Raw genomic sequence first — 57,671 nt, forward strand, 5'->3', positions numbered from 1 at the left:
CTATACGGTATCTGAGACAACAACCAGGCTATGGTTGTTGTTGATAATTGAATTGATGATCGCTTGTTGATCGTCGACACCCGAGTTTTCCTGCCCTGTTGTGGGTGGGGTTGTGGGTTGTCGGTGGCGATGGCGGGGAGGGTCCGCCCGGTCCCATTCCGAACCCGGTAGCTAAGCTCCCCAGCGCTGATGGTACTGCACTCGACAGGGTGTGGGAGAGTAAGACACCGCCGACACATTATGTGAGAAGGGTCCCTTCTTTTCCGGTCCACCGGAAAAGAAGGGACCCTTTCTCTGTTTCCGGCTCCGACGCGTCGTCCTGTGACGGGCGGTTCGGGTGTGATGCGGACTACAGTCGAGGCGTGGACCATGCCAAGCTCACGAGCGACCAGCGCACGCTGAAGCCTCGCAGCAGCGAGGTCACCGAAGGAATGGAGCGGGCCGCGGCGCGCGGGATGTTGCGCGCCGTCGGCATGCAGGACGCCGACTTCGCCAAGCCCCAGATCGGGGTGGCGTCCTCCTGGAACGAGATCACCCCGTGCAACCTCTCGCTGCAGCGCCTGGCGCAGGCGGCGAAGGAAGGAGTGCACGAGGCCGGCGGATACCCGATGGAGTTCGGCACGATCTCGGTCTCCGACGGCATCTCGATGGGGCACGTCGGCATGCACTACTCCCTGGTGTCCCGGGAGATCATCGCGGACTCCGTCGAGACCGTGATGGAAGCCGAACGGCTGGACGGTTCAGTGCTGCTCGCGGGCTGCGACAAGAGCCTGCCGGGCATGCTGATGGCGGCGGCGAGGCTGGACCTGGCGTCGGTGTTCGTCTACGCCGGCTCGATCCTGCCGGGCCGCGTCGACGACCGCGAGGTCACCATCATCGACGCCTTCGAGGCGGTGGGGGCGTGCGCGCGTGGCCTCATCACGCGTGCCGAGGTGGATCGCATCGAGCGCGCCATCTGCCCGGGCGAAGGTGCCTGCGGGGGGATGTACACCGCGAACACGATGGCCTGCGTGGCTGAGGCCCTCGGCATGTCCGTGCCCGGGTCGGCCAGCCCGCCGTCGGTGGATCGGCGCCGTGACGGGGGTGCTCGCGAAGCCGGCCGGCTGGCGGTCGGCATGCTGGCCCGGCAGTTGACCGCGCGGCAGATCCTCACGAAGGAGGCGTTCGAGAACGCGATCGCCGTGACGATGGCCTTCGGCGGATCGACCAATGCAGTGCTGCACCTGCTCGCGATCGCCCGGGAGGCCGAGGTCGACCTGCGGCTGGACGACTTCAACCGGATCGGCGACCGCGTGCCGCACCTGGCCGACGTCAAGCCGTTCGGCCGGTACGTGATGCCCGCGGTGGACCGGATCGGCGGCGTGCCGGTGATGATGAAGGCCCTGCTCGATGCCGGCCTGCTGCACGGCGACTGCATGACGGTGACTGGCCGCACCGTTGCGGAGAACCTCGCCGAACTCGACCCGCCGGACGTCGACGGCGCGGTGCTGCACCGGCTTTCGAACCCGATCCACCCCACCGGCGGGCTCACCATCCTGCGCGGATCGCTCGCTCCGGACGGCGCGGTGGTCAAGAGCGCGGGCTTTGACTCGGCGAGCTTCGAGGGCACGGCGCGTGTCTTCGACGGCGAGCAGGGGGCGATGGATGCCGTGGAGGACGGCACGCTGAAGCCCGGGGACGTGGTCATCATCCGCTACGAGGGGCCGCGTGGCGGGCCGGGCATGCGGGAGATGCTCGCCGTGACCGGTGCGATCAAGGGCGCCGGTCTCGGGAAGGACGTGCTGCTGGTGACGGACGGCCGGTTCTCCGGCGGCACCACGGGGTTGTGCATCGGGCACGTGGCGCCGGAGGCGACCGATGGCGGACCGATCGCGCTGGTGCAGGACGGCGATCCGATCCGCCTCGACCTCGCCGACCGGACCCTGGACCTGCTCGTCGGCGACGAAGAGCTCCTGCGCCGTCGGGAGAACTGGTCACCGCCGGCACCTCGGTTCCGCAAGGGCGTGCTCGGCAAGTACGCGAAGCTGGTCGGCTCCGCGGCCGAAGGAGCGGTCTGCGAGTGATCAGGCCTGCAGGCCCTGCTGGGCCTGGGCCTGGAGCTGTTCCGCCATTTCCTTGGTGATCGGAGACGTCGTGCCGCACCAGGTGCAGGTCAGCGCGTACCGGGTGCTGGTCGGGAACAGCGGGATGAAGAACAGCGTGAACTTGGTGACGCCCTTGTTGAGGGTCGTCGCATATGTGCCGCGGCAGCCCGGGCAGACGAGCAGCAGGCTGGCCAGCCGCTGGACGGTGCTCCGGAATCCCCAGATGATCAAGCTTTCCTCCCCGGTGCGGTGTGCGATCGCCAGCTGACGCTAGGGCAGGTGCCGGGCGGGCCGGGGCTCGAACGGGGTGGGTTGCTCCATCGTCGACGAGTGCGAGTGATCACATCCAAACGAACGGCCTGTTCACCCCGCCTAGCGGCGTGAACAGGCCGTTCGCTCTAGGCCGTCGGCGTCAGTCCCACTGGAGGGAGCCGCCGGACTGGTACTCGATCACCCGGGTTTCGAAGAAGTTCTTCTCCTTCTTCAGGTCCATGGCCTCCGACATCCACGGGAAGGGGTTGTCGGCCTCCGGGAACACCGGCTCCAGGCCCAGCTGGGCGCAGCGACGGTTGGTGATGAAGTGCATGTACTGGGCGCAGAGCTCGGCGTTGATGCCGAGCAGGCCGCGCGGCATCGTGTCGCGCCCGTAGGCGATCTCCAGCTCGCAGGCCTCCGCCAGCATCCGCCGGACCTCGGCCTGGAACTCCTCGCTCCACAGGTGCGGGTTCTCCAGCTTGATCTGGTTGATGCAGTCGATGCCGAAGTTCAGGTGGATCGACTCGTCGCGCAGGATGTACTGGTACTGCTCGGCGATGCCGACCATCTTGTTCCGCCGGCCCAGCGCGAGGATCTGCGCGAACCCGGTGTAGAACCACATGCCCTCGAAGATCACGTAGAACGCCACGAGGTCGCGCAGGAACGCCTGGTCGGTCTCGGTGCTGCCGGTGGCGAAGTCGGGGTCTTCCAGGCTGCGGGTGTACTGCAGCGCCCAGGCGTCCTTGTCGGCGATCGACGGGATCTCGCGGTACATGTTGAACAGCTCGCCCTCGTCGAGGCCGAGGCTTTCGCAGATGTACTGGAAGGTGTGGGTGTGCACGGCCTCTTCGAAGGCCTGCCGCAGCAGGTACTGGCGGCACTCGGGGTTGGTGATGTGCCGGTAGACGGCGAGCACGATGTTGTTGGCCACCAGGGATTCCGCGGTGGCGAAGAACCCCAGGTTGCGCTTGAGCAGCAGGCGCTCGTCGGCGCTGAGGCCGTCGGCGGACTTCCACAGCGCGATGTCGGCCTGCATCGAGATCTCGGTGGGCATCCAGTGGTTGTTGCAGCCCGCGAGGTACTTCTCCCACGCCCAGCCGTACTTGAGTGGGAGCAGCTGGTTGACGTCGGCGCGGGCGTTGATCATCGCCTTGTCGCCGACGGCGACGCGCCCGCCGGAGCGGTCGATCTCGCCGAGCCCGGCGACCGACGAGGGGGATTGCAAGGAGGTCATGCTGTGTTGCTCCATGGGAAATCGCGCGGTTCGAGTCCGCGCGTCGAACAGGACTTGACCTGGGCTCCGGCCCCCGGGTCCCGCAATTTCAATGGAAATCGGACCTTCGATTTCCATTGAAATTGCGGCGGGATGCCGGGGTGAGGGTTACTGGCAGGCTTCGCAGTCGGGGTCTTCGACCGAGCAGGCCGCGCCGGCCGTTGCGGTCGGGATCTCCGCGACCGGGACCGCAGTCGGGACCCCAGTAGGGACCGCAGTCGGGGCCGCAGTCGGGACCGCGTTGAGCTTGCCGTCGGTGCCGCGCAGGGTGCTCTTCTCCACGTGGGTCGCGCTGGTGGAGCGCAGGTAGTACGTGGTCTTCAGGCCCTTGTGCCAGGCGAGCCGGTAGAGCTCGTCGAGGGTGCGGCCGCTGGGCCGGCTGACGTAGAGGTTCAGCGACTGCGCCTGGTCGATCCACTTCTGGCGCCGCGCCGCCGCCACCACCAGCCAGCGCGGCTCGATCTCGAACGCGGTGGCGTAGAGCTCCTTGAGCTCCTGCGGGATCCGGTCGATCGGCAGCAGGCTGCCGTCGTGGAACTTCAGGTCCGCGACCATCGCGTCGTCCCACAGCCCCACGCGCTTCAGGTCGGCGACCAGGTGCGGGTTGACCACGGTGAAGTCGCCGGACATGTTCGCCTTGACGTACAGGTTGCGGTAGACCGGCTCGATGGACTGGTTGACGCCGCAGATGTTGGAGATCGTGGCGGTCGGCGCGATGGCCATCACGTTGGAGTTGCGCATGCCATCGCGCACCACCCGCGCCCGCAGCGCCTCCCAGTCCAGTGTGGACGACCGGTCCAGGTCGACGTCCCCGTCGCGGGCCTCGGCGAGCAGTTCGAGCGAGTCGATCGGCAGGATGCCGCGGCTCCACAGCGAACCGTCGAAGGACTCGTAGCGGCCCCGCTCGGCCGCCAGCGCGCTTGACGCGGCGATGGCGTGGTAGCTGATCTGCTCCATGCTGCGGTCGGCGAACTCCACCGCCGCATCCGACGACACCGGGATGCGCTGCACGAACAGCGCGTCCGCGAAGCCCATCAGCCCCAGCCCGACCGGCCGGTGCCGCAGGTTGGACCGGCGTGCCTCAGGGATCGTGTAGAAGTTGATGTCGATGACGTTGTCCAGCATCCGCACGGCGGTGCGGGTGGTGCGCTCCAGCTTCTCGGCGTCGATGCCGTCGGCCGTGACGTGCCGGGCCAGGTTGATCGACCCGAGGTTGCACACCGCCACCTCGTCGGTGCTGGTGTTCAGGGTGATCTCGGTGCACAGGTTCGAAGAGTGCACGACGCCGTTGTGCTGCTGCGGCGAGCGCAGGTTGCACGGGTCCTTGAAGGTGATCCACGGGTGGCCGGTCTCGAAGAGCATGGTCAGCATCCGCCGCCACAGCTCCACCGCCCGGACCCGCTTGAACACCTTGATCTCGCCGCGGTCGGCGGCCTGCTCGTAGGCGCGGTAGCGCTCGGCGAACGCCTTGCCGTAGAGGTCGTGCAGGTCAGCGGTCTCGTCCGGGGAGAACAGCGTCCACTGCTCGTCGGCTTCGACGCGGCGCAGGAACTCGTCGGGCACCCAGTTCGCGGTGTTCATGTCGTGGGTGCGGCGGCGGTCGTCGCCGGTGTTCTTGCGCAGGTCGAGGAACTCCTCGACGTCGATGTGCCAGGTCTCCAGGTACGCGCACACCGCGCCCTTGCGCTTGCCGCCCTGGTTGACCGCCACCGCGGTGTCGTTGGCGATCTTCAGGAACGGCACCACGCCCTGCGACTTCCCGTTGGTGCCGTTGATGTGGGCGCCGATGCCGCGCACCGGCGTCCAGTCGTTGCCCAGCCCGCCGGCGTACTTCGACAGCAGCGCGTTGTTGCTGATCGAGTGGAAGATGCCGGACAGGTCGTCGTCCACAGTGGTCAGGAAGCAGGACGACAGCTGCGGCCGGGTGGTGCCGGCGTTGAACAGCGTCGGCGTCGAGCACATGAAGTCGAACGACGACAGCAGGTGGTAGAACTCGATGGCCCGCGCCTCGCGGTCGTCCTCGCGAAGCGCGAGACCCATCGCGACCCGCATGAAGAAGGCCTGCGGCAGCTCGAACCGGGTGCCGTCGTGGTGCAGGAAGTACCGGTCGTAGAGGGTCTGCAGCCCGAGGAAGCCGAAGGTCAGGTCGCGTTCCGCCACCAGCGCGCCGCCCAGCCGCGCCAGGTCGAAGGCGCCCAGCTCCGGGTCCAGCATCTCCAGCTCGATGCCGCGCCGCACGTAGTCGGCGAAGTACTCCGGGTAGCGGGCGCGCATCTCCTCCTGGTCGGCCTCCTGCGGCTCCCCCAGGTAGCTCAGCGCCTCGCGGCGCATCCGGTCCAGCAGCAGCCGGGCGGTGACCTGCGAGTAGTTCGGTTCGGTCTCGATCAGCGTGCGCGCCGCCATGACCTGGGCGAGCGAGAGCTCGTCGTCGCTGATGCCGGTGTAGCCGGTGCGCCGCACCTCGTCGAGCACGGCTTCGGCGGACACGCCGGACAGCCCGGCGCAGGCTTGGTGGACCACAGTGGACACGCGGGTCCAGTCGTTGAGTGTCGCCGTCACGGGCTCTCTCCCTCGCGAGCTCGGCGGACCACGACGGCGCGCGAGGAGACCCGCGGCGGCAGCCGCTGGTCGTCCGCGCAGACCCGCCCTCGAGGTCCCGGACAGCACGCTTCGCGCGTGCACCGGCGGCAGGTCTTCGGACTCACGGGCGGCCTAGCGGTCGTGGCTTCCCAGGCTGTTCGCCCAGTGCTCTACCCGCTGCCGTTCGGCAGCCGGGTCACGCCTTTCGTTCCCGTTCACCGCTGCGGGGCAGTCCCGGATTCGCACCGGGTTCCCTCTTGCCTCACCGGACGCCTCCGGTGAACCACCAGCGATCGACACACTACATGTTGGGTTCGGGGGCGGCGTGCATGGGCAGATAACGGCGTGGCGTGGTACCGGTCGACAGTCCGGGCGCGGTGGCCGAGACTGGGCGGCCGGGGGCTGGCGAAAGGGGACCCGGTGGACGAGGCGAAGCTTCGGTCGTTGCTCTCGGAGCTGACCGTGGCGGACAAGGCGCGGCTGCTGACCGGAGCCGACTTCTGGACCCTGCACCCGATGCCCCAGATCGGGCTGCGGTCGCTGGTGCTCTCCGACGGCCCGAACGGGGTGCGCGGCACGACCTGGGACGAGCGCGACACCTCGTTGCTGTTCCCGGTGGCGTCCGCGCTGGCGGCGACGTGGGACCGGGCGGCGGCGCGGACCGCGGGGGAGATGTTCGGCGACGAGGCGCGCCGCCGGGGCGTGCACGTGGTGCTGGCGCCGACCGTCAACGTGCACCGAAGTCCTTTCGGCGGAAGGCATTTCGAGAACTTCTCGGAGGATCCGCTGCTGATCGGCGAGATCGGCGCCGAGGTGGTGGCGGGCATCCAGTCGCGCGGGGTGGCCGCGACGCCGAAGCACTTCGTGGCCAACGACAGCGAGACCGAGCGGCTCAGCTACGACGCGATCGTCGACGAGCGGACGCTGCGCGACCTCTACCTCAAGCCGTTCGAGCGGATCATCGCGAAGGCATCGCCGTGGGTGCTGATGGCCGCCTACAACTCGGTGAACGGCAGCACGATGACCGAGAATTCCGCGCTGGTGAACGACATCCTCAAGGGTGAGTGGGCGTGGGACGGCGTGCTCGTGTCGGACTGGTTCGCCACCCGCTCGCTCCAGGCGGCGGCGCTCGGCGGCCTCGACCTGGCGATGCCCGGGCCGAAAAGCCCCTGGAGCGGCGGAAAACTCGCGAAAGCCGTGGAGAAGGGCGGAGTTCCCGAGTCGGTGCTGGACGACAAGGTCCTGCGCGTCCTGCGGCTGGCCGACCGCGTCGGCGCTTTCGAGGACTCCGAGCCTGGCGGTGGCGGTCCGTCGGAGGAGGCCCGGCCGGTCATTCGGCGGCTCGCGGCGCAGGGATTCGTGCTGCTGCGCAACGAGGCCGTGTCGGATGCGCCGCTGCTGCCGATCGACCCGAAGGTCGCCAAGGTCGCGGTGATCGGCGAGAACGCCACCATTCCGGCGGTGCAGGGCGGCGGTTCCTCGCACGTCAGCCCGCCGCACGTGGTGACTCCGCTGGACGGGCTGCGGGCGGCGTTGCCGGACGCGGATGTCGTGTACCAGCGCGGTGTCCGGCACCGGCGGCTGCTGGACGTGATCCCGGGTGCGGAGGTCGCCGATCCGGCGGGAGAGGGCAGCGGCCTGCGCGTCGACTACCTCGGTGCCGACGGCGAGGTGCTCGAAAGCGAATTGCGCGGCACCGAGCGGCTGCTGTGGCTCGGCGGGCTGCCTGCCGGGGCGAAGTCGTTGCGGCTGCGGGGGAATCTCCTGCTCGACGTCGGCGAGCACGTGTTCGGGGTGAACGGCACCGGCGGCTTCCGCGTCGAGCTCGCGGGCCGGGAGGTGCTGGCCGCGGACGTGGTGCGCGCGGACGGGATCGACGATCCGATGGGCGACATGCTGGAGCCGCCCGAGCAGCGGTTCAACGTGGTGATCGTGGAATCGGACCTGGACGACGCCGGTCGGGCCGCGCTCACCGTGGAGTTCACCCCGCAGAGCCTCGATGCGCTGGTGGCGGTCGGAATCGGGCACCGCGCACGGGAATGGGACGACGCCAGCGAACTCGCCGCGGCCCTCGCGGTCGCCAGGGACGCCGATGTCGCGGTGGTGGTGGTCGGCACCAACGACGAGGTCGAGACGGAGGGCCGCGACCGCGACTCGCTGGATCTGCCCGGCGCGCAGAACGAGCTGATCCGCAAGGTCGTGGCGGCGAATCCGAACACCGTCGTGGTGGTCAACGCCGGTTCGCCGGTGCTCATGCCGTGGGCCGCCGACGTGCCCGCGGTGCTGTGGACCTGGTTCGGCAGCCAGGAGTACGGGGACGCGCTGGCCGATGTGCTGCTGGGCGAGGCGGAGCCCGGCGGCCGGTTGCCGACGACGTTCCCCGCCGAGCTCGCCGACGTCCCGGTCCCGCTGCCCGGTGTGCAGCCGGTGGACGGCGAACTGCACTACACCGAGGGGACCGTGGTCGGCTACCGCGCGTACGAAGACCGGGCCGTGACACCGGCGTTCCACTTCGGACACGGGCTCGGGTACACGACCTGGCAATACCTGGACGCCGTCGCCGAAGGCGAAGGCGTGCGGGTCAAGCTGCGCAACACGGGCGACCGAGCGGGACGCGAGGTGGCGCAGGTGTACGCGACGGAGCCGCTGCGGCTGGCGGGGTTCGCCGTCGCCGAGGCCGAGGCGGGAGCCGAGGTGTCGGTGGTGGTGGACGTCGAGCCCGGGGCGGGCGAGCTGCGCGTCGGGCGCAGCGCCGGCGATCTGCGGATCGGCGCAGCGAAGAGCCCGTGAGTCCGGTGGACCCACGGGCTCTTCGGGGGCGTTTCAGAATGCGGCGTCAGCCGCATGCGGTGTGGGACTCAGCTTGCACCGCCGCGGGTTCTCAGACGTCGTCTGGCGAGGACAGCCCCAGCGCCGCGTATTGGTCATACGTAAGTCGGGGATCACGGAGTCCAGACGGCGTCTGAGGTTCCGCTACCTGCACCGCTACGCAAATCCATTCTGAAATCAGCTCTTCTCCGGGTCACTGCTGGGCGAAGGCCTTCTGCAGGTCGTCCAGGACCAGGTTGGCGGCGATCGGGCCGAGGCCGAGGTACCAGGTGTCGTCCTGGACCTCGATGGCCTTGCCGTTCTTCACGGCGTTGAGGGTCGTCCACTGCACCGAGTCGACCACGCCGGTCATCTGCTGCTTGGCGCTTTCGCCGTAGGCGGCGTAGAACAGCTGGTCGCCGTCGGCCTGGGAGATCTGCTCGCGGCTGATCTTGGTGTGGGTCTGCTCGATCTGCTGGTTGTCGGGGCGGCCGAAGCCCGCGTCGGCCAGGATCGTGCCGATGAAGGAGCCCTTGCCGTACAGGCGGATGTCTCCGGGGATGAACCGCAGCATGCTGACCTTGCGGGCGGCCGGGTCGCCGACCTGCTTGCCGATGTCGGCGGCGCGCTGCTGGTAGGCGTCGAGGATCCGCTGCGCCTCGTCCTTCTTGCCCAGCGCTTCGGCGTCGAGCAGGAAGTTTTGCTTCCAGGTCTTGCCGACGGTCTCGGCGAACACGGTCGGCGCGATCCTGCTCAGCGCCTCGTAGTTCTGGTCGTCGCGGACCTTGCTGGAGAGGATCAGGTCCGGCTGGAGCGCGGTGATCTTCTCCAGGTTGGGGGAGCCGATGGTGCCGACGATCTCGATGTCACCGGCCTTCTCGGCGAGGTACGGCTGCAGCGTCTTGTTGGCGTCCGGCAGCACGGTTCCGATCGGCTTGACCCCCAGCGCCAGCACCGCGTCGAGTTCTCCGGTGTCCAGCACGACCACCCGCTTCGGGGTGCCGGTGATCTTGGTCTGGCCCTTGGCGTGAGTGACGATCCGCTCGGTGCCTTGGGGCGCGGGGGACTGCTCGGGGGTCGACGTGCCGCACGCCGCGGCGGTGCCGAGCGCGAGCACGGCGGTGATGACCGCGAGCAGTCGACGAGGACGGAACATGGTGCTCCCTGCCTGTCCGGTTGGCTCCAAAAGTTTGGCAAGCCTAACCTGAACGGAGTAGCGAAACCAGTATTGAGAGCGTTCTCACGAGGAGATCGCCGAGTTGCGATGATCTTGGCGTGGTAGAGGGGCGGATGTGGATTCGTTGATCCCGCGCGAGCGGGCCGAGATCGCCCCGGGCGCGGTGCACGTGCCCGACTGGCTGGACGTCGAGCGGCAGCGCGAACTGGTCGTCGCGTGCCGGGAATGGGCGCGTTCGCCGGCGGGCCTGCGATCGGCGCGGCTGCCCAGCGGCGGCGTGATGTCGGTGCGGACCGTGTGCCTCGGCTGGCACTGGTATCCCTACCGCTACTCGCGAACGGTCGACGACGGCGACGGTTCCCCGGTCACGCCGTTCCCGGACTGGCTCGGCGACCTGGGGCGCAGAGCGCTGGCCGACGCCTACGGCCGCGCCGCCGAGGACTACCGGCCGGACGTGGCGCTGGTCAACTTCTACGACGCCGACGCGCGGATGGGCATGCACCAGGACCGCGACGAGCGGAGCCGGGAACCGGTGGTGTCGCTGAGCCTCGGCGACAGTTGCGTCTTCCGCTTCGGGAACGCGGAGAACCGCAACAAGCCGTGGACGGACGTGGAGCTGTGCTCGGGCGACCTGTTCGTCTTCGGCGGCCCGTCCCGGCTGGCCTACCACGGGGTGCCGAAGACGTTCCCGGGCACGGGACCGGAGATCGGCATGGCGGCGGGCCGCCTGAACATCACCCTCCGAGTGTCCGGAATGGACTGAGGAGGCCCGCGACCCGTGTGCACTTCGTGCGGGTGGGGGCCAGGGGTCAGAGCGTGGTCAGGAACATGTGGGCCATGCCCAACGACAGGACCAGTTCGGTCGCGGCGCCGAACCGGCGGCAGGCCGGAGGGGGCCGCAGCAGATCGGTGCCGGCGAAGCCGGCGCTGAGCAGGCTGTAGATCATCAGCACCCAAGCCACGAGCGGAAACGCGAAGCCGGCGGGAGGGGCGTCGAAGACGCCCGGAACGCCGCCGTGCGAGTGCCCGTGCGAGTGCCCGGAGGGCAACGAGAACGCCTGCGTAGCGGCGGAGTGAGGCCGCGTAGCGGCGAACATGTAAGCCATCGCCAACGAGCCCACGAAGTGGTGCAGGTGGGCGAGAGCGGGACGCCGGCGCAGCGCCAGCAAGCCCAGCCAGGCGGAGCCGGCGACGAACACCGCGGCCCACAAGCCGGCGGGGAGCAGGGGTGGCAACAGCATGGCGCTCATCCCGACGCCCATCAGCGCGCGGGAGAACTCCGAGCTGCGATCGGAGCCGGAACCCCGGCGAAGAGCAAGAACCAACCGAACCAAGCAAGCCAGGGTCACCACGAAGACGAAGAAGCTGATCAAGGACCCGAAGAAGGCCAAGCCGCAGCAACCTCCGATCGGTAGCCAACCCCCAGATCCTTGGCCAAGAACCCCCAACAAAACCAGGTCCGACCGGGTACAACCCCGATCCCCACCGGCAACCACGCCGCAACGACCACCAACCCAGGCCAAGAAGACAAGAAGAGGGACCATCCGGTCCGAAGGCCAGGTCCCCCAGCGCCGGCGAAGCCGAGCAAGGGCCAGCGTGCAAGGAAGGCGACGTCCCCCACCAAGCCGAGAAGGGGAACCACCCAGTCCGAAGGATGCTTTATGGCCCAGGAGCTACCCAGGCCCGGAAGCCTGCAAAGGGCGACCCGAGAACGGAAGCCGAACACCGCACCGTGGGGGGTCTGGGGGGCTCGGCCCCCCAAAGCAATGACGAGATATAGAAAAAAGCGAAACGCCCCGCGTAAGCAGGGCGTTCCGCATATCGAGTGCGCCAACAGGGACTCGAACCCCGAACCCGCTGATTAAGAGTCAGCTGCTCTGCCAGTTGAGCTATTGGCGCTGGCTGCCGGTCAGTTCTGATCCGTTCGGTTCGGTTCCCTTTCGGTTTCCCGTTCCGGCCGGTCTCCCTGGCGACGTGGAAAACATTAGCACGGTCGTGTGGGGGTGCCGAACAGGGGGTCGGTCTTGGGTTCGACGAGGTTGCCGGGGTGGGAACGCAACCTCGGGGTGGGGCGTTGCGTCTCTATGGAGGGCGATCGGTCAGGGGCGATCACCCGGTGTGCATCTTGTGGTCCCTTCACACACTGTCGGGGCATTGCTGCACACTGTTCACAGGCGTAGTGGCGCATCGGATCGGACGGACTGTTGCCCATGAGGGAGTGGCGTAATTCGGTCGGGGTTCCCGTACGGGTTTCACGACTGTTGGCAATGTTGATCTTCGGCTTGGTGGCGTTGCTCGTCGCCGGCTGCAGCGAATCGGGTTCGGGGGCCACTCCGGCGTCCGATGAGGTGCCGCCCGCACCGACACTGGAACTGGCGCCGCAGAACGGCGCCAAGGATATCTCGCCGGCCGGGCCGATCAAGGCGACGGCGGTCAACGGCAAGATCGTCGAGGCGGTGCTGACCAACTCGGAAGGCGCGAAGCTGTCCGGTGCCATCGCGCCGGACGGGGCGAGCTGGACGGCGGGCGAGAAGCTCGGCTACGGCAAGACCTACACGCTGTCCGTGACCGCGCAGGGGGCGAGCGGGCCGGCCATCACCCAGCAATCTACCTTCAGCACGGTCTCGCCGGGCAAGAAGAGCTTCGTGTCGATGAACCCGCTCGACGGGCAGACCGTCGGCGTGGGGCAGCCGCTGGCTTTCTACTTCAGCCAGAACGCCCCGGCACCGGACAAGGCCAAGGCCGAGGACGCGATCAAGATCAGCACCGAGCCGGCCGTGGAGGGCGCTTTCTACTGGTTCAACAGCCGCGAGGTGCACTGGCGGCCGAAGGACTACTGGAAGCCGGGCACCAAGGTGTCGATCGACGTCGACGTGTACGGCAAGGACCTCGGCAACGGGGTCTGGGGCGAGGAGGACCGCAAGGCCACCATCACGATCGGCGATGCGGTCGTCCTGAAGGCCGACGGTGCCTCGCACCAGATGAGCATCGAGAAGAACGGCGAGGTGATCCGGACCATGCCGGTGTCGCTGGGCAAGCCGTCCTTCCCGTCCAACAACGGCGTGCACGTGGTCACGGAGCACCACGCCACCAAGGTGATGGACTCCTCGACCTACGGTCTGCCGATCGAGGCCGGCGGCTACCGCACCGAGGTGAAGTGGGCGGTCCGGATCTCCAACGGCGGCGAGTTCCTGCACGCCGCGCCGTGGTCGGTGGGCGACCAGGGCCGGCGCAACGTCAGCCACGGCTGCATCAACATGAGCATGGAGAACGCCAAGTGGGTCTTCGACCTGCTGAAGAAGGGCGACGTCGTGCAGATCACCAATTCCGGCGGACCGAACCTGCGTTCCTGGGACGGTTTCGGGGACTGGCAGATCCCGTGGGACCAGTGGGTGCAGGGCAACAGGTGAGTTGGGCGTGAGCGGTTGTTCCCGGCAGCACCGGAAACGACCGCTCACCCCGAGCGACCGGGCAATGAAGAAAGGCCCCGTTCCAGCGGAACGGGGCCTTTCTTCATTGGGGTGAGTGACGGGAATCGAACCCGCGACACCTGGGACCACAACCCAGTGCTCTACCGACTGAGCTACACCCACCTCGGCCGCTCGGACCGGCCCTTTCGGACCCTTCCGGAGCAACGCTCACATAGTAGCGTGCGCTGCCACCGGGTTTTCCACCGGCTCCGGTTATCCCGGTGCGCGCTGGTCAGCGGCCGTTCTCCGGGGTATCGCGGGCCTTGCCGGCGCCATCGTCGTTGAGCAGTTCGGCGGCCACCGCCTGTGCCTGTTCGCTGGTCGGCCCCGGCTGCGGGACGAACGCCGTCCGCCGGTAGTAGGCCAGCTCGCGGATGGACTCCCGGATGTCGGCCAGCGCGCGGTGCGCGAGGCCCTTCTCCGGCTGCGCGTAATAGATCCGCGGGTACCAGCGGCGGCACAGCTCCTTGATGGACGACACGTCCACCATCCGGTAGTGCAGGTGGGCGTCCAGCCGCGGCATGTCGCGCGAGATGAAGCCGCGGTCGGTGGCGATCGAGTTGCCGGCCAGCGGCGCGGAACGGTCGACCGGCACGTACTGGCGGATGTACTCCAGCACCCGCTGTTCGGCTTCTTCGAGGGTCACCTCGGAGCGGCGCACCTCTTCGGTGAGCCCGGAGCGGTCGTGCATGTCGCGCACCACGTCGGGCATCCCGGCGAGCGCTTCGTCGTCGGCGTGGATGACGATGTCCACGCCTTCGCCGAGGATGTTGAGGTCGGCATCGGTGACCAGGGCGGCGATCTCGATCAGCGCGTCCTTGCCGAGATCGAGACCGGTCATTTCGCAGTCGATCCACACTAGACGGTCATTCACCCGAGGCAGCCTAACCCGCCACGGGACGTGATCGTGCAGCCGTGCCGGTCATGCCTCCAGGCAGGCGAGCAGCTCGCGCGGCACGACCTTGCCGGTGGCGTTGCGCGGCAGCTCGTCGAGGAACACCACATCGCGGGGCATGGCGAATTTCGACAGCCTGCCGCGAAGCCGGTCGCGCAGCTGCTCGGCGTCCAGGTCGCCGTCGGCGCGGAGCGCCACGAACGCCGCGAGCCGCTGCCCGAACTCGGCGTCGTCGACGCCGATGACGGCGGCCTCGGACACCTCCGGCATCCCGGCGATGGCGTCCTCGGTCTCCTTGGGGTAGACGTTCTCGCCACCGGAGATGATCATGTCGTCTTCGCGGCCGACGACGAACAACCGCCCGGCGGCGTCGATGCGCCCGAGGTCGCCGGTGGACATCAGTCCGTCGCGGATCTCCCGGCTGCTGCCGTTGGTGTAGCCCTCGAAGAGCATGTCGTTGCCCGTGAAGATCCGCCCGGTCGCGCCGCGGCGCACCGGTGTCCCGTCCTCGCCGAGGATGCGCACGATCGTGCCTCGCGGCGGTCGGCCCGCGGTGGCGGGCGCGGCGCGCAGGTCGTGCGGTGTCGCGATGCTCACCCACGACACCTCGGTGGAGCCGTAGAGGTCGTAGAGCACGGGCCCGAAGGCGCGCTGGAACCTGGTGGCCAGGTCGGCGGGCAGCGCCGAACCGCTGCTCGCCACGATGCGCAGCGCGTCGTGGCCGTACTTGGTGCGGATCCGTTCGGGGAGTTCGAGGATGCGCTGCAGCATCACCGGCACCGCGAACATCGACGTGCACTGGTGGCGCTCCACGGCGCTGAGCGCGTGCTCGGGATCGAACTTGCGGTGCAGCACCAGTGTCGCGCCGAGCACCGAGCCGAGCTGGAACGCGGCGATTCCCCAGGTGTGGAACAGCGGCGCGCTGACGAGCACTCGTTCGCCGCTGCGCAGCGGCACCCGGGACAGGATCGACGCCGCGGGGGCCAGCCCCGCCGGATCGGGGCGGCGGGCGCCTTTCGGGGTTCCGGTGGTGCCGGAGGTCAGCACGATCATCCGGGAGTGCCGGCCCGGCCGGGGCAGCTGCTTGGCCGGGGCGGTGGTGATCAGGTGCTCGAGGGTGTCGTGGCGGGTGGTGCCCTCGGTCCACGCCAGCACGGCATCGAGGTCCTCGGGCAGGTTCGGCAGGTGGCTGCGGAACTCGGCGTCCAGGACGAGCAGGCCGACCCGCTGCTCGGCGATCACGTCGACGAGCTGGCGGCTGCTCAGGCCGGTGTTGAGCAGCACCACGTCGACGCCGAGCTTGGCGGCGGCGACGATCGTTTCGACCGGACCGTGGTGGTTGCGGCACAGCACGCCGATCCGGGTGCCGCCGGGGACGCGGTCGCGCAGGCCGTTGGCCAACCGGGTGGTGCGCTGCGAGAGCTCGGCGTAGCTGAGCGCGCCGCGCTCGTCGATCACGGCCGGGCGGTCGGCGTGGCGCACCGAGCCGACGGCGAAGCCCAGCGGCGGCGTGATGCCCCAGCGCCGCCAGGCGAGGACGACCCGCAGCAGCTTGTCCGGCCGGAGCGGGCTGATCACCCCCTGCTTGGCCAGGACGAACGCCGTGTGCAGGCCGGACGTTCCGCGCCCGAGGAGCGCGGCTGATCGTTGCCAGAACGTGCTCACGCAGTCACCTCTCGGTCGCCAGGTTACCGGGAGTAGATAATGCCGTGAGCGGACTGCGTGGGGAAGGCCGAGATCACGAGAGCGGGAGCGGACCGTCGTCCGCCCCGCCCTCGATGGGTGTTCACTCGAGCGTGGCGGCCTGCACGATCGCGTCGCGCAAGGCCGCCCGCAGCCTGCCGACCTCCAGCGGTGACAGCACTGCGGTCTCGCCCGGTGGGGCGATCAGCACGACGTTCTCCTGGTTGATGAACACCGACATGTCCCGACGTCTGCCGGCGACATCGCGGCAGCTCACATGCCACTGCTTGGTGGGCTCCACGATCCCCAGCCTCCCTGTTGCAGTTCGCGCGCTCTGCCTCCAGCGCGCGGTATTGATCGAGGGACGCGGTTGGGTATGAACCGTGACGGCATATGCCAGCATCATTCGCGGGCGTGGCTCAGAACACATCTACATCGGGTGATCTGGAAACTCCGAGTGATCATTCACTCGAGCGGCGGTTCCCGGAAAAGCAGAAGTCCGCAGCTCCGTTCGAAGCTGCGGACGTGAGTCGGTGGGCTGGGGCTCAGACCGGGCGGACCACCAGGCCGTTCGCCTCGGCGGTGAAGGTGACCGCCGCTTCTTCGAAGTCGGCGATCGGCAGCTCGTCCCGGACCAGCCGGTGCGGCGCGTCGAAGGCCTCCACCCGGATCTCGCCGGTGCTCAGCGTGCGCTCCGGGAAGTCCACGCCGCCGACCTTGACCTCCAGCTCGCTGCCCTGCACCGCGATGGTCAACCAACCGCCGGGCACCGTCAGCTGCTCGCCGTCGTAGGTCAGGGTGAGCCGGCTGGCGGCGGGGGCCTCGGAGCGGACGGCGACGTGCGAGATCGCGACGTCGCGGTGGCCCGAGTCGCCGGCCAGGGCGATCACGTCCCGCGTGACCTCCTCGGCCGGGCCGTCGCCCGGCTTCGGCGTGAGCACCGGGGCGCGCAGCTCGGCGGCCACCCGGTAGGGCTGCCACGACCCGGCGCCGATCAGGTTGACCACGGCGGTGACGTCGACGTCGGCCAGCAGCCGGGCGCTGCCCGGAGCCGGCGTCACCTCGACGGCGTCGACGTCGCGCCGGTTCAGCAGCTCGCGCAGCGCCTTCGCGCGCTGCCTGCTGTTGCGGTCGAATCCGCGGGTGATCGCCACCGTCCCCGAGCCGGCGGCCGCCACGGCGGCTTCGGTCAGGTCCGCCAGCGGGGCCCAGATCCGGGCGGGATCCTCCGGCCGGGGTTGCCGGCGGGAACGGGCGAAGCTCGGGGCATCGGTCGTGGTTTCCATCATCAACCACTTTAGTCCGCGATGAAGGGTCCCCTTGCCTACCGGTGGGTGCCTTCACGGTGTGAATTCGATCGCTGTGCCGATTCCGCCCGGGTCGCGTGGGCCGATCGGAGCAGGCGGGCGGCTCGGCGATCGGAGTGGTCCGGCCGCCGAACGGTCTTGTCGCGCGGCGCACCTGGGGCAATGCTGGGGCGATCATCTAGGGGGGGCGGGATGACCGAGGTGCACTTCCCCGAACTCGGGCGCAGGCAGGCCGGTCGCGATCCGGCGCGCGGCGTGCTGGTGTGCTGGCTGGTCGCGGACGGCAGCCGGGTGCGGGTGGGCGACCGGTTGGCGGAGATCAGGGTGGGCGGCGATCGCTGCGGCCGGACGGTCGGCTGGGTTTCCGCGCTGGCCACCGGCACGCTGTGGCACCAGGTGCGGCCCGGCGAGGTCCTCACCGCCGGCGTGGTGGTCGGCCTGATCGACTGAGAGCCGTTCGGGAGGCTGCGGCAGGGCGGCTCTTGCGCTTCGAAGCGGCGAAGCCGCTTAGCACCGCCTCGCGGAACGAGTTCGGAAACAGCAAGGCGGGCGTGGTCGTGGGCCCGGCCCGGTTGTTAGGTTGGTGGCAGTGACGCGGGGTGCCCGGCTGCCGGGCTGAGAACAGACCCGTTGAACCTGACCTAGCTCGTACTAGCGGAGGGACGTCATGGTTCCCAATGTGCTGACCATCGCCGGCACCGACCCCAGCGGCGGAGCAGGCGTGCAGGCCGACCTGAAGACCTTCTCGGCGCACGGCGCCTACGGCATGTCCGTGATCACCGCGCTGGTCGCGCAGACGACCACCGGGGTGTCCGAGGTCCACGAGGTGCCGCCGGAGTTCATCACCGCGCAACTGGTCACGCTGCTCGACGACGTGCGGGTGGACGCGGTCAAGATCGGCATGCTGGCCAACGCCGAGGTGATCCGCGCGGTGGTCGAGGTGCTCGACCGCTACGCGCCGCCGCACGTCGTGCTGGACCCGGTGATGGTCGCCAAGAGCGGGGACCGGCTGCTCGCCTCGGAAGCGGTCGGCGCGCTGCGCGAGGAGCTGCTGCCGCGGGTGGACCTGATCACTCCGAACCTGCCGGAGGCCGCGGACCTGCTGGGCGAGCCGGAGCTCACCGACCCCGCCGACATGCCCGCGCAGGCCGAGCGGCTGGCCGGGCTGGGGGCGAAGCAGGTGCTGCTCAAGGGCGGCCACCTCGACGGCGGGACCAGCGTGGACCTGCTGTACGGCGACGGGATCGCCGAGTTCCTCTCCAGCGAGCGGGTCGCGACCACCAACGACCACGGCACCGGCTGCACGCTGTCGGCCGCGATCGCCGCGCTGCGACCGCAGCGCGGCGACTGGCTCGAAGCGGTGCGCGAGGCCAAGGAGTACCTGACGGAGGCCCTGCGCACCTCCGACCGGCTCGACGTGGGCCACGGCCACGGCCCGGTCCACCACTTCCACCACTGGTGGTGACCCGGCGACCCGTCCTGCCGCAATTTCAATGGAAATCGGACCTTCGATTTCCATTGAAATTGCGTGCGCCGTTCGCCGCGGTGCCGAAACACGATCACGAGAGGTTCTGATGAGCAAGTTGCCCGCTCCGCCCGCCGACGGTTTCTGCGCCAAGGCTTGGGCGCACACCGCCGATCTTCAGCAGGCGATCGTCGAGCACCCGTTCAACGCCGCGCTGACCGACGGCACCCTGGACCGCGCCCGCTTCGCGTTCTACATCGTGCAGGACGCGCGCTACCTGGTCGGTTTCGCGCAGGCGCTGGCCGCCGCCGCGACGAGCGCCGACACCGCCGAGGACGCCGCGTTCCTCGCCGGCGCCTCGCAGGGCGCGCTGGTCGAGGAGCGCCGGTTGCACGCCGGGTACGTCGCCGAGTTCGGCCTGTCCGACGCCGAGATCGCCGGGATCGGCACGTCCCCGTCCTGCCTGGCCTACACCTCGTTCCTGCGCGCGAACGCGCTGACCGAGCCGTATCCGGTGCTGCTGGCGGCGATCCTGCCGTGTTTCTGGGTGTACCAGCACGTCGGCACCACGATCCTGGAGGCCACCGGAGGCGCCGAGGGCCACCCGTACCGGGCGTGGATCCAGACCTACGCCGACGACGAGTTCGCCGCGGCCGTGCTGACCGCCCGCGACCTCACCGACCGGGTCGCCGAGGCTGCGGACGACGAGACCCGGCAGCGGATGCTCGAAGCGTTCACCCGGGCCACCGAGTACGAGTGGCTGTTCTGGAACAGTGCCTGGATCAAGGAGGAATGGCCCACCGCGCGCTTCCTCGGATGAGGAATTCCCGGCTCGTCCGCGCAGCGGCGCAAGTTGTGCGGGCGGGCCGGGCGGCGGCGGGCCGGCGGGCGAAACCCGTTGCGAGGTGGGAATAATCCGCGCCGACTCGATGTGACCGGGCGCACATGTTGCACCGCTAACGTATCGTGCGGTGCAGCGATGCTCTCTGCGAGACGCCCGTCCGGGCGAGGAGCAAAGCGTGGATTCTTCCACCCGTGGACGGAGTTTCGTCGGCCGTGGGCATTTCTCTTCTGATCGTCTTCGCGGGCATGCTGGTGCCCGTGCTGGCGGCTGCGCCGTTCTACATCGCCGACCGCCGTCGGCAGCGCGAAGACGCAGCCGGCGGCGAGGAGTAGATCAGCGCCCGTAGATCGCCTTCGCGAGTTCTTCCTTGGCCTGCTTCAGTTCTCGCAGCACGTCGGTGGCGAATCCGCCGCTGGTCGGCATGGCCGGGACCCGCAGTCCCTCGCTGAGCGTCCAGCCGGAACCGCGGTCGATCAGCGACCGGTGCTTGTTGGTGTAGTAGCCCGAGTTGATCGACACCGCGACCCCGTGCGCCCCGGCCGCCGCGGCCATCAGGTGCAGGTGGAACCGGCTGGACAGCCAGCGCTGCCCGGCCGCCGCGGGCAGCCCGGCGTCCATGATCTCGGCGAACGGGTAGAACCGGGCGCCCGGCAGGTCGTGCTCGACCAGCGCGAAGACCTCGCGGTCCACCCGCGGGATGCCCTCCACGATGCCGACCTGCTCGGGTCGCACGCCCCATTCGCTGAGCGTGTCCAGCAGGAATCCGGCCAGCGCGGGCACCGTCACGTCGAGCAGGTCCGACTGCAGGCACACCATGACCTCGCGCAGGTCGTCGTCCCGGTACAGGCCGGGTTCGACGCCGAAGAACATGTCGTCGCCGGTGTGCGAGGCGGCGCCGGCCAGCGCCACCGACGGCTCGTCGCGCACGTCGACGACGTCGAACTGCGCGGTGAGGTTACGCAGCAGCGGCTCAGCTTCGGGCGCGACCGGCCAGAAGCCCTGACCGGTCATCACGGCCCGGCCGCCGGACCGCCGGGTCGCCGCCACCGCGGCCGCGAGCAGGCCGAGGTGGCGCGGCCAGATGCCGTTGACGAACCCGCCGCCGATGATGTGCACCAGGTCGACCCGGGCGGCCAGTTCGATGCCCGCCACCCAGCGCGGCGCCAGCCCCGGGTTGTCGATCGCGTGCTGCACGAACGACGCGACCTCCCACGGGCCGTCGGACGGGGCTTCCCAGCACAGCCGCCAGAACGTGTCGGTGAACCGGGCCCGCGGGTGCAGGTGGCCGAGCAGCACCTCGCTCGGTCCGGGGTTGGGGCAGTCGACCCAGATTTCGCTGTCCGGGGCGACGCGCGCCAGGTGCTTCAGCCAGGCCGCGGCGATCAGTTCGTCCCCGTAGTTCGGATGTCCGGTGGTGGCGACGAGGTAGATGGTCGGCGGGTTGGTCAACAGTGGGCTCCAGCCTTCGGGTGCCGAGTCCCTTTCGAACGTAGCAACGAGGCGACCCCGAAGGCCGGGGCGAGTGAGATCTCGCACCCGCCGGCAACCGCTGGTACCAATTAGGTTGGGCTAACTTAACTTGGGAGGCGTCTTGACGATTCGATCGCAGGCGAAGGTGGGCACCGACAAGCCGGCCCGCTACGCCAAGCAGTTGTCCTCGCACCTCGGCCGGAAGTGCGAGGTTTCCGAGGAGCCGGAAGGCATCCGCATCACCCTGCCCGCCGATCGCGGTGCGGGCAGCTGCCTGCTGGTGAGCGAGCCGGACGCGCTCGCCCTGCGCGCCGAGGCGGAGAACGCCGAGGTGCTCGACCGGGTGCAGGACGTGATCGTCCGCCACCTCGAGCGGTTCGGTCAGCGCGACGAGCTGAAAGTCGACTGGACGAACGACTGAGCATTAACATTCGCTCGCTACAACCGGCGGCTAGGTCGGTAGCTTCATCTGCTCGACCGCACTCAGCTCAGCCGGCAAGCAAGCGGCGTCAGCCGCTTTCTCCTTCGTCACGTTCGCAGCTTGCACCGCCGCGGGTTCTCAGGCGTCGTCTCGCGAGGACAGCCCCGATGCCGCGTATTGGTCATACATAAGTCGGGGCTCCCACAGTCGAGACGGCGCCTGAGGTTCCGCCACCTGCACCGCTACGCAAAATGACGCAAAACTTCACTATTCCTTGCCGATCTCGTCGCGGAGTCTGGCCAGCCGCTGGCGGGACCGGTTGAACTTGGCCTCGAAGTGCTTCCCGAACAGGTCGGTCGGCAGCTCCGGGATCTCCACCGGCTCCGCCGTGCGCTGCTGCGGCGCGACCGGCACCGGCTGGGGCTCCTCGGACTTCGGCTCGGACTCCGCCGGTGCCGCCTGATCGGTGCTCGGCCGCCGGGCGATGACCGTCGGCGAGGCCGACCTGGCCGGGGCGTCCGGCGTGCGCAGCGCGTGTTTGCCCTTCGGCGCGATCGCCGCTTCGGAGACACCGCTCTCGGCGAGACGCCGGTTCGCCCGTTGCAGCAGCGGCCAGAAGATCAGCGTGGCCAAGGCGAAACCGGTGACGAACATCAGCACGAGCAGGTCCACGAGGTACTCCGATCAGCTCTGCCGGGCGGGTCCGGGGTGCGGGGCGGCGCCGTTGGTGCGCGCCCGCTCGATGGGGATGGTGTAGGTCTGCACGTCCTCGCGCTGTTCCGGCAGTCGGACCGGCTGCTGCTCGACCTGCTCGACCGGCACTTCCTGGGTGATTTGCCTGGTCTCGTCGTCCGCGATGCTCGGCGCCGTGTTCTGGCCGCGCAGATCGGCCGCGGAGTCGTCCAGCAGCCGGCGGGCGTTGTCCATCGAAGCCAGCACCGAGGTGCGCATCTCTTCCAGCCGGAGCTGCTTGGTGCGGATCTCCTCCAGCGCGGCCAGCCGCCGCTGCTCGGTTTCGGCGTCCCACTCGCCGCACCGCCGCCGGGTGTCGGAGATCAGCGTGTCGGCCTCTTCCTGGGCCTCCGACATGGTCCGCTTGTACTCGTTGCGGATGTTCTGCCGCAGCCGGTGCTCCCGGGACCGCAGATCGCTGGCCTTCTGGTCGTGCTCGCGGTGCAGCCGCGCGCGCCTCGATTCGACGTCCGCGACCAGCTCGCTGCACTCGTTGCGCAGCTCGCCCGCGGCCCGCTCGGCTTCGCCGATCAGCTCGCGCGCCTCGGTCTCCGCGGTGCCGCGGATGATCTCGGCCTGCCGCCGCGCCCGATCGCGCAGGGTCTGCACCTCTTCTTCGGCGATCGAGAGCATGTTCTGCACGCGCTGGGAGGCTGCGGGCAGTCCGGTGTCGGAGGATTCGATGCGCTTGAGGCGCTCCTCGGCGGCGTCGAGGCTGCGGCGGGTGTCGTCGCAGAGCTTCCGGAGGTCGGAGTTGAGCTGTGCCGCTTCGTTGCGGTCGATGGTGACCAGTCGCAGCTGGTCCTCCAGCAGTTCCAGGTGCTCGATGACCTGGTGGCGGTTGAAGCCTCGGACCTGGATGTCGAATCCCGGCCGGAGGGGCACGACAGAGTCGGCGTCTTCCATTGATGAACTCCTCTCCGGACGGTGCGGCCGATTCGATAGCTCGGAGAGTAGGGGCGATAGTGGGTGCCCGCCCAGCGGAAAACAACGATCATCACCGGATCAGGTACTGATGATCAGGCGGTCAAAACCCCATCGCACTCTCAGGGATCGTGACGCGGCTTCGTCCACTGTGCTCGTTTCGCACGTTCGGTGACGAGTCCGGGTCGGCCGCGCGCCGGGATGCGTCAGTCGGGTGAGGCGCGGTCACGAGATCGGGTAGTCAGGTTAGGCTTCGCTCACAGAACGGAACGGATTGCTGTGCTTAGGGAGCGTTGCGTGACGACTGGAGTTGACCTTGCCGGACAGCCGCACCAGCGGACCTCGGTGCTGTTGCGGCGGTGGCTGGCCGAGACGCACACCCCGGTCGCCGAGGGACCGCTGCGGTTGACCATCGGATCGCTGCGCCTGCGCACGGACGTCGTCTACGACTCGCCGACCGGCGCGCACGGCTTCGGTCCGATCCACGTGCTGGACGCGACGGGCGGTCCGGTCGAGGTGGCCGAGCCGGCGTTGCTCGCGGCCGCGTGCTCCGCCGACGCGCGAGCCCGGGCGCTGCCCGGCGCGCCGATCAACGTCGCCGGCTCGGGCTCGCTGCTGGACTGGCTGGTGGACGCCTTGCCGCGCCGCGCGGTCGATCCGCTGGCGCTGCCCGAGGACCTGGTCGCGGTGGCCCGCTCGGTCTCCGATGCCGAGGAGGCGCAGCGCTGGTTGTCCTCGCACGTCGAGGGCCGGTTGCTGCCCGCGGTTCGCGGCTGGCAGCCCGACGATGTCACGGGTGCGACCGCGGCGCTGTTGACGCGTGGTGCGCTGGCGGTCATCGGGTTGCTGGGGCGGCGCGGTGTCGTGCACGAGGCGGATCTGCTCGCCGGGCTCGCGGATCGGCTGCGGGGCGTCGCCGAGGCGTATCCGGACGTGGAATGGCTGGTCGAGCACTGGTTGACCAGCCCGACGCTGACCGATCTCGCCGCGCTCAACGGCTCCGGGCTGCGGTATCGCGCGGAGTCGGGGGAGATCCGCGTGCAGGCCGTGCCGTTCGAGGCGCGGAACCCGCTGCGGTCGGACGTCCCGGACGTTCCCGGCGTGCCGATCCCGGAGCTGGGCGCGGGCTGGTCGCTGCGGCCGGTCCGGGTCGACGGCGCGGATGGCGGACCGGACGTTGAGCTGGTGCACCGCTGGATGAACAACGAGCACGTCGCGGTCAACTGGGACCAGGCGTGGCCGGTGGCGCAGTGGCGGGACGAGCTGGCCGGTCAGCTCGCCGGGCAGCATTCGGTGCCGTGCATCGTCGGGCTCGACGGGCGGGATGTCGGATACGTCGAGCTTTACCGGGTGCAGCGCGACAAGCTGGCGCGCTGCTACTCGCACGAGCCGCACGACCTCGGCGTGCACATCGCGATCGGCGAGCCGGACGCGATCGGGCGCGGCGTGGGGTCGGCGCTGCTGCGCGCGGTGGCCGAGGGATTGCTGGCCGCCGACCGGGAATGCCGGCGGGTCGTCGCCGAGCCCAACGTCCACAATGGAGCCTCGGTGGGCGCGTTCGGCAAGGCCGGCTTCGACCGGGCCGCGGAGGTGGGTCTGCCGAACAAGAACTCGGCCCTGATGGTGTTCGCGCGGCCCGCGTCGGGTGAGTAGCCCCACGTCGGTCGATGCGCCTGGCGGCTGTACCGCGAAACGGTTGAGAATTAAGGTAAGCCTTACCTGTTTTGTTGATCGTGGGGAGAGCGATGCCGGGCCGTGCCGACGAGCAACTGCCATTGTCCACCGCGCAGGCGGGGATCTGGTTCGCGCAGCAGCTGGATCGAGCCAACCCGATCTTCAACACCGCCGAGTACGTCGAGGTCCACGGGCCCGTGGACCCGGCCCGGTTCGCGTCGGCGCTGCGCCGGGTGGTCGCCGAGGCGGAGACGCTGCGGCTGCGGGTGGTCGCCTCCGCCGGTGAGCCGCGGCAGGTCATCGACGAGCCCGACGACCCCGAGCTCCCGGTGATCGACTGCTCTACCGCCGCCGATCCCGAGGCGCACGCGCTCGCCTGGATGCGCGCCGACCTGCGGGAGCCCGTCGACCTGACGCGGTCGCGGGCCGATGGCGGCCGGCTGTGGACCGCGGCGCTGCTCAAGCTCGGCGACGAGCGCTGGTGGTGGTACCAGCGGATCCACCACGTGGCCATCGACGGGTACGGCTTCTCCCTGCTGCTCCGGCGGGTCGCCGAGCTGTACGACGAACCGGACGCCGGGCCGTCGCCGTTCGGCCCGCTGAGCTCCCTGCCGGCCGCGGAACTGGACTACCGGGAGTCGCCGAAGTTCGCCGCGGACGCGGAGTTCTGGCGGGAGCAGTTCGCCGACCACCCGGACGTCGTGTCGCTGGCCGGGGATTCGAGCCCTGCCGCGCACTCGTTCCGCCGGCAGACCGGCACCTCCGCGGCGGGGCCCGCGCTGGCGCTCGCCGGGAGCGAGAGCCGCGCGACCGGGACGCACGCGCTCATCGCCGCCTTCGGCGCCTACCTGCACCGGATGACCGGAGCCGCGGACGTGGTGCTCGGGCTGCCGGTGATGGGGCGGCTCGGGTCGGCGGGATTGCTGCGGGTGCCCGGCATGGTCGTCAACGTGCTGCCGCTGCGGCTGCGGATCGCCCCGGACACCACGCGCGCCGAGCTGATCTCGCAGGTCGGCAAGGCCATGCGCGAGGTGCACAAGCACCAGCGCTACCGCGGCGAAGACCTGCGCCGGGACCTCGGGCTGCTGGGCTCGGACCGGCCGCTGTTCGGGCCGCTGATCAACATCAAGTCCTTCGACTACGAGCTGGCCTTCGGCGGCAGCCCGGCGACCGTGCACAACCTCGCGGCCGGACCGGTCGATGACCTGACCGTCGCGGCGTACCCGACCGGCGACGACGAGCTGCGGTTCGAGTTCGACGCCAACCCGGATCGCTACGGTGAGCCGGAGCTCACCGCGCACCGCGAGCGGTTCCTGCGCTTCCTCCAGGCGTTCGCGGACTGCCCCGGCGACACCCCGGTCGGCCGGATCGACCTGCTCTCGCCGCAGGAGCGCGACCGGATCCTCGACGAGTGGAACGCGCCGATCCCGGGCATCCGGGAACAGCCCGCGGCGACCCTGCCGCAGCTGTTCGAGGAGCAGGCGATGCGCACACCGGACGCGGTCGCGGTCACGTTCGGCGAGCAGCGCCTCACCTACGCCGAGCTCGACGCGCAGGCCAACCAGCTCGCGCACCACCTCATCGACCACGGCGTCGGGCCGGAGCAGCTGGTCGCGCTGGCGCTGCCGCGCTCCGCCGAGCTGGTCGTGGCGCTGCTGGCGGTGCTGAAGGCCGGTGCCGCGTACCTGCCGCTGGACCCGGGACACCCCGCCGATCGGATCCGCTACATCGTCGGCGACGCGCAGCCGACCGTGCTGATCAGCGATGCCGACCACGCGGCGCGGCTGCCGGAGGGCACCACCCGCATCCTGCTGGACGACCCGGGCGAGATCGCGGAGATCGCCCGGCATTCGCAGCGCGACCCGAAGTCGGGCGAGCGCGGGCCGCTGACCGCCGAGCACGCCGCCTACGTGATCTACACCTCCGGTTCGACCGGGCGGCCCAAGGGCGTGGCGATCCCGCACCACAACGTGGTCCGGCTCTTCGGCGCCACCGACCCGTGGTTCTCCTTCGGCGCCGACGACGTCTGGACGCTGTTCCACTCCTACGCCTTCGACTTCTCCGTCTGGGAGCTGTGGGGCGCGCTGCTGCACGGCGGCCGGCTCGTGGTGGTCCCGCACGAGGTCAGCCGGTCGCCGCAGGAGTTCCTGCGGCTGCTGGCCCGCGAGCGCGTGACTGTGCTCAACCAGACACCTTCGGCGTTCTACCAGCTCAGCCAGGCCGACCGGGAGAACCCGGGCACCGAGCTGGCGCTGCGGTACGTGATCTTCGGCGGCGAGGCGCTGGAACTGTCCAGGTTGGACGACTGGTACGCCCGGCGGCCGGAATCGCCGAAGCTGATCAACATGTACGGGATCACCGAGACCACCGTGCACGTGTCCTACGTGGAGCTCGACCGCGAGGCGGTGGCCCGCCGCGACGGCAGCCTGATCGGCCGCGGCATCCCGGACCTGCGGGTCTACCTGCTCGACGGGCTGCTGCAGCCGGTGCCGCCGGGCGTGGTCGGGGAGCTGTACGTGGCCGGCGAAGGCCTGGCCCGCGGCTACCTCGGGCGGCGCGGGCTGACCGCGCAGCGGTTCGTCGCGGACCCGCACGGCGCGCCGGGCACCCGCATGTACCGCTCCGGCGACCTGGGCAGGTGGCGGCCGGACGGCGGCATCGAGTTCGTCGGCCGCGCCGACCAGCAGGTCAAGGTGCGCGGGTTCCGCATCGAGCTCGGCGAGATCGAGGCGCAGCTGCTCGCGCACCCGGCGGTGCGGCAGGCCGCCGTCGTGGTGCGCGAGGACCAGCCGGGCGATCAGCGGCTGGTCGGCTACGTGGTCGGCGCGGCCGCGGCGAACGAACTGCGCGGGCACCTGGCGGAGCGGCTGCCGGGCTACATGGTGCCGTCGGCCTTCGTGCCGGTGGACGAGATCCCGTTGACGGCCAACGGGAAGCTGGACGTCCGGGCGTTGCCCGCGCCGGACTTCGGCGGGGATGCCGGTGGCCGGGGACCGCGCGACGCCGTCGAGGAGGCGCTGTGCCGGCTGTTCGCCGAGGTGCTCGGCGTCCGCGGGGTCGGCATCGACGACGGGTTCTTCGAGCTGGGCGGGCATTCCCTGCTGGCCGCGCGGCTGCTGGCGCGGGTGCGCACCGAGCTCGGGGCGGAGCTGACCATCCGCAGCCTCTTCGACCATCCGACCGTCGCGGGCCTCGCCGCGCAGCTCGGAACGGGCGCGCGGCGGCCCGCGCTGCGGCCGGTGCAACGGCCGGAGCGGGTCCCGCTTTCGTTCGCGCAGCAGCGCTTGTGGTTCCTGAACCGGCTGGAAGGCAGCAGCGCCACCTACAACATGCCGCTGGTGCTGAAGATGTCCGGCGAACTGGACGTCGCGGCGCTGAGCGCGGCCATCGGCGACGTCGTGCGCAGGCACGAGAGCCTGCGCACGATCTTCCCGGACGAGCTCGGCGATCCGCGCCAGCAGGTGCTCGACGCCGTGCCCGAGCTGACGGTGGTCCGGGTCCCGGCCTCTGGTGATCCGCAATTTCCATTGAAATCGAACCCTCGATTTCCATTGAAATTGCGGGACTCCTCGGGGGTGGAGCGGGTTGTCGGTGTTGATGACGTGCTCGAAGCCGCGGTTCGGCAGGGGTTCGACCTGGCCGAGGAGCCGCCGATCCGGACCGTGCTGTTCACGGCGTCCGAATCGGCTCAGGAGCGCGGCGAGCACCTGTTGCTCGTGCTGCTGCACCACGTGGCCGGTGACGAGTGGTCCACTCGACCGCTGGTGCGCGACCTGTCGACCGCCTATGCCGCGCGGGCGGCGGGCACGGCCCCGGAATGGCCGGATCTTCCCGTGCAGTACGTGGATTACACGCTCTGGCAGCGGGAACTGCTCGGGGACGAGGCCGACCCGGACGGGCTCGCGGGGCGGCAGCTGGCGTTCTGGCGGCAGGCCCTCGCCGACCTGCCCGACCAGCTGGAGCTGCCCACCGACTTCCCGCGCCCGGCGGTGTCCAGCCACCGGGGCGGGACGGTGCGGTTCGAGCTCGATCCCGCCCTGCACCAGCGGCTCCGGCGGCTGGCGGGCGAGCACCGGGCCAGCGTGTTCATGGTGCTGCAGGCCGGGCTGGCGGCGCTGCTGACCAGGCACGGCGCCGGCACCGACATCCCGATCGGGTCACCGGTGGCCGGTCGCGGCGACGACTCGCTCGACGACCTGGTCGGCTTCTTCGTCAACAGCCTCGTGCTGCGCACCGACACCTCAGGGGAGCCGGGCTTCGCCGAGCTGGTCGACCGGGTGCGGCAGGTCGACCTGGCCGCGTTCGACAACGCGGAGCTGCCGTTCGAGCGGCTCGCCGAGGTGCTCAACCCGGCTCGTTCGCTGTCCCGGCACCCGCTGTTCCAGGTGATGCTCGCGTACTGGGGCGCGGCCGAGGCCGTCGCGGCGGACCTGCCCGGGCTTGAGACCACAGTGGACACCGTGCCCGCCGGGGCGGCCAAGTTCGACCTGGCGTTCAGCGTCAGCGAGCGCGCCGACGGCGGGTCCGACGGACTGGTGCAGTACAGCACCGATCTGTTCACCGAGCGCACCGTCGAAGACCTGGCCGCGCGGTTCGTCCGGCTGCTCGCGGCCGCCGTCGATGACCCGGCGGCGCCGATCGGGCGCCTGGACGTCCTCGGCGACGCGGCCCGGCAGGAGGTGCTGGCTTGGGGTGACGCCGCCGGCGACGTGGCCGCGGCCGGGACCTTCCCGGAGCTGTTCGCCGAGCAGGTCGGGCGGGAGCCGGACAAGCCCGCGCTGATCTTCGACGACGTGGAGCTCAGCTACCGCGAGCTCGACCGGCGGGTGACCGAGCAGGCGCGGCTGCTGGCCGAGCACGGCGTCGGCCCCGGCGACATCGTCGGCGTGCTGCTGCCCCGTTCGCCGGAGCTGATCATCGGTCTGCTCGCGGTGATGACCGCCGGCGCGGCGTACCTGGCGCTCGACCCGGAGTACCCGGCGGAACGGCTGCGGCACATGGTCGAGGACGCGAAGCCGCGCCTGGTGCTCACCGACGATCTCCGCACCGATCTGCCAACGGCCTTGCTGAGCTGCGAAGACAGCACTTCCGGCGGCGTCGAGCCGACGAGGCCGGGGCTGGACGACGCGGCGTACGTCATCTACACCTCCGGCTCCACCGGCACTCCGAAGGGCGTGGTCGTGCCGCACCGCGGCATCGCCAAGCTGCTCGCCACCCAGCGCCACCGGGTCGGCATCACCGCCGGCAGCCGGGTGCTGCAGTTCGCCTCGCCGAGCTTCGACGTGGCGTTCTGGGAGATCTGCATGGGATTGCTCGGCGGCGGCACCCTCGTCGTCGTGCCCTCCGACCTGCGGGTGCCGGGCGAACCGCTCGCGGAGTACGCGCGGCGGCACCACGTCACGCACCTGGCGATCGGGCCGTCGATGATGGGCATGTTCCCGGCCGACACCGAGCTGCCGCCGAACGCAACCTTGTTGTGCGGGGCCGAGAACGTGCCGTCCGAGCTGGTGCTGAGGTGGGCGCGGGACCGGCGGATGCTCAACTGCTACGGGCCGACCGAGGCCACCGTCAATTCGACGCTGTGGGACTGCGATCCGGATGCCGTCGGCAGCACGGTGCCGATCGGCGTGCCCGACCCGGGAGCCCGGCTCTACGTGCTGGACGAGGCGCTCCAGCCCACGCCGCCCGGCGTGGTCGGCGAGCTGTACGTCGCCGGGCACGGGCTGGCGCGCGGCTACCTCGACCGGCCGGCCCTGACCGCCGGGCGGTTCGTCGCCGACCCGTTCGGGCCGCCCGGTGCCCGCATGTACCGCACCGGTGACCTGGTGCGGTGGCGGGCGGACGGGGTGCTGGACTTCGCCGGCCGCGCGGACGACCAGGTGAAGATCCGCGGGTTCCGCATCGAGCTCGGCGAGGTCGAGGCGGTGCTGGCCAGGCATCCCGATGTCGCGCAGGTCGCGGCCGTGGTCCGCCAGGACGTCCCGGGCGACAAGCGGCTCGTCGCCTACGTCGTCGGCGGCGGCGACCCGGCCGAGCTGCGGCGGCACGTGGCGGAGTCGCTGCCGGACTACATGGTGCCCGCGGCGGTGGTGTTCGTCGACGCGTTGCCGTTGCTGCCCAACGGGAAGCTCGACCGCCGCGCGCTGCCCGCGCCTGACCTCGGCGAATCCGTCGGCAACGAGATGCCGCGCAACCCGACCGAGGAGATCCTCTGCGGGTTGTTCGCCGAGGTGCTCGGGCTGCCGCGGGTCGGCGTCGAGGACAGCTTCTTCGACCTCGGAGGGCATTCGCTGCTGGCCGCCAAGCTGATCGGCCGCATCCGCGATGCGCTGGGCTTGCGCGTCAACGTCGGCAGCCTCTTCGCCGCGCCGACCGTGGCCGGTCTCGCGGAGCGGCTGCACAGCGGGGGATCGCGCGACGCGCTGGAGATCCTGCTGCCGCTGCGCACCGAGGGCGGCAAGGAACCGCTGTTCTGCGTGCACCCGGCGGCCGGGCTGGCTTGGCCGTTCTCCGGGCTGCTCAAGCACATCGACGCCGAGCGGCCGATCTACGGCGTCCAGTCGCGCGGGCTCGCCGAACCGAAGCCCGTCGCGCCGAGCCTGCGGGAGATGGCCGCCGAATACCTGGAGCACATCCGGGAGGTGCAGCCGCACGGGCCGTACCACTTCCTCGGCTGGTCCTTCGGCGGCGTCGTCGCGCACGAGATGAGCACCCAGCTGCAGGAACAGGGCGAAGAGGTGCGGTTCCTGTGCATGCTCGACTCGTACCCGAAGGACGTGTGGGACGAGCTGCCCACCGAGGAAGAAGCGCTGATGGCGCTGCTCTACATGGCCGGTTACGACCTCTCCGAACTGGATGACGGGACGCTGACCAGGGCGGACGTGATGGAGATCCTGTCGGCGGAGGGCAGCGCGCTGGCCAACCTCGAAGAGCACAGCATCACGGCGATCATCGACAACTTCGCCAACTGCGCGGTGCTGGAGAACCAGGCCGACCACGACAAGTTCCGCGGCGACGTGCTGTTCTTCACCGCCACGGTCAACCCGGCCAAGGCCGAGCTGACCGCGCAGATGTGGCAGCCGTACGTCGATGGGGTGGTGCACAACCACGACATCGCCTGCGAGCACAAGGACATGACGCAACGCGAACCGCTCGCGGAGATCGCGGCGATCGTCGACCGAGCCCTGACCGAGGTCACCGCGTGACGGCCGCCAGCCCTGTTCGCCGGAGCGTTGCGGGCCCGCTGTTCTCGCTGGTCACCCTTCGTGCGCGTTTGGGAGCGCCATAGCGATCCGCAACGCGCACGAGACCACCTGCGGCCGGTGGGAGTTCAACACTGCAAGGAGCACGACCATGAGGAACCCGTTCGACGACCCCGACGCGGAGTACTACGCGCTGATCAACGATCAGGACCAGTACTCGCTGTGGCCCGCCGCGACAGACGTGCCCGCCGGATGGAACGTCGCGCACGGCCCCGCAGACCGGGAGTCCTGCGTCGACCACATCGAGGTGAACTGGACCGACATGCGGCCCGCACGCTGATGGCGACGGTGCTGCGCGGCGTTCGGCCGCAGGTCGCGGTGTGCATCTGCTACGTGGCGGCGATGTTCATGAACGGCATGGACGCCACGATCGTCAACGTGGCGCTGCCCGCGATCGGCGCCGAGTTCGCCGTCCCGCCCTCCGTGACCTCGGCGATCAACGTCGGCTACCTGGTCAGCCTGGCGGCGTGCATCCCGGTCTCCGGCTGGCTCGGCGACCGCTTCGGCACGAAACGGGTGTTCCTCGGCGCTTTCGCGGCGTTCGTCGTCGCGTCGGCGCTCTGCGGGCTGGCCACCGACCTGACGCAGCTGACCCTCGCACGGGTGCTGCAGGGCGCCGGCGGCGGGGTGATGAGCCCGGTGGCGCTGACCATGCTGTTCCGGGCCTACCCGCCGCACGAGCGGATCCGGCTGTCCCGCGTGCTGCTGCTGCCGACGGCGGTGGCCCCCGCGCTCGGCCCGGTGCTGGGCGGCTTCTTCGTCGAGAACCTCACCTGGCGCTGGGGCTTCTACGTGAACCTGCCGGTCGGGCTGCTGGCCCTGCTGTTCGGCGCGTGGTTCCTGGCCGAGCACGTGGAGGCGCCGGAGAAGCGCTTCGACGGGCTCGGATTCGCCCTGGCCGCGCCGGGACTGGGGCTGGTCATGTTCGCGCTGGAGGCGGTGTCGCAGACCGGTCCCGCCTCGCCGCACTTCTGGGCCTGCGGGCTGGCCGGGATCGGCTGCCTGGCGGTGCTGGTCCGGACGCAGTTGCGGGCGGCGCAACCGATGCTCGACCTGAAGCTGTTCGCCGACGCGTCGTTCCGGCGCGGCAGCCTGATCCTGTTCACCTGCGTCGCCGGATTCCTCGGCACGCTCTACGGGTTCACGCTGATGTACCAGTCGGGGCTGGGCGCGTCGGCGTGGGAGACCGGGCTGGTGACGCTGCCGAAGGCGATCGGGCTGATGATCGCCTCGCAGCTGATCGGCTGGGCGCACCGCAGGCTCGGGCCGCGGCGGCTGATCGCGGCCTCGATGCTCGGCGCCGCGGCGTCGTTCGCGCTGATGAACGCGATCGGCCCCGGCGACGCGTGGCTCGCTGCGACAGTCCAGCTGGCGTCGGGCTTCTTCGTCGGCGCGGCCTCCGCCGAGCTGCAGGTCGTCGCCTTCGCGACGATCGACAAGTCCGCGACCGGCGGAGCCTCGACGCTGTTCAACGTCCAGCGCCAGATCGGGTCCGCGCTGGGCGTGGCGATCACCGCTTCCGTGCTGGCCGCCGTCGGCACCGACGGGCTCGGCGGCTACCACCTGGCGATGCTGGTGTCGGCCGGATTCGCGCTGGTGGGCGGGATCCTCGCGGCGCGCATCGAGGATTCCGCGCCGCAGGGCCGGAAACTCGTCGCCGCGCGGCGGTAGAGATCTGAGCCACCGCGGGGAAGACAACGACCGACGTCTATGGTTAGGTTAGCCTTAACTGACATGATCACCGTGGCAGGAAGGAATGCATGACCGATGGGTACCGCGGATCGACTCCGGCGCAAGCGGCCACCGGCACGCGACCTGCAAGTGCTGCGCACGGCTGAACTCAGCCCGTCGATGCGGCGGATCACCCTGGGCGGGGTCGAGCTCTCCGGATTCCTGGACGAGCACACCGGCCCGAACATCAAGGTCTTCGTTCCGCAGCAGGGGCAGCAGCGCCCGGTGCTGCCCGTGATCGACGAGGACACCGGCCGCTACCGGTGGCCGGAGCAGCACGAACGGCCGACCATGCGCACCTACACCGTGCGCCGCTACGACGAGGCCAGCGGCGAGCTCGACGTCGACTTCGTGCTGCACGGCGAGCACGGCGTGGCCTCCAACTGGGCTCGTCGGGCCCGACCGGGCGACCGGATCGGCGTGATGGGGCCGGGCGGCAAGACCTGCCGGGCCGCCGAGTGGTACCTGCTGGCCGGCGACGAGACCGCGCTGCCCGCGATCTCCGCGATCGTCGAGAACCTGCCGCCCACCGCGCGCGGCCAGGTGTTCGTCGAAGTCGGCGACTCCGCCGACCAGCAGCACGTCGAGACGCCGCTGGACATGCGGTGGACCTGGCTGCCCAGGGAAGGCGCGGTGGCCGGCCGTTCGCGGCGGCTGATCGACGCCGTGCAAGAGCTGGAAATGCCGTCGGACGTGGACGTTTCGGCGTGGGTCGCGGGAGAATCCGGAATCGTCCGCGGCATCCGGCAACACCTGCGCGCGGACCGCGGCATGGACGCGCACTCCGTCCTCGCCATCGGGTACTGGAAGTACGGCATGGCCGAAACGGAATACCACGACAAGCACAACCACGACCGGGACTGACGACCCGGTCCGGGCCCCGGCGCGATCCAGCGGATTTCGCCGGTAGATCCGGGTGCCCGCGAAACGGTGCCGGCGAAGCTGAGGGGAAGACGTGTCTGCGGTCGACGACAAAATCCACGACGTGCTGGGAATCGGGTTCGGACCGTCCAACCTGGCGCTGGCCATCGCCATCGAGGAGCACAACCGCACCGCGCCTGGGCCGGACCGGCTCGACGGCGTGTTCTTCGAACGGAAGGCCGCGTTCGGGTGGCACCGGGGAATGCTGATCGAGGGCACCACCATGCAGGTGTCGTTCCTCAAGGACCTGGTCACGATGCGCAATCCGGCCAGCGACTTCTCGTTCCTCTCCTACCTGCACGACAAGCAGCGGCTGGTCGACTTCATCAACCACAAGACGATGTTCCCGACCCGCGTCGAATACCACGACTACCTGGAATGGGCCGCGGCCCGGCTCGACGACGTCGTGCGCTACGACTCCGAGGTCGTCGAGATCCGGCCCCGGGAAGAGCACTTCGAGGTGGTCGTCCGCCACGACGGCCGGACGACGGTGCACCGGGCGCGCAACGTCGTGCTCGCGGTGGGGCTCGAAGCGAACCTGCCTGCGGGCGCGGAACTCGGCGACCGGGTGTGGCACAACCTGGATCTGCTGCACCGCGTCGGCGAGCTCGCCGACGCGCCTCGGCGCTGCGTCGTCGTCGGTGCCGGGCAGAGCGCCGCCGAGGCCACCGAATACCTGCACCGGACGTTCCCCGCAGCCGAGGTGTGCTCGGTGTTCAGCCGGTACGGGTTCAGCCCCGCCGACGACAGCCCGTTCGCCAACCGGATCTTCGACCCGCAGGCGGTGGACGACTTCTACGCGGCGTCCCCGGAGGTCCGCGGCGACCTGATGAACTACCACCGCAACACCAACTACTCGGTGGTCGACCTCGACCTCATCGAGGAGCTGTACTCGCGGGCGTACCAGGAGAAGGTGCGCGGCGAGCAGCGGCTGCGGATCCTCAACGCCTCCCGCGTCACCGGCGTATCGACGCGTCCGGACGGCGTGGCGGTCACCGTCGAGTTCCTGCCCTCGGGCGAGCGGACGGTGCTGGAGTCCGACCTGCTCGTGTACGCGACCGGGTGCCGTCCGCGCGATCCGTTCGGGATTCTCGGCGAGGCCGCCCGGTACTGCGCCCGCGACGACCAGGGGCGGCTGCAGGTGGAACGCGACTACCGGATCCGCACCACAGATCTCGGGGGCGGCATCTACCTCCAGGGCGGCACCGAGCACACGCACGGCCTCACGTCGTCGTTGCTGTCGAACGGCGCGGTCCGGGCGGGCGAGATCTGCGATTCGATCATCACCCGCCGCCCGGCGCCGGAAACCACCCGGGATTACGCCCTGACCCCGGGCTGAAAGCGCGGCCGCGGCGGGTTCCCGATTTTGCCTGGAATTGGGAACCCGCTCGCCGCACCGGCGCAAGCGCGAGACCCGGGGTTTCCCGATTTTGCCTAAAGTTGGGCGTTTCCGATCGCCGGCGTGCGGATTTCCGCGGAGTGGTTTCCCGATTTTGCCTGAAATTGGACCGGCTCGGGCCCGGGCATTGGCCGCGTGGGTGCGTTGTAATCGCGGGCACAGCGGGCGTGGCCGGGGAACAAGGGCGACGGCCCGGTGGTTGGGCCTGGCGATGGAGACCGATGTGACGCCGGAGCGCGCCGAGGGCAGCGCGACCTCCCCGCAGGCCGATCCGATCAAGGGCGTCGCCCGCGGCGATTCGCCCGTGCCCTTGTCCGTGCTCGACCTGTCCACGGTCGGCGTCGCGCACAGCCCGGCCGATGCCTTGTACACCACCACCGAGCTGGCCCGCGGCGTCGAGCAGTGGGGATTCCACCGGCTGTGGGTCGCCGAGCACCACGGCATGCCCGGCATCGCCAGCTCCGCGCCCGCCGTGGTGATCGCGCACCTCGCCGCGCACACGACCAGCCTGCGCCTGGGCTCCGGCGGCGTGATGCTGCCCAACCACGCGCCGCTGGTCGTCGCCGAGCAGTTCGGCACCCTGCAGGCGCTGCACCCCGGCCGCATCGACCTCGGCATCGGCCGCGCGCCCGGCACCGACCAGGCCACCGCCCGCGCCCTGCGGCGCACTGCCGGGCCGCTGTCCGTCGACGACTTCCCGCAGCAGCTCGGCGAGCTGATCGCCTTCCTCGGCGACGACTTCCCGGTCGACCACCCCTACGCTGCGATCCAGTCCGTGCCGCACGGCCCCACGCCGCCGATCTGGCTGCTCGGTTCCAGCGGGTTCAGCGCGCAGCTGGCCGGCGAGCTTGGCCTCCCGTTCGCCTTCGCGCACCACTTCAGCGCGCAGAACACGGTGCCGGCGCTGGATCTCTACCGGCGGTCGTTCAAGCCCTCGGATGTGCTGGACGAGCCGTACGCGCTGATCGGCGTGCAGGCCGTCGCCGCCGACACCGACGAGGAGGCGCTGGACATCATCCGCCCGGTCGCGCTGAGCATGCTGCGGCTGCGGCGCGGCATGCCCGGCAAGCAGCCGTCCCGCCGGGAAGCCCGCGAGTACCCGTACTCCGAGCTGGAGCGGAGCTTCCTCGACAGCTGGCTGGCCGACGCCGTGCACGGCGCGCCGGACACCGTCCGGGCCGGGCTCGACGAGCTGCGCGAACGCACCGGTGCCGACGAGCTGATGCTGACCGCCAACGTCCCGGACCGGGACACCAAGCTGCACTCCTTCGAGCTGATCGCCAAGGCCTACCGGATGATCTGACGCCTCGCCAGTTCTTGCTTCGAGCGGCGCAGCCGCTCAGCCCACCCTCGCAGCTCGCACCGTGGGCATGCATGAGTCGGGGATCCCGGACTGAGGCGGCGTCTGAGGTTCCGCTACGGGACCACGTACGCAAAATGACCACGAGAACAGGTTCAAAGGTGGGCGCCGCCACTCTGCACGAGGTCCGGCGCAGGTCCTCCGAGCGTGTGGCGTACGGTCTATTGACACCGGTCTTTCCAAGCACGAGGCGGGATTGAGGGATTGGCGTGAAGCCTGGTGTGCTGGCGTTCTACCGGATCATGGCGTACGTCACCGCGGTGCTGTTGATCCTGCTTTGCGCGTCGATGGTGCTGAAGTACGGCCATTTCGCCGGTCTGTGGGCGGAGGGTTCCGCTACCCAGCAGCTCGGCGAGACGTGGACCTTCCGGATCGGCGTGGCGCACGGCTGGCTGTACATGGTCTACCTGCTCGTCGCCGTGGTGGCCACCACCCAGCTCCGCGTGCCGATCGGCCGGATGCTGCTGGTGCTGCTGGCCGGCACGATCCCGTTCGGCGCGTTCGTCGCCGAGCGCAAGGTGACGCACTGGCACGAGCTGCGGATGGCGGGCAAGCCGATCGTCGAGCTCGCGAAGTCGGAGGAATCGCGCGCCTCATGACAGCCATCCCCTCTTCTGCCGCCCCCGAGTCCGCCCCGCCCGCCGGTCGCCGGCGCGGCGTGCTGGCGGCCTACGTGGCGTTGACCAAGCCGCGCGTCATCGAGCTGCTGCTGGTCACCACGATCCCCGCGATGTTCCTCGCGCAGCGCGGCATCCCGTCGCTGTGGCTGGTGGCCGTGACGCTGCTCGGCGGCGCCATGTCGGCCGGGGCCGCGAACGCCCTCAACTGCGTGGCGGACTCCGACATCGACGCGGTGATGAACCGGACCAAGAAGCGCCCGCTGGTGCGCTACGAGGTGCCGCGCCGCAACGCCCTGATCTTCGGCATCGTGCTGGGCCTGGTGTCCTTCGCGGTGCTGTGGCTGGGCGCGAACCTGCTGTCGGCGATCCTGGCCACCGCCGCGCTGCTGTTCTACGTCTTCGTCTACACGCTGGTGCTCAAGCGCCGGACCTCGCAGAACATCGTGTGGGGCGGCGCGGCCGGCTGCATGCCCGTGGTGGTCGGCTGGGCCGCCGTCACCGGCACGGTGGAGTGGCCGGCGCTGGTGATGTTCGGCGTGGTGTTCCTGTGGACGCCGCCGCACTTCTGGTCGCTGGCGATGAAGTACAAGGACGACTACGCGCGAGCCGGGGTGCCGATGCTGCCGGTGGTCGCCACCACGCGGCAGGTGTCCGCGCGGATCCTGGCCTACAGCTGGGCGACGGTGGGCTGCACGCTGCTGCTGGTGCCGGTGACGAGCTGGGTGTACGTGGCGTTCGCGGTGCTCGCCGGGGCGGCGTTCCTGATCGTCGCGCAGCGCATGCACGCGGCGGTGCGCGACGGCCGGGCCTACAACCCGATGAAGCTGTTCCACCTGTCGAACTCGTACCTGGCGCTGCTGTTCGTGGCGATCGCCGTGGACGCCGCGGTCGGCCTGCCCGCTCTGGGCTGAGCCGCCCTCACCGGGGGATCCCGGAGTCGCGAGACGGTCCGCTACCCGCGCCGGACGAGTCAGAGCCGCAGGTGCAGGCGGAGGGCGTTGTCGAGCTTCTCGAGGGTCTTGGGCGGTAGCGTTCCGATCCGGTTGCCGAGGCGGTGCACCGCCACCGCCCGGATCTGCTCGGCCTGGGCCTTCGAGTCCTTGGGCAGGCCGCATTCGTCGGCCCGCAGGAGCACCTGGAACGGGTGGACCCGGTCGACGTTGGACGTCACCGGCACCACGGTGATCACCCCTCGGCCCGCGCGCTGGGCGCTGCGGTTCGCGGCGTCGTTGCTGATCACGACCGCGGGCCGGGTCTTGTTGGCCTCCGAGCCGCGGATCGGATCGAAGTCGACCCAGCAGAGGTCACCGCGCCGCATCGGCGATCCCGTCGGCGGCCGTCGCGTCCCACAGCTGCGCGTCGTCGCCGGCGTCCCACTCCTCCCAGGCACTGGCGTAGGCGTCTTCCAGGTCGGCGCTGCGCAGCAGGTTGATCGCTTGGTGGATCACCGCCGAGCGGGAGGGCGCGCCGATCTGCTGGGCGTACTCGTCGACGAAGCTGACGTCTTCGTCGGTCAGGCTCACACTCACCTTCATACCGCGATGCTACCCGCGTTCCTACTCCTCGTCATACCGATCGAGGACCCGCTCCGGGGGTGGCGTACCGGCAGGTCCGGGGCCGTGAGTGCGTCGGGGCGCGATAGCACCCCGAAGGTAGCCGCGCCACCGGGTGGGCACGAACCCATCCGGCGCCTCGTCGGGGACGCGCCGGGAGCCGGTGGCGTTGAGCTCCCGAAGGATCTCCACCGCCTCCAGCAGTCCGGCCGCCGCGGTCCCGCCGGCGAACCGGACAGCGTGCCGGGCGTCGTAGCGGCGCATCTGGCAGTGGTCGAGTTGGCCTCGAAAACCGACGGATGAGTGTCTCGGCGCAGTCACGATGTTCCTCATTTGCCCAGCTGTACCTTCTCCGGTGGTCCTAACGGGCACTCCACGTGACCTCGCTCCCGACTTGTACGAAAGTCAGTGACCAAGTGGGATCACCTGGTGTGCCCAGGTGGTCGAAGTTCCCTAAGGAGACGACTGTGGCCAGCGCAGCACACCATCTCATCGGCGGCAGCACCACTGCGACGGAGACCACGGCACCCCCGCCCCGGACAGGCGCGGAACCCCTGTCCGCGACAGGCGCGGAGCCCCTGTCGGGGACAGGCATGGAGAAGTTCGCCCTGCTGTGCGACGCCGTCGCCCACATCCACGCCGACCGCCCCGCGCAGGCCCGTCCCGCGCTGGAGACCTTGCGGAAGCTGATCGGGCCCGAGGTGCGGCCGCAGGACGCGGCGTACGAGCTCTACCGTGCCGCACTGGTCAACCGTGTCGAGGAGCACGGCAGCCCCTCGGAGACCAACCTGTACACACAGGCCTACGACCAGCCGCAGATCGATCTGTACTACCTGCTCACCACCTACCTGCCGTTCATGGACACGAGCCGGGTCGTCAACGAGCTGCTCGCCGGGCAGGTGGGCGCCGCGGACGACTTCGCCCTGATGTCGGTCGGCATTGGGCACGGCCGCCAGGAGAGCGCGCTGCTGCACGGTCTCGCGGCCGGAAACCCGGGATTGCGTCACTGCACGGTCATCGGTGTCGACCCCGACCGGGAAAGCCTGGCCACAGCCGAGCGCACCCTGCGGCAGGCCACGGCCGAGCACGGTGTCGATCTGGACTTCCTCCCCGTGGCGAAGGTGGCTGAGGAACTTGACGATGACGACTGGATGAGCCTGTCCCGTATTGACGTCCCGTTGGTGGTCAACGCCTCTTTGGCGCTCCACCACATGCAGGACCCGAGTCCCGGTCACGACGCCCGGGACGAGTTCTTCCAGCGGTTGCGCATGCTGGTCCCGTGCGGGGTAGTGCTGAACGAGTTCGACACCGACCACCATGAGGTGTCCTTCCCGCAGCGGTTCTTCAACTCATGGCGGTTCTTCGGCACCATCCTTCGCGCCATTGAGGCCGCGCCTGCCACCCGGCAGGAGAAGGACCACATGAAGACGTTCTTCGCCCGCGAGGTCATGAACATCGTCGGCTCGCGCACCGACGCCCAGCGTTTCGAGCGGCACGAGGCGGCCGCTACCTGGATCAACCGGCTGCGCCGCTGCGGCTTCGAGCCGTACGGTGACGCCCCAGGGCTTTCGGTACCCTCGCTCCCCGCGGACTTCACGGTTCGCGTCCTGCCCGAGCAGGTCCGGCTCGGTTATCGCGGCGCCACGGTCTGCTCAGTCATCGGCGCGCGTCCTGCCGGATGAGGCATCCCGGGGGCCTGCGCGGTTGACCGCACCTGCCGAGCACCTGTCTGTGCTCTCCGCGGTTGCTTATCCATACGTCAAGTGGCGCTCGCGGCCTTCGGACAACCGAACGCGCGGCCTTGCTTGGTGAACACGCAGGAGGCGACGAACAGCGGGATGTCGGCTCCGGGTTCCGGCCGGGCCGTGCCATTGCCGGCACTCTTTATGGCTGGGTGAGATCCGGGTATGCAGGAGCGGCTGGAAGCGCGCACGGCTGTACATGTGTCGGCGGTCAGCCAATTCCCCACCCGGAACGGTCACGTAATGGGCCAGGGGGACGCTGACGCCGCAACCGTCGAGGACCTGGGGACGATGACCGTGCGTCGAGATCCCCAGGGCGCCGGAGGTTCCCGGGCCGCCCGATAGCCAGACCGTCGTCCAGGAGGGACGCCATCCGGTCCTGACGGAGACCGGTCGGCTCCAGCAACGACTGCGCCTGCTGCCATCCCTCTGCGGCGTGTATTTCGTGCTCGCCTTGAGTCTGTTCCCGCACCTGGGGATGGCACTGGTGTGGGAGAAGCTGGTCGACTCATGGGGCACTCGGACTACGCGCCCTACTGCGGCGGCGCTGCGGCATCTGCGGGCCCGGCCGGGGCCGACGCCGTTTCGCGCCTTGTTCGAGGTCCTGGCGGTTCCGCTCCTCGGTCGGCACGCCGGGCGTGGGCTATCGCGGGCTACGCACGGTGGCCTTCGACGGCTGCCACTCACTGCACATGCCGGACACCACCGATAACCGCGCCTGGCTGGGACGCGTCCGCGGGGGCCACTCTCGACTTCCTGGAACGACCCAAACAGGGGCACTACAGACTTTCGCCCACTCGCTTGAGGGAGGAGCCCGAGCCCTGACTTCTCGGCATTGCGGAGCGCCGCCGAAGGCTGACTGACCGGACCAGCCGCACACTCAGTCCTTCGACGGGATCACTGTCGTCACCAGCGGCATCCGAATGCCGTCGATGAACTCCTTCATGGAGCACTGGATACAAACCTGCCGGCCCGACCGCTGGACCGCTCCTCATAGGGGACCGGCGCCACCTGCTCCACGCGCGACTACGGGCGCACGCTCGGCCCGCCGCCGGGTGTCGTGTGACGCCTCGAGACATCGCAACGGGAAGCGCCGATGCACTTATGGCAGCTCGACCTCGTGGGCGGGGTGTTCCTCGCCGACGGCCGGGAGTGCAAAATCCTCACCGCCATCGACGACCACTCCTGGTTCGTTGTCGCCGCCACCGTGCTGGAACGCCCGACCGGCGGCGCGGTGGTCGAGGCGTTCACCGCGGCAATACGTCACTACGGTGTGCCGTTCGAAGTGCTCACGGACAACGGCAAGCAGTTCACCGGCCGGTTCACCCGTCCTGTCCCCGCCGAGGTGCTGTTCGAGCGGACGTGCCGCGAGTATGGAGTCACCCACCGGCTGACCAAACGCCGGTCGCCCACCACTACGGGAAAAATCGAGCGCTGGCACCAAACCCTGCGCCGCGAGCTCCTGGACGAGGCCGGCGAGTTCGCCGACATCCACGCAGCCCAGGATGCTCTGGACGCCTGGATCCAGTCCTGCAATCACGACCGGCCGCACCAATCGCTGGACATGGCAACCCCCGCCAGTCTTTTCCGGCCTCGCCTTCGGCAGACGAACACAGCGGTCGATCAGGAACGACCAGCACCAGTCGACACCGCGGATGTCGAACTACAGGGCCCGAGTCCCATCACACCACCGACAGCTCCCGCGGCGTCGAACACCGCGTTACACAACGCGGTGGAGATCGACGTGATCGTTCCGACGTCGGATCAGCCAGTCTGGTCGGACATCAGCAACTGTGGTTGGGCAAGCACTTCGTCGGCCAGCTCATCACCGTCTGGGCCGACCATCGCAGCGTTCACGTCCTCCTGACGGCAACCACCTCAAGACCGTCTCCTCCCGCCTGTCCGACACGCACCTCCAGCAGCTGGTGATGCGTGGAGCACGCCCAGCCGGACCGGCGCCCGCTGCGCCAGCGCTGCCCCGCGCCAGCCTTTTTCCGCCAGCCACCGTGATCGAGGTCGACCGCATCGTCACCCGCGACGGCTCCACACAGCTCGGAGGCAAGTACCTCTACCTCGATCCACAACTCGCTGGTGCACAAGTCACCCTTCGCCTGGACGGCCACCTCGCGCACGTCATCCGCGACGGCCAGTTGGTCGAGACCCTGCCCGCGCCCGTTGACCACGACCAGCGCGCACGCCTGCGTGGAGCGCGGATCACGACCGAGCCGCTGCCACCGTGCCCACCATCCGGTTCGCAGCACGTCCAGCGTCGCGTGCCCAAAGACGGCGTGGTCATGGTCGCCCGCGAGCGGCTCCGCATCGGCCGCACTCACGCCGGCAAGACCGTCACCATCCTCGTCGAGGACACCCACTTCCGGGTCCTCGACGGTTCCACCGAGCTGTCCGTCCACCCCCGCAACACCCAACAGCCCATCCGGCACTTCAAAGCCCCTGCCCCACGACGCCGCGCATGAGGGTAAGCATGTGTCGACAACAAAAGGTCAAAGATCAATTGAGGTTTTTCCAGCCTCGTTTTGCGTGGCGGTGCGGGTAGCGGAACCTCAGAGACTTCCTGGTCTGTGGGTGCCCCTCCTGATGTATGTCCAATACACGGCGGAGGGGCCGTCCTCGCCGAGGGAACCCCGGAGGGGTGGGCACCGTGAACCCGCGGCGGTGCGAGTGTCGTAGGTGGGCTATGCGCCTGCGGCGCATGCGACACCTCATCGACGTGTGGCTTTACGGACCCGCGGCTGCGGAACGACCAGGATGAAAAACGCTCATTGAGACGTCACACATCACAGGGACCAGGTGGGTGCATAGGCAGCGATCACTTCCCCGGCACCCGCAGTCGTATGCCGAGGAGTGGGCTGCGGACGCCGTGCTCCGGCTGCCGCGCCGCGCGTGGAGGCCCCCTGTCAGGTCGGGGGCTCGCACGCCTTCTTTGGCGGGTCCTCGTCGCCTTCGGCACCGGCCGCGAGGGCGGCTGGTGTCTCCAGTGCTTGTTTGAGGTCGCCAAGGAAGGCCATCGCGTCGCGGCCGTTGACCACGCGATGGTCGTAGACCAGACCGAGGTACGTGAACCGGCGGGCTTCCGGCCTGCCCCGCTGGTCCAGGACGAGCTGTTCGTCGATGCTGCCCAGGGAGAGCGCGCAGGTCTGGCCGGGGTAGACGATGGGGGTGGCGAAGACCACACCGTCGGCGGTGTGCGGAGCGATCAAGATGTTGGCGCCGGTGAGCTCGTCGGCTCGGAAAGTGCCGCGGACGGCTTTGTCGCGGAATCCTGTTATCACGTCGGCGATCTGGGCGACGCTCAGCGCGGCGGTGTTGTGTACGACCGGGGTGTACAGGCCCTTTCCGGCGTCCACGGCCACCGCGACGTGTGCGCAGGGGGCGGGCTGGATGGTGCCGTCGTCGAGGAGCCGGGTGAACAGGCTTGGGTGCGCCGGGAGTTGGTCTGCCACCGACTTGATGAGGAGGCCGAGCAGGGAGACGAAGCTGCCGGTGCGCTGGCGCAGTTGCCGGGCGAGGTCCTGAGCCTGGCCGACGTCGACCTTGGCGTAGGCGGCGGCGGCCGGGATGGTGCGCATCGACTCGGTGACCACGGCGCCCACCGCCCGCTGCTGCGCCGACAGTTGCCGGTCGGTGGGGGCACCGGCTTGCGCGGGGCGTGGCAGCAGCGCTTCGATGTCGGCTGCGCGGATCACGGTGCGGCCCAGTCCGCGCAGTTCGTTGTCGGTCAGGCCGTGCTGGTCCGCGAGGGCGCGCGCCGCCTTGGTGAGCGTCAGGCCGGCATCGGTTGCCGGCTCCGGCCGTGCGGTGGGGTCGACGGCCGGTGCGGAGAGGTAGGCATGGCGTTCGTCCGCCGAGGCGAAGAGGTGGGCGACGGTCTGACCGGGGCGGCAGTCAGCGCCGCCTGCGAGGAGGGTGTGCAGGATGCCGTCGGCGGTGCTGTCGATCTCTTCCTGGGCCTTGGAGGTCTCGATCACCACCAGCGGCTGCCCTTTCTTGACGCGTGCGCCGTGCTCGGCGAGCCATTCGACCAAGACGTAGCTGGCGTCGTTGGTGTTGAGGGTGGGCAGCTTGACGCTGATCACTGGGAAGCCTCCGTGAGGGCGCGGCTGAGTGCGGTCGCCTGGAGCAGGACGGTGTGCTCCAGGTGGGCGGCGGTGGGGATGACGCTCGGTTGGGCACTGAGCAGCAGTACGGGGCGGGCCAGCCGTCGCCACAGGTGCTCATGCAGCTGCTGGGCGAGCATTTCGCCCCAGGTGCCATCTGCCGCGCTGTCCTCTGCGACACAGATGCGGCGGGCGCGGGACACCGTCGCGAGCAGCGGTTCGACGGTGAACGGGTAGAGCCGGGAGGGCACCAGGAGTTCGCAGGTGACTTCCTCCTCCAGCAGCAGGGTGCGCATGGCGGCGACGGCTCGCTCGGTCAGGCCCCCGGGAGCCAGGATGATCCAGTCCGGGTCAGCGCAGTCCACGGGGAACACACGCGCGGTCCGGCTCGGGTCGTCGAGCAGCTCGTACCGGAAGAGGTCGTCGACGACCCCGCCCTGGTGCATCGTGCGGGTGTAGAGCGTCTTGTCCTCGAACAGCACGCACGGCCGCTCGCGGGAGAGCATGGCGGTGAGGACGTCCGCGTTGTCGTGGAACGGCGACATCTCGTGCAGGCTGAGCGCGGGGATGCCGATGAAGTGCTTCTGCAGGCTCTGACTGTGGGTCGGCCCGTAGCCCCGGTTGCCGCCGGTGGGGCAGCGGACCACCATGCTCATCGGAACGGTGCGGCCGTACATCGACACGGACTTGCTGGCGAAGTTCAGGAGTTGGTCGAAGGCGAGGGCGGCGAAGTCGGAGAACATCATTTCCACGACCGGGTGGTTGCCGGTCAGGGCGAGCCCGGCGGCGACGCCCACGATGCCGCCCTCGCTGATCGGCGAGGAGATCACCCGTTCCGGGTGGCGGTCCGACAGGCCGCGGGCGGCCTTGAAGGCGCCGCCGTACGGGTCGGCGATGTCCTCGCCGATGACGTAGGCGCGGGGATCGTTGTCGAGGAGCGTGTGCAGGGCCCGGTTGAGGTTGCCGATCACCCGCTCCGGCCTGGTCATGAGTGCTCCCAGCGGGACGCGGGGCGGGCCTGGACCTCGCGCACGACCTCGGCGATCGCCAGTCGCTGGCTCCGGTCCGCCACGGCGAAATGCTCCGGGTGCTGCTTCTCGTACCGGTGGTACCAGTCGTGCGCGGCCGCGTGCCGTATCACCTCGGCGGGGCGGGAGTCATCTCCCTTGCTGTGTGGGCCCACGCGGTTTGTGGTGAACTCCACCACCAAGGGCTGGTGTTGGGTGCGGACGTCGTCGATCACGCCGGACAACTCCCGGCGCACCCGGGCGACATCATGAGAGGTGACGTGGTGGTGCCGGATGCCGAAGGCCGCCGCGCGCGCCTGGATGGTGCCGGCCATCTGCCGCTCGGTCGGAGTGGACTGGGCGATCTTGTTGTTCTCGACCACGACCAGCAGGGGCAGCCGCCACAACTGGGCCATGTTGAGCGCCTCGTACACCGCGCCTTCGCCCCACGTGCCGTCGCCGATGTGCACCACCGCGATCCGTCCGGGCTCGGCCCGTCGCAGGTGCAGGGCGACACCCGCGGCCACCGGCAGGCTCTCGCCCTGTACGCCGGTGGAAAGGTAGCGGTCGCGGTAGATGTGCTGGCTGCCGCCCACCCCGTGGCACACGGCGCCCTCGCGCCCCATGATCTCCGCCAGCAGGCCGTGCGGGTCCCGGAAGCGGGCCAGGTAGTGGCCGTGCCCGCGGTGGTTGCTGAAGACGTAGTCGCCCTCGTCTAGCAGTGCGTAGAGCGCGACGGGAATGTACTCCTGCCCGAGGCAGGTGTGCGTGGTGCCGTGCAGCAGACCCTGCGAGAACAGTTCCAGCACGGCCAGTTCGAAGTGACGGATCATCAGCAGGGTGTCGAGGTCCTCGGCCGGTAGCCGCGACAGGGGTTCCGCGCCTGTCCGGGGCGAGGGTGCCGTGGCCTCCGTCGCAGTGGTGCTGCCGCCGATGAGATGGGGTGCTGTGCTGGCCACGTTCGTCTCCTCAGGAAACTTCGACCACCTGGGCACACCAGGTGAGCCCACTTGGTCACTGACTTTCGTACAAGTCGGGAGCGAGGTCACGTGGAGTGCCCGTTAGGACCACCGGAGAAGGTACAGCTGGGCAAATGAGGAACATCGTGACTGCGCCGAGACACTCATCCGTCGGTTTTCGAGGCCAACTCGACCACTGCCAGATGCGCCGCTACGACGCCCGGCACCGGCACAGCACCCTCGCGATGCTCGCCCCACCTTCCTCACCGTCACAACAGCCATCGCTTCAACAGCCATCGCTTCAAGAGCTTTGGCAGCGGCCTGCTCCCCTCGCCCACGCTGGCGGAGTCACAGGCCCTCCTGCCGTCGGCGGGAGCGTGGCGATCACCGAAGCCGCAAGAAATGACGCTGCTGCTGCGGGAACCGGGAGTGCAGCAGCCACGCCGACACCTCGGCCGGGGGAGTGAACTGCCGCAGGTACCGCAAGGCCCAGTCGGTCCGCCGGACCTCGGCCCCGACCGGGGTCCACGAAGGCGACGTCCGCAGGGGTGAGGGTGAAGAACCGGAACAGCTCGTCCCGGCCGATCTCCGGAGCTGGGCAGGCATATCCGCCCGAAATTTCCTGAGTACTACGGGGACCCCATCAGGCCTCGCCGATCAGCTCGAACGCGGCGCACGTGCGGCCGCCGAAGCGGTCGGCGTGCTCGCGGGCCGCCCCCTCCAGGAAGCTCCGGGCGTGCTGCTCGGCGGGCTCGTCGCTGAGCGCCTCCAGGTAGGTGCGGTGCGCCGCCAGCGACGCCACCGCCCGGTCCAGGGTGTCGGTGATGTCCACGGCGTGCGTCGGGTACGGCGATCCGGCCACCGCGACCCAGCGCACCCCCGACCACGGTTCGTAGCCGTGGTCGACGAGCTCCGGGAAGATCCAGCGGTTCCCGGCGTCCGCCACCGCGTCCAGCGCCGCCCGGCCCACCGCCCGGTGGTCGGCGCTGTTCCAGCTGCCCGGCCCCCAGCTGTCGTGGTGGTTGAGCGTGATCACCAGCCCCGGCCGGTGCTCACGGATGGCGCGCGCCAGATCCCGGCGCAGCGCCAGGCCGTACTCGATCACGCCGTCGCGGTGGTCGAGGAACTCCACCGAATGCACGCCCACCTCGGCGGCGCCGGCGAGCTGCTCGGCTTCGCGCAGCGGCGCCGCCTGCCCCGGGGCGACCCCGTCGATGCCCGCCTCGCCGCGCGTCACCAGCAGGTAGGAGACCTCCCGGCCGCTCGCGGTCCAGGCGGCCACCGCGCCCGAGCAGCCGTACTCGAGGTCGTCGGGGTGCGCGACGATGGCCAGCGCGCGCTGCCAGTCCCGGGGCATGGGCTTGAGTTCGCCGGTCATCTCGATGTCCTCCCAAAGTTCCGGTGGCACTAGTTCATTCTGCTGTTGCGCCGATCCGGCGGCCACGCAATTTCCGGTATTTCGCGGGAAAAGCGACCGCCAGCCGCTATTCCGGGAAATTCGCGTCGTGGCACATCTACGCCAGGAGACCGTGCGGCGCTGGTGGGGGCAATACGTTCGAGGGCACCGTGATCCGGTTCGTTTAGGAGGTCCGCAGATGAACCTGCCCCGAACGATAAGACCCGTCGTCGGTTTGCTCATCGCATTCCTGGTCGCACTCGTCGTCCCGGCCTCGGCCGGCGCGGCGGTCCCGGAGAACGTCCGGGTCGTCACCTACGACGCCAGCCAGGCGGCCGAATTCCGCGATGCGGTGGACGCCGGCGCGAAGGTCTGGAACGAGAACGTGCAGAACGTCCGGCTGGAGCCGGCCTCCGGCGGCGCCGCCGACGTGGTGGTGCTCGCCGACGACGGCTGGCCGCGCGCCGAGGTGATCGGGCTCGGGAAGGGCCGGGTCTGGATGGGGCGCCAGGCCGTGAACGAGGGCCACGACACCATCCGCATCGCGGCGCACGAGCTCGGGCACATCCTCGGCCTGCCGGACAACCGGACCGGGCTGTGCGAGGACCTGATGTCGGGCGCCAGCGCCGGGCCGGACTGCGACAACCCCAAGCCGAACCCGGACGAGATCGCCGAGGTCGAGCGGAACTTCGCCGGTGGCGCGCTGATCGCGCCGCAGGTGTTCCGCGAGGACGTGCTCGCCACCCGGTGAGTGCGCGGGTGGCGGCGGTCCGCGCCCCGATGCGCCGCCACCCTCTTCATTTTCGCTGGTCACCAGCCGTGAGTACCCTGTGCTGCTATAACGGCACAAAGTATTCACGGGTCATGACTCACCGATTCGGAGCAACCGCCGCCGGGAACCGCTTCCGCCGTGCTGCCGTCAAAGTCCGCGAATCCCGCTTGAACGGTGCGGGAGAATACTAGGCTTGGTGATCATCTACTGGTCACTCCGCGGCAGCGGTGAGCAGCGAGGCGGGCGAGTTCATGCGCGACGAGCCAGGGCACGGCGACCGGCCGGCGGACACCGGGGAGCCGGTCGACGCGGTCGCCGGCGTACCCGAACCGGCGGTACCGGAGGCGGACCAGGAGCCGGAACCGGTTGAGCCGCTTGCGGAATCCGCCGAGCCGTTACCCGAGCCGGACCCGCTCGCGCGGCTGACCGACGCGGTCGCGGCGCTCACCGAGCAGGTTCGCGAGCACCACGAGCGCGCCGCCGCCCGCGAGCGCGTCATCGACAAGCTGCACGCCGAAGTGGAGCGGCTGCGCGCCGGGGAGCAGAACCTCGTGCTGCGCCCGATCACCACGGACCTGCAGAACCTCCGCAAGGACCTGCTGCACCAGGCCCGCACGCTGCCTGCGGAGCTCGGCCGGCAGCAGATCGCGGACCTCCTCGAATCCTTCGCGCTGAGCGCGGAACAGGCCCTGGAGCGCTGCGGCAGCGCGCCGATCCGGCCCGAGGTCGGCGCCGCGTTCTCGGCGCGCGAGCACCGCGCCATCAAGGTCCTCCCGGCCGACGACCCCGGCCGGCACGAGCAGATCGCCCTCGTCGTCTCCGACGGATACCTGGACACCACGACCGATCGCGTGACCGTCCCCGCGCGGGTGCACGTGTACCGCTGGAGCGCCGAAACCGCGCCCGCCACCGAGAACGACCCGCGAGCAGAGGGGATGAGCGCAGATGTCTGACAGCGACCTGAAGGTGTTCGGCATCGACCTGGGCACCACCTACTCGGCCATCTCGTACGTCGACGAGACCGGCCGCCCGACCGTCTGCCGCAACACCGACAGCAGCGAGACCACGCCCTCGGTGGTGTTCTTCGAGAACGAGTCCAACGTGGTCGTCGGGTCGGTGGCCAAGAACTCCGCGATCATCGACCCGGACCGGGTGGTGTCGCTGATCAAGCGGCAGATGGGCAGCGACGCCGAGTTCGAGTTCCACGGCACCACCTACACGCCGGAATCGATCTCGGCGCTGATCCTCAAGCAGCTCGCCCAGGACGCGGCCGCGCACACCGGCGGCGAGGCGAGCCGCGCCGTGATCACCGTGCCCGCCTACTTCGGCATGCTGGAGCGCAGCGCGACCAAGAACGCCGGCCAGATCGCCGGGCTGGACGTGATCGGCATCGTGCCCGAGCCGGTGGCCGCGGCGCTGCACTACGAGGCGACCACCGACGCCGAGGACAAGACGATCCTCGTCTACGACCTCGGCGGCGGCACCTTCGACACCACGGTGATCCGGGTGTCGAAGGACGAGATCGTGGTGGTCTGCACCGACGGCGACGACCACCTCGGCGGCGCGGACTGGGACCTGCGGCTGCGCAACCACCTGCTGGCGAAGTTCCTGGAGCAGGCGCCGGAGGGCACCGAGGTCGAGGACGACGAGGAGTTCCTGCAGTCGCTGGCGACCACCGCCGAGGACACCAAGAAGCAGCTCTCCAAGGCGGAATCCCGGGCGGTGGCGCTGCGCGGCGCCGGGGTCAGCGCGCGCGTCGAGGTGACCCGCGCGCAGTTCGAGGCCGAAACCCAGGACCTGCTGGACAAGACCATCGACATCCTCAAGCGCACCCTGGCGACGCTGCAGGAGAAGCAGCCCGGCGCGCAGATCGACGATGTGCTGCTGGTCGGCGGGTCGACGAAGATGCCGGCGGTCGCCGAGCGGCTGCGCGCCGACTTCGGCTGGGAGCCGAAGCTGCACGACCCGGACCTGGCGGTGGCCAAGGGCGCCGCGCTGTACGCGCTGGGCCGCGTGGTGCACCGCGAGATGACCGACGCCGCCGAGCAGGGCGCCACCGGCGTCGCCGAGGCCGTGCAGAACGTGGCGCAGCAGACCGGGATTTCGGTCAAGGCGCTGGAGGACCTCGCCGCCAAGAAGACCCGCAACGTGCTGCCCAAGGCCTTCGGCGTGAAGCTGGTGGACACCAGCGACCCGGACTGGCAGCAGAAGCCGACGCAGCACTTCGTCAAGCACCTCGTGCACGCCAACGACTCGCTGCCCACCGCGGAGCGGGTCCTGGAGGCGGCCACCGTCGAAGCGGGCCAGACCGGGGTGATGATCGAGCTGTTCGAGCAGTCCGGCGTGGTCGCCGGGCCGGAACTCGCCGAGAACAAGCCGATCAACGAGGGCAAGGGCCTCATCGACGGGCTGCCGCCGCTGCCGGTCGGATCGCCGGTGAACATCCGGATGACCGTCGACGACGAGGGCCTGCTGGAACTGACCGCCACCGAACCGTCAACCGGGAAGTCGCTGGACATCAAGGTCCGGGTGAGCGTCCGCAGCGACGAGGAGGTCGCCGAGGCCAAGAGGGTGGTCGCCGGGATCACGGTCTCCGGCTGAAGTGCCTGTTTCCAGGCTCGTTTTGCGTGGCGGTGCGGGTAGCGGAACCTCAGGTGCCTTCTCGCTGTGGGATCCCCGACATCATGAATGCCAATTCACCACGTCGGGGCTGTCCTCGCGAGAAGACACCTGAGAACCCGCGGCGGTGCGAGTTGCGAGGGTGGGCTAAGCGGCTGCGCCGCTTCAAAGACAAAGATCGAACAGAGGTCAGAGACGGGCTCCGATGCAACCCTTCGATCCCAAGGTCTACGAGCGCGAGGTGGTCCGGCCGCTGCGGGGGCGCAGCGGCCGATTACCCGACGACCTGCTGACCAGGTACGCGGTCGAGCCGGGCTTCTCGGACGCGGAGCTGTCGCAGCGGCTCGCCGAGGTCCGCTCGCACTGGAACAAGAGCGCCCAGTCCACCGCGAAGTCCAGCTTCACCACCAGCGTCTACAAGGCCTTCCTGCGCGAGGACGAGGAGCTGCGGCGCGCGCCTGGCAACGAGATGTCCAGCATGGCCTGGTGGCGCAACCGCAACGACGCCCGGGCCGGGGCCAGCCAGGCGCAGGTCGACGAACTCGTCGCGATGCTGAAGGCGAACTTCGGCGAACTCGGCCTGATCACGCCCGGCCAGCTGGAGGCGATGCGCGAGACCTTCGGCCAGCTGGCGCCCGCCGAGGTCGACCGGGCCCTGACCAAGGCCGGGGTGCGGACCGCGCCGCCGACGGAACTGCCGAAGACCAGCGGCCTGCCCGACACCCTCTTCCGCCGCCTCAAGGCGCTGCTGGGCGACGCCGAGATCACCGGGATTCCCGAGCTCCTGCACGGAAAGCTCGACAGCTACAAGCTCCTGGCGGACTTCGAGAGCAGCCCGCCCAAACCCGCCGGCCTCACCGCCAAAGCCGTCCAGCAGGCGATCGACCGGGAGAACCGGCGCTCCGGCAACCAGCCCGCCCGCGAAGCGCTCGGCCTGCTCAACACCGCCGCGGGCAAGGAAGGCGCAGACCTCCGGCTGCTCGCGCTCTACCACCTGCTCGACGACGTGCGACGGCTCCGCGAGAACGGCGCACCGGCCAGCGCGCTGCTGCGAGTGCTCGGCCGCAGCAGCCTGGACGCGGACGAAGCGCGGCTGGCGGTGGTCAGCGTGCTCAGCGAAACCGGTTCTGCCGCACCGCCGGTCACCGGGCTGCAGAAGGTCACCGAACTCCTCGCCGCCGGAAACCTCATCACCGCACAGCAAACCCTGGCCGCGATCACCGACACCGACGAGGCCGCGGCCGCGAAAGCGGCCGTCGACCGGCACGCGCAGCAGGTGCGGGAACTCCGCGAAGCGGCGGACCGCGCGCTGCGCGGCGGAGCCGAAGCCGAAGCCAGGCGCCAGCTCGGCGAAGCCGCGAGGTTGGCCGCCGACGACGACGCGATAGCGGCGGAGCTGCGGCGCATCCCGCTGAGCCCGGTCGGCGCCGTGACGGCGCAGCCGGAAGGCGTCGGGGTGCGGGTGTCGTGGCGGGCGAAGCCCGACCACGACGACGCCACCCGGTACCGGGTGGTGCGGCGAGCCGGGCGGACGCCCGGCGACGCCGACGACGGCGACGTGGTCGCCGAAGGCGCGGAGACGGTGGTGGTGGACGCCGCCGTGGCGGCGGGCGGGAGCGTCGGGTACGCGGTTTTCGCCGCCGGGGAAGGCGGCGCGTGGTCGCGGCCCGCCGGGGCGGTGGTCGACGTGCTGCCGCCCGTGCACAGGGTCCGGCTGGCCGTTCGCACCGGGGCGGTCGAGGGGAGTTGGGTCGTCCACCGGGACGTCGTCGGCGTCGACGTGCGGCGGCGCCGGGACGGGGAGTCCGACGACGTCGTCGTCCCCACCAACGGCAGCACCGCTTTTCGCGACTCCACTGTGGACGTCGACGGCGACTACACCTACCTGCTGACCGCTCGCTACCGCCGCCCGGACGGCACCGATGTCGCCGCCGAGACCGTGCCGGTGCGGCACACCGCCCGGGTCGCCGCGACGCTTCCGCCGGTCACCTCGCTCGACGCGCGGCGCTTCGGCCGCGAGCTGGTGCTGTCCTGGGTGTGGCCGGGCGGCGTCCGGATGGCCGAGGTGACCTGGGCGAACCCGGCGGCCGACGCGGAGGCCGGGCGGGTGCGGCTGACCCGGCAGCAGTACCAGGCCGGCGGCGGCTGCCGGATCGACGCCGGGCCCGGCGACGTGCGCGTGCAGGTGTCCGCGATCGCGTCCGCCGACAACGGCGAAAGCCGGTCCGACCCCGTCGCGCTGGTGCTGCCCGGGGCGCCGCCGCAGGTCAGCTACCGGATCGAACGGCAGAACCGGCTCTTCGGCGCGAGCACCGCGCGCATCGTGGTGACCGCCGACCAGCCCGTCCCGGACTGCACGGTGCTGGTGGTCCTCGCGCCCGGCCGCGTCATGCCGCTCAAACCCGACGACGGCCAGGTCGTGCACCGCGACGTCCACGACCTCGGCGACCCGGTGGAGCTGACCGTCGAGCTGCCGCGCCGGAAGCCCTACTGGCTGCGGTGCTTCGTCAACGCCCCCGGCGTCCAGCTGATCGACCCGCCGATCTCCCAGCTGAAGGTGTCCTGATGCCCATCCCCGACGCGGCGCAACCGCCCCCAGGCCCCGCCGTCGCCTCCGGGCGAGGAGTTCCGCAATTTCAATGGAAATTGCGGAAGTTGTCCACAACCTCCGGCATGTCGGTCGGCCGACACGCCGGAGGACCGCAATTTCAATGGAAATCGGATCTTCGATTTCCATTGAAATTGCGGCGGAACGCGGAAGGCTGCTGATGGCCAAGGTCGCTTGTCCCTACTGCTACCACCGGTTCCCCGCGGGCAACCTGCGGTTCCAGTGCACCGGCCGGCCCGCGCCCGGCCGCGAGAAGTGCCGCAAGGCCGTCGACGCCGAGCGGCAGCGGCTCACCGGCTACGCACCCGCGTCCTGGCCGACCTTCGCGCCCCCGACGTCGCGGTTCGGGCGCACGCCGCGCAAGGCGCCGTGCCCGGACTGCGGCACGGTCAGCGGCATCCGCGCCTGCCCGGTGTGCCACACGCCGCTGCCCGCCAACTTCGCGGAGGGCCGCAGCCCGCTGATCGGGGTGGTGGGCGGTAAGGATGCCGGGAAGACCGTCTACACCACGGTGCTGGTGCACGAGCTGCGGAACAACATCCGCCGCCGCTTCGGCGCCGACATCTCCTTCGCCGGCGAGCAGGCCGGGGTCGGCACCGCGCAGTGGCTGGCGGACTACGAGCACGCGCTGTTCGACGACCGGTCGCTGTTCGAGTCGACCGCCGGCTCAGCGGACGGCATCCGCGTCCCGCTGGTCATGCAGTGGCGGCAGCCGCGCGTCCAGTTCGGCCGCGAGGTGCACAACACCACGACGCTGTCGTTCTACGACGCCGCCGGCGAGGACATGACGACCCAGGAGTTCGTCAACAGCCAGGCGTACCTGACCGCCGCGGACGGGCTGATCGTGCTGCTCGACCCGTTCCAGCTGCCGGGCGCGGCGGACCGGATCGCGGTGCCCGACGCCAGCCGCCAGGGGACCGAGCCGCCGATCAACGTGCTCATCCGGGTCACCGAGATGCTGCGCACCAGCGTCGGGCTCAGCGACCGCAAGAAGGTCGAGACCCCCATCGCCGTGGTGTTCTCCAAGATCGACGCGTTCTTCGGGATGCTCGGCGCGAACCACCCGCTGCTCCGCCCGCCGGCCACCGGCCCGCAGTACGACGAGGCGGGCGGCCAGGACACTGACGAGCACCTGCGGGCACTGCTGGCCGACCTCGGTGCCGACGACATCGACGGGCACCTGCGCGCGCATTACCAGACGTTCCGCTATTTCGCGGTTTCCTCGCTCGGCGCGGAACCGGACTATGGCCGCAAGCAGATCGACCCGGCCGGGGTGCGGCCCTTCCGCGTGGACGAACCACTGCTGTGGCTGCTCAGCCACTTCCGGATCATCGAACGGAGCCGAGGATGAGCGGGCGCGAGTTCCAGTCGCTGTACTACACCGACTGCCGGCCGGGCCAGGGCCTGCGCGGGGGCGCGGGATTCCAGTTCCAGGCCGTCTCGCCGGGCACCACGGACGAGATGATGACCGCGGTGCAGCGCTCGGCGCTCTACGAGGCCCCGGTGGGCTGGATGCGCGAGAAGCGCGAGGTCTCGCAGTACCCGCCGTCGCTGGTGCACGTGCACGACGGCGTCTACGCGACGGCCCGCGGGATCTACCTGGGCGCCGAGACCGGCGGGGTCCGGGAGGGCAACCAGTTCACCCACGCGCTGGCCACCACCGATCCGCAGCTGTACGGGCCGATCCGGCCCGCGCAGCTGTGGGCCGCGCCGTGGTGGGTCAAGCAGCCCGCGGAGAGCACCGAATGCGCGGCGGTGTCGGCCGAACCCGAGGCGGGGCCGCTGGGCGTCGAGGCGTTGCGGGACTGGGTGCTGAGCAGGCAGGACGGCGAATCCTGGCTGCTCGCAGTGCATTCCGCGATGGACCGGCTGCACGGCGAGAACGCCTCGAGGGTGGTGTTCGTCAGCGAGGACGCCGAGACCGCGGTGCGCTGGATCGCGGCCGGAACGCTCCTGCTGCCCCAGGAACGGGCGCTGCGGGTGGGTTTCCGGGTGTTCGCCACCAACCCGCAGTACAGCCGCCACGAGGTGCTGGCGGTGCACCCGGACTGGGCCGGGTCGCTGGCCGATCCGGACCGCAACTCCGACTACGTGGTGTTCAACCTGGTCACCGGGGAACGCCGGAAGGACGAGCCGACCGCGGCCGCCCGCCACTGGGTGCCGCGCTTCCTCGGCGCCGACCCCTACGACGTGGTCGACGCCATCGAGCTGTCGCACCAGTTCGCCCGCAACCGCGACGACCGGCGGCCGGGCACGGCGGACCGGCTGGCCGCCGGCGTGCTGATGCTCGAAGAGGCGGTGTCCGGGCAGGATTCCGCGATGGCGCTGGCCGACTGGCTGGTGTCCCCGCCGCCGGTGTCCACATCGGACGTCGTCGAACCGGTGCTGGACGCGGTGCTGGCCTCGTCGCCCGCGCTGCCGGTGCTGGCGAAGCTGGCCGAGGCGAACGCGGCGCAGGCCGGCCGGGTGCGGATCGCGTTGCTGCGCGGCGAGATCGACGAGATCGTGCGCGGCACCCCGGCCGATTCCCGGGCTCCGCTGTCGC

Annotated in this window: 46 protein-coding genes, 2 tRNA genes, 1 rRNA gene and 2 riboswitches (1 of these 51 running past the window's edge); of the genes, 28 read left to right on the plus strand and 21 right to left on the minus strand. The window is 70.0% G+C overall.

Going from position 1 to position 57,671, the window contains the following annotated elements; genetic code table 11:
* Window positions 1-119 precede the first annotated feature (119 nt).
* Window positions 120-236 (plus strand): 5S ribosomal RNA (gene rrf, locus AC07FN_RS00005).
* Window positions 237-362: 126 nt separating this feature from the next.
* Window positions 363-2,063, plus strand: a complete 1,701-nt coding sequence (ilvD, locus tag AC07FN_RS00010; protein WP_478393618.1) for a dihydroxy-acid dehydratase — start codon at window positions 363-365, stop codon at window positions 2,061-2,063.
* Here ilvD and AC07FN_RS00015 read toward each other — a convergent pair whose 3' ends face one another.
* From AC07FN_RS00015 to AC07FN_RS00025, 3 genes are all read right to left on the minus strand, one after another.
* Window positions 2,064-2,315, minus strand: a complete 252-nt coding sequence (locus AC07FN_RS00015; protein WP_358576176.1) for a zinc-ribbon domain-containing protein — start codon at window positions 2,313-2,315, stop codon at window positions 2,064-2,066. It lies immediately after the preceding gene.
* A 181-nt stretch (window positions 2,316-2,496) separates the two neighbouring features.
* Window positions 2,497-3,588, minus strand: a complete 1,092-nt coding sequence (locus tag AC07FN_RS00020; RefSeq protein WP_478393619.1) for a ribonucleotide-diphosphate reductase subunit beta — start codon at window positions 3,586-3,588, stop codon at window positions 2,497-2,499.
* A 132-nt stretch (window positions 3,589-3,720) separates the two neighbouring features.
* Complete coding sequence (locus AC07FN_RS00025; RefSeq protein WP_478393620.1) at window positions 3,721-6,171, minus strand: ribonucleoside-diphosphate reductase subunit alpha; 2,451 nt, start codon at window positions 6,169-6,171, stop codon at window positions 3,721-3,723.
* A 110-nt stretch (window positions 6,172-6,281) separates the two neighbouring features.
* Window positions 6,282-6,495, minus strand: a riboswitch (cobalamin riboswitch).
* Between the two features lie 117 nt (window positions 6,496-6,612).
* Here AC07FN_RS00025 and AC07FN_RS00030 point away from each other — a divergent pair.
* A complete protein-coding gene (locus AC07FN_RS00030; RefSeq protein WP_478393621.1) occupies window positions 6,613-8,982 on the plus strand; it encodes a glycoside hydrolase family 3 protein in 2,370 nt (789 codons plus the stop codon).
* A gap of 232 nt (window positions 8,983-9,214) precedes the next feature.
* Here the strand turns inward: AC07FN_RS00030 and AC07FN_RS00035 are convergent, their stop codons facing one another.
* Window positions 9,215-10,156: an ABC transporter substrate-binding protein gene (locus AC07FN_RS00035; protein WP_452612215.1), complete on the minus strand. Its 942-nt coding sequence runs from the start codon at window positions 10,154-10,156 to the stop codon at window positions 9,215-9,217.
* A 136-nt stretch (window positions 10,157-10,292) separates the two neighbouring features.
* Here AC07FN_RS00035 and AC07FN_RS00040 point away from each other — a divergent pair, with 136 nt between their 5' ends.
* Window positions 10,293-10,940 carry an alpha-ketoglutarate-dependent dioxygenase AlkB family protein gene (locus tag AC07FN_RS00040; protein WP_358576181.1) on the plus strand — a complete coding sequence of 216 codons (648 nt, stop codon included), beginning with the start codon at window positions 10,293-10,295 and terminating at the stop codon, window positions 10,938-10,940.
* Between the two features lie 46 nt (window positions 10,941-10,986).
* Here AC07FN_RS00040 and AC07FN_RS00045 read toward each other — a convergent pair whose 3' ends face one another.
* Entirely contained in the window at window positions 10,987-11,568 is a 582-nt protein-coding gene (locus AC07FN_RS00045) for a DUF5134 domain-containing protein (RefSeq protein ID WP_478393622.1), read from the minus strand.
* 435 nt (window positions 11,569-12,003) lie between these two features.
* Window positions 12,004-12,076 (minus strand) — tRNA-Lys (locus AC07FN_RS00050).
* 368 nt (window positions 12,077-12,444) lie between these two features.
* Between AC07FN_RS00050 and AC07FN_RS00055 the strand changes: the two genes are divergently transcribed.
* A complete protein-coding gene (locus tag AC07FN_RS00055; protein ID WP_478393623.1) occupies window positions 12,445-13,587 on the plus strand; it encodes a L,D-transpeptidase in 1,143 nt (380 codons plus the stop codon).
* 107 nt (window positions 13,588-13,694) lie between these two features.
* Here AC07FN_RS00055 and AC07FN_RS00060 read toward each other — a convergent pair.
* The 5 genes from AC07FN_RS00060 to AC07FN_RS00080 form a co-directional block, all read right to left on the minus strand.
* Window positions 13,695-13,770, minus strand: a tRNA-His gene (locus AC07FN_RS00060).
* Window positions 13,771-13,879: 109 nt separating this feature from the next.
* Window positions 13,880-14,521 carry an oligoribonuclease gene (gene orn, locus AC07FN_RS00065; protein ID WP_478393624.1) on the minus strand — a complete coding sequence of 214 codons (642 nt, stop codon included), beginning with the start codon at window positions 14,519-14,521 and terminating at the stop codon, window positions 13,880-13,882.
* A 48-nt stretch (window positions 14,522-14,569) separates the two neighbouring features.
* Entirely contained in the window at window positions 14,570-16,207 is a 1,638-nt protein-coding gene (locus tag AC07FN_RS00070) for an AMP-binding protein (RefSeq protein ID WP_478393625.1), read from the minus strand.
* A 121-nt stretch (window positions 16,208-16,328) separates the two neighbouring features.
* Window positions 16,329-16,526 carry a hypothetical protein gene (locus AC07FN_RS00075; protein WP_478393882.1) on the minus strand — a complete coding sequence of 66 codons (198 nt, stop codon included), beginning with the start codon at window positions 16,524-16,526 and terminating at the stop codon, window positions 16,329-16,331.
* Window positions 16,527-16,770: 244 nt separating this feature from the next.
* Window positions 16,771-17,514, minus strand: coding sequence for a hypothetical protein (locus tag AC07FN_RS00080; protein WP_478393626.1), 744 nt, complete (start codon window positions 17,512-17,514; stop codon window positions 16,771-16,773).
* A gap of 210 nt (window positions 17,515-17,724) precedes the next feature.
* On the opposite strand from AC07FN_RS00080, the gene AC07FN_RS00085 reads away from it, so the two are divergent.
* The 3 genes from AC07FN_RS00085 (at window position 17,725) to tenA (ending at window position 19,817) form a co-directional block, all read left to right on the plus strand.
* Window positions 17,725-17,982 carry a hypothetical protein gene (locus tag AC07FN_RS00085; protein WP_452612210.1) on the plus strand — a complete coding sequence of 86 codons (258 nt, stop codon included), beginning with the start codon at window positions 17,725-17,727 and terminating at the stop codon, window positions 17,980-17,982.
* A 135-nt stretch (window positions 17,983-18,117) separates the two neighbouring features.
* Window positions 18,118-18,212: riboswitch (TPP riboswitch) on the plus strand.
* Entirely contained in the window at window positions 18,200-18,997 is a 798-nt protein-coding gene (thiD, locus tag AC07FN_RS00090) for a bifunctional hydroxymethylpyrimidine kinase/phosphomethylpyrimidine kinase (protein ID WP_478393627.1), read from the plus strand. It overlaps the preceding riboswitch by 13 nt.
* A 109-nt stretch (window positions 18,998-19,106) precedes the next feature.
* Window positions 19,107-19,817, plus strand: a complete 711-nt coding sequence (gene tenA, locus AC07FN_RS00095) for a thiaminase II (protein ID WP_478393628.1) — start codon at window positions 19,107-19,109, stop codon at window positions 19,815-19,817.
* A 357-nt stretch (window positions 19,818-20,174) separates the two neighbouring features.
* Here the strand turns inward: tenA and AC07FN_RS00100 are convergent, their stop codons facing one another.
* On the minus strand, window positions 20,175-21,290 hold the full coding sequence (locus tag AC07FN_RS00100) for a polysaccharide pyruvyl transferase family protein (RefSeq protein WP_452612208.1): 1,116 nt from the start codon (window positions 21,288-21,290) through the stop codon (window positions 20,175-20,177).
* A 142-nt stretch (window positions 21,291-21,432) separates the two neighbouring features.
* On the opposite strand from AC07FN_RS00100, the gene AC07FN_RS00105 reads away from it, so the two are divergent.
* Entirely contained in the window at window positions 21,433-21,732 is a 300-nt protein-coding gene (locus AC07FN_RS00105; RefSeq protein WP_478393629.1) for a DUF2218 domain-containing protein, read from the plus strand.
* Window positions 21,733-21,999: 267 nt separating this feature from the next.
* Here AC07FN_RS00105 and AC07FN_RS00110 read toward each other — a convergent pair whose 3' ends face one another.
* Together AC07FN_RS00110 and AC07FN_RS00115 are read right to left on the minus strand one after the other, a co-directional pair.
* On the minus strand, window positions 22,000-22,404 hold the full coding sequence (locus AC07FN_RS00110; RefSeq protein ID WP_478393630.1) for a hypothetical protein: 405 nt from the start codon (window positions 22,402-22,404) through the stop codon (window positions 22,000-22,002).
* 12 nt (window positions 22,405-22,416) lie between these two features.
* Window positions 22,417-23,370: a hypothetical protein gene (locus AC07FN_RS00115; RefSeq protein WP_478393631.1), complete on the minus strand. Its 954-nt coding sequence runs from the start codon at window positions 23,368-23,370 to the stop codon at window positions 22,417-22,419.
* A 315-nt stretch (window positions 23,371-23,685) separates the two neighbouring features.
* Here AC07FN_RS00115 and AC07FN_RS00120 point away from each other — a divergent pair, with 315 nt between their 5' ends.
* The 9 genes from AC07FN_RS00120 (at window position 23,686) to AC07FN_RS00160 (ending at window position 39,266) form a co-directional block, all read left to right on the plus strand.
* Entirely contained in the window at window positions 23,686-25,041 is a 1,356-nt protein-coding gene (locus tag AC07FN_RS00120; RefSeq protein WP_478393632.1) for a GNAT family N-acetyltransferase, read from the plus strand.
* A 92-nt stretch (window positions 25,042-25,133) separates the two neighbouring features.
* A complete protein-coding gene (locus AC07FN_RS00125; protein ID WP_478393633.1) occupies window positions 25,134-32,267 on the plus strand; it encodes an amino acid adenylation domain-containing protein in 7,134 nt (2,377 codons plus the stop codon).
* Between the two features lie 148 nt (window positions 32,268-32,415).
* The gene (locus AC07FN_RS00130) at window positions 32,416-32,604 is read left to right on the plus strand and encodes an MbtH family protein (RefSeq protein ID WP_478393634.1); all 189 of its coding nucleotides are present in this window, start codon (window positions 32,416-32,418) and stop codon (window positions 32,602-32,604) included.
* Window positions 32,604-33,995, plus strand: coding sequence for a DHA2 family efflux MFS transporter permease subunit (locus AC07FN_RS00135; protein WP_478393635.1), 1,392 nt, complete (start codon window positions 32,604-32,606; stop codon window positions 33,993-33,995). Before AC07FN_RS00130 ends, AC07FN_RS00135 begins: the two co-directional genes overlap by 1 nt.
* Before the next feature lie 96 nt (window positions 33,996-34,091).
* Window positions 34,092-34,919 (plus strand): siderophore-interacting protein, encoded by an 828-nt coding sequence (locus tag AC07FN_RS00140; protein WP_478393636.1) that lies wholly within the window; start codon window positions 34,092-34,094, stop codon window positions 34,917-34,919.
* 91 nt (window positions 34,920-35,010) lie between these two features.
* Complete coding sequence (locus tag AC07FN_RS00145) at window positions 35,011-36,315, plus strand: lysine N(6)-hydroxylase/L-ornithine N(5)-oxygenase family protein (RefSeq protein ID WP_478393637.1); 1,305 nt, start codon at window positions 35,011-35,013, stop codon at window positions 36,313-36,315.
* Window positions 36,316-36,586: 271 nt separating this feature from the next.
* A complete protein-coding gene (locus AC07FN_RS00150) occupies window positions 36,587-37,678 on the plus strand; it encodes an LLM class flavin-dependent oxidoreductase (protein ID WP_478393638.1) in 1,092 nt (363 codons plus the stop codon).
* Between the two features lie 266 nt (window positions 37,679-37,944).
* Window positions 37,945-38,334: a DUF3817 domain-containing protein gene (locus AC07FN_RS00155; protein WP_452612197.1), complete on the plus strand. Its 390-nt coding sequence runs from the start codon at window positions 37,945-37,947 to the stop codon at window positions 38,332-38,334.
* Window positions 38,331-39,266: a heme o synthase gene (locus tag AC07FN_RS00160; protein ID WP_478393639.1), complete on the plus strand. Its 936-nt coding sequence runs from the start codon at window positions 38,331-38,333 to the stop codon at window positions 39,264-39,266. Before AC07FN_RS00155 ends, AC07FN_RS00160 begins: the two co-directional genes overlap by 4 nt.
* A gap of 59 nt (window positions 39,267-39,325) precedes the next feature.
* Here the strand turns inward: AC07FN_RS00160 and AC07FN_RS00165 are convergent, their stop codons facing one another.
* Genes AC07FN_RS00165 through AC07FN_RS00175 form a run of 3 tightly spaced genes read right to left on the minus strand, consistent with a single transcriptional unit; the run spans window position 39,326 to window position 40,229 of the window.
* Window positions 39,326-39,673 (minus strand): type II toxin-antitoxin system PemK/MazF family toxin, encoded by a 348-nt coding sequence (locus AC07FN_RS00165; RefSeq protein WP_478393640.1) that lies wholly within the window; start codon window positions 39,671-39,673, stop codon window positions 39,326-39,328.
* The gene (locus AC07FN_RS00170) at window positions 39,660-39,890 is read right to left on the minus strand and encodes an antitoxin (RefSeq protein WP_452612194.1); all 231 of its coding nucleotides are present in this window, start codon (window positions 39,888-39,890) and stop codon (window positions 39,660-39,662) included. The genes AC07FN_RS00165 and AC07FN_RS00170 overlap by 14 nt, the downstream gene beginning before the upstream one ends.
* A 21-nt stretch (window positions 39,891-39,911) precedes the next feature.
* On the minus strand, window positions 39,912-40,229 hold the full coding sequence (locus tag AC07FN_RS00175; protein ID WP_478393883.1) for a hypothetical protein: 318 nt from the start codon (window positions 40,227-40,229) through the stop codon (window positions 39,912-39,914).
* A gap of 146 nt (window positions 40,230-40,375) precedes the next feature.
* Between AC07FN_RS00175 and AC07FN_RS00180 the strand changes: the two genes are divergently transcribed.
* The 4 genes from AC07FN_RS00180 (at window position 40,376) to AC07FN_RS00195 (ending at window position 44,124) form a co-directional block, all read left to right on the plus strand.
* Complete coding sequence (locus AC07FN_RS00180) at window positions 40,376-41,590, plus strand: GRAS family protein (RefSeq protein ID WP_478393641.1); 1,215 nt, start codon at window positions 40,376-40,378, stop codon at window positions 41,588-41,590.
* Window positions 41,591-42,029: 439 nt separating this feature from the next.
* Window positions 42,030-42,362 carry a transposase domain-containing protein gene (locus AC07FN_RS00185; protein WP_478393867.1) on the plus strand — a complete coding sequence of 111 codons (333 nt, stop codon included), beginning with the start codon at window positions 42,030-42,032 and terminating at the stop codon, window positions 42,360-42,362.
* 384 nt (window positions 42,363-42,746) lie between these two features.
* Window positions 42,747-43,517 (plus strand): integrase core domain-containing protein, encoded by a 771-nt coding sequence (locus AC07FN_RS00190; RefSeq protein ID WP_478393642.1) that lies wholly within the window; start codon window positions 42,747-42,749, stop codon window positions 43,515-43,517.
* Window positions 43,518-43,656: 139 nt separating this feature from the next.
* The gene (locus AC07FN_RS00195) at window positions 43,657-44,124 is read left to right on the plus strand and encodes a Mu transposase domain-containing protein (RefSeq protein WP_478393643.1); all 468 of its coding nucleotides are present in this window, start codon (window positions 43,657-43,659) and stop codon (window positions 44,122-44,124) included.
* Between the two features lie 441 nt (window positions 44,125-44,565).
* On the opposite strand, the gene AC07FN_RS00200 is transcribed toward AC07FN_RS00195, so the two are convergent.
* The 4 genes from AC07FN_RS00200 to AC07FN_RS00215 form a co-directional block, all read right to left on the minus strand.
* Window positions 44,566-45,744 carry a 2-oxo acid dehydrogenase subunit E2 gene (locus AC07FN_RS00200; protein WP_478393644.1) on the minus strand — a complete coding sequence of 393 codons (1,179 nt, stop codon included), beginning with the start codon at window positions 45,742-45,744 and terminating at the stop codon, window positions 44,566-44,568.
* Window positions 45,741-46,754 (minus strand): alpha-ketoacid dehydrogenase subunit beta, encoded by a 1,014-nt coding sequence (locus tag AC07FN_RS00205; protein ID WP_450142826.1) that lies wholly within the window; start codon window positions 46,752-46,754, stop codon window positions 45,741-45,743. Before AC07FN_RS00205 ends, AC07FN_RS00200 begins: the two co-directional genes overlap by 4 nt.
* Window positions 46,751-47,731 carry a thiamine pyrophosphate-dependent dehydrogenase E1 component subunit alpha gene (locus tag AC07FN_RS00210; RefSeq protein WP_478393645.1) on the minus strand — a complete coding sequence of 327 codons (981 nt, stop codon included), beginning with the start codon at window positions 47,729-47,731 and terminating at the stop codon, window positions 46,751-46,753. The genes AC07FN_RS00205 and AC07FN_RS00210 overlap by 4 nt, the downstream gene beginning before the upstream one ends.
* A gap of 643 nt (window positions 47,732-48,374) precedes the next feature.
* The gene (locus AC07FN_RS00215; RefSeq protein WP_478393868.1) at window positions 48,375-49,109 is read right to left on the minus strand and encodes a PIG-L deacetylase family protein; all 735 of its coding nucleotides are present in this window, start codon (window positions 49,107-49,109) and stop codon (window positions 48,375-48,377) included.
* Window positions 49,110-49,326: 217 nt separating this feature from the next.
* Between AC07FN_RS00215 and AC07FN_RS00220 the strand changes: the two genes are divergently transcribed.
* The 6 genes from AC07FN_RS00220 to AC07FN_RS00245 all read left to right on the plus strand — a co-directional run.
* Entirely contained in the window at window positions 49,327-49,878 is a 552-nt protein-coding gene (locus AC07FN_RS00220; RefSeq protein WP_452612193.1) for a snapalysin family zinc-dependent metalloprotease, read from the plus strand.
* 248 nt (window positions 49,879-50,126) lie between these two features.
* A complete protein-coding gene (grpE, locus tag AC07FN_RS00225) occupies window positions 50,127-50,852 on the plus strand; it encodes a nucleotide exchange factor GrpE (RefSeq protein ID WP_478393646.1) in 726 nt (241 codons plus the stop codon).
* Complete coding sequence (locus AC07FN_RS00230) at window positions 50,845-52,500, plus strand: Hsp70 family protein (protein WP_478393647.1); 1,656 nt, start codon at window positions 50,845-50,847, stop codon at window positions 52,498-52,500. The genes grpE and AC07FN_RS00230 overlap by 8 nt, the downstream gene beginning before the upstream one ends.
* A gap of 223 nt (window positions 52,501-52,723) precedes the next feature.
* Window positions 52,724-55,084 carry a SaeA-related protein gene (locus AC07FN_RS00235; RefSeq protein ID WP_478393648.1) on the plus strand — a complete coding sequence of 787 codons (2,361 nt, stop codon included), beginning with the start codon at window positions 52,724-52,726 and terminating at the stop codon, window positions 55,082-55,084.
* A 202-nt stretch (window positions 55,085-55,286) separates the two neighbouring features.
* On the plus strand, window positions 55,287-56,477 hold the full coding sequence (locus tag AC07FN_RS00240; protein WP_478393649.1) for a zinc ribbon domain-containing protein: 1,191 nt from the start codon (window positions 55,287-55,289) through the stop codon (window positions 56,475-56,477).
* Window positions 56,474-57,671, plus strand: partial view of a GTPase-associated protein 1-related protein gene (locus tag AC07FN_RS00245; protein WP_478393650.1) — the 5' portion only. The gene runs 1,205 nt beyond the window's last position; the window shows 1,198 of its 2,403 coding nt (coding positions 1-1,198); it begins with the start codon at window positions 56,474-56,476; its stop codon lies off the right edge, out of view. The genes AC07FN_RS00240 and AC07FN_RS00245 overlap by 4 nt, the downstream gene beginning before the upstream one ends.

This window comes from Saccharopolyspora sp. NPDC045941 (genome assembly GCF_056431445.1).

Bases quoted from the DNA above. Each gene is read 5' to 3' on its own strand.
- AC07FN_RS00020 (WP_478393619.1), bottom strand. From the start codon at position 3,588: ATGGAGCAACACAGCATGACCTCCTTGCAATCCCCCTCGTCGGTCGCC.
- AC07FN_RS00230 (WP_478393647.1), top strand. From the start codon at position 50,845: ATGTCTGACAGCGACCTGAAGGTGTTCGGCATCGACCTGGGCACCACC.
- AC07FN_RS00140 (WP_478393636.1), top strand. From the start codon at position 34,092: ATGGGTACCGCGGATCGACTCCGGCGCAAGCGGCCACCGGCACGCGAC.
- AC07FN_RS00215 (WP_478393868.1), bottom strand. From the start codon at position 49,109: ATGACCGGCGAACTCAAGCCCATGCCCCGGGACTGGCAGCGCGCGCTG.
- AC07FN_RS00240 (WP_478393649.1), top strand. From the start codon at position 55,287: ATGGCCAAGGTCGCTTGTCCCTACTGCTACCACCGGTTCCCCGCGGGC.
- AC07FN_RS00150 (WP_478393638.1), top strand. From the start codon at position 36,587: ATGGAGACCGATGTGACGCCGGAGCGCGCCGAGGGCAGCGCGACCTCC.
- AC07FN_RS00165 (WP_478393640.1), bottom strand. From the start codon at position 39,673: ATGCGGCGCGGTGACCTCTGCTGGGTCGACTTCGATCCGATCCGCGGC.
- AC07FN_RS00080 (WP_478393626.1), bottom strand. From the start codon at position 17,514: ATGATGGAAACCACGACCGATGCCCCGAGCTTCGCCCGTTCCCGCCGG.
- AC07FN_RS00125 (WP_478393633.1), top strand. From the start codon at position 25,134: ATGCCGGGCCGTGCCGACGAGCAACTGCCATTGTCCACCGCGCAGGCG.
- AC07FN_RS00130 (WP_478393634.1), top strand. From the start codon at position 32,416: ATGAGGAACCCGTTCGACGACCCCGACGCGGAGTACTACGCGCTGATC.
- AC07FN_RS00160 (WP_478393639.1), top strand. From the start codon at position 38,331: ATGACAGCCATCCCCTCTTCTGCCGCCCCCGAGTCCGCCCCGCCCGCC.
- AC07FN_RS00035 (WP_452612215.1), bottom strand. From the start codon at position 10,156: ATGTTCCGTCCTCGTCGACTGCTCGCGGTCATCACCGCCGTGCTCGCG.
- AC07FN_RS00055 (WP_478393623.1), top strand. From the start codon at position 12,445: ATGTTGATCTTCGGCTTGGTGGCGTTGCTCGTCGCCGGCTGCAGCGAA.
- AC07FN_RS00190 (WP_478393642.1), top strand. From the start codon at position 42,747: ATGCACTTATGGCAGCTCGACCTCGTGGGCGGGGTGTTCCTCGCCGAC.
- AC07FN_RS00135 (WP_478393635.1), top strand. From the start codon at position 32,604: ATGGCGACGGTGCTGCGCGGCGTTCGGCCGCAGGTCGCGGTGTGCATC.
- AC07FN_RS00170 (WP_452612194.1), bottom strand. From the start codon at position 39,890: ATGAAGGTGAGTGTGAGCCTGACCGACGAAGACGTCAGCTTCGTCGAC.
- AC07FN_RS00205 (WP_450142826.1), bottom strand. From the start codon at position 46,754: ATGACCAGGCCGGAGCGGGTGATCGGCAACCTCAACCGGGCCCTGCAC.
- tenA (WP_478393628.1), top strand. From the start codon at position 19,107: ATGAGCAAGTTGCCCGCTCCGCCCGCCGACGGTTTCTGCGCCAAGGCT.
- AC07FN_RS00085 (WP_452612210.1), top strand. From the start codon at position 17,725: ATGACCGAGGTGCACTTCCCCGAACTCGGGCGCAGGCAGGCCGGTCGC.
- thiD (WP_478393627.1), top strand. From the start codon at position 18,200: ATGGTTCCCAATGTGCTGACCATCGCCGGCACCGACCCCAGCGGCGGA.
- AC07FN_RS00235 (WP_478393648.1), top strand. From the start codon at position 52,724: ATGCAACCCTTCGATCCCAAGGTCTACGAGCGCGAGGTGGTCCGGCCG.
- AC07FN_RS00220 (WP_452612193.1), top strand. From the start codon at position 49,327: ATGAACCTGCCCCGAACGATAAGACCCGTCGTCGGTTTGCTCATCGCA.
- AC07FN_RS00115 (WP_478393631.1), bottom strand. From the start codon at position 23,370: ATGGAAGACGCCGACTCTGTCGTGCCCCTCCGGCCGGGATTCGACATC.